Origin of the sequence: Gordonia tangerina, from assembly GCF_021556435.1 — a bacterium.
GTDB classification, from domain to species: Bacteria; Actinomycetota; Actinomycetes; order Mycobacteriales; family Mycobacteriaceae; genus Gordonia; species Gordonia tangerina.
In genome coordinates this window covers 173,015-230,685 of record NZ_JAKGCU010000005.1, presented here as the reverse complement: position 1 = coordinate 230,685, position 57,671 = coordinate 173,015, and the positions used below count along the sequence as shown (strand labels likewise).

Here is a 57,671-nt window from a genome sequence, read left to right as displayed (position 1 = left end):
CGGCCGAGGTTGTCGCCGCGCAGCGACTCCTGGGCGAGCACGGGTAGGCCGTCTTCCATCTTGACCGAGCCATCGGCGTTGCGCTCGTAGATGACCTGCGGACCGCCGCCCTCGGACTGGATGTAGGCGCCGAGCTGGTCGATCTGGGCCTTGGTGAACTTCGGCGGCTTGCGGGTGGCCTGGGCCTCGCCGCGCGCGGCCGGCATGCGGCCGGTGGAGACCTGGAAGTACACCGCTGCATCGCCCACGCCCAACAGAGCCGGGCCGCGATCGTCCACACCCTGCAGGTTGGCGCCGTGACAGGTGATGCACGAGGTCTCGTAGAGCTTCTTGCCGTCGGCGATCAGGGCGGCGTTCGATTCGTCGGCGACGGCTACCTGAGGTTTGGGCGTCAGGACCGATGCCAGAACACCGGCGGTCAGCAGACCGACGAGCAGCAGCAGAGTGCCGCTCGCACGACGACGCAGTTTGCGCCGGGACTTCGCCTTGCGCGCCGGGGTGGCGCCGACCGGGGAATCCGTACCGGCGTCCACGTCGTCGTTATCCGACGGTCGCGGTGGAGATGAACTCATCTGTGACTCTCTACTAAGCGGGCGGACTGTTGTGCAGGCGTGCCGGGAACGGCTACCTGATGAAGTAGATCGTGACGAAGAGGCCGATCCAGACGATGTCGACGAAGTGCCAGTAGTACGACACCACGATGGCGGCGGTGGCCTGGGCCGGCGTGAACTTGGACAACTTCGTGCGGATCAGCAGGAAGACGAAGGCAACCAGACCACCGATGACGTGCAGACCATGGAAACCGGTGGCCATGTAGAAGACCGAACCATAGGCGCTCGAGCTCAGCGTCGTCCCCTCGTGCACCAGGTGGTAGTACTCATAGCCCTGTCCGGCCACGAAGAACGCACCCATCAGGAACGTCAGCACATACCAGCGGCGCAGACCGAAGACGTCGCCGCGCTCGGCGGCGAACACACCCATCTGGCACGTCACCGACGACAGGATCAGCACTGTCGTCACCGGGATCGCGAGGGTGAGGTTGAGCTCGGTCGGCTCCGGTGGCCAACCCACCGAGGAGTTGGCGCGCGCGACGAAATACATCGCGAACAGTCCAGCGAAGAACATGAGCTCACTGGACAGCCACACGATCGTGCCGACGCTGACCATGTTGGGCCGGTTCAGCGAGTGCACGCGCGAGGTGATGGCTGTTCCTGAGGTACCTACAGCGCTAGTCACAAAATGAAGTATGACGGTTCGTAGTAAGGGCTGACCACTTGGGTCCGATATTCACCGGAACTTTTTGTTTCGTCGCTGGTAGTCGCCGGTCGCCGACTGTTCCGGCGTGTCTGGACGAGCATGGTTTCCTGGAGGTGTGACGGGTGAATCGAGCTGGTGGACCGGAGGCCTCGCCGGTGCGGCGTGACCTCAACGGCCGCCCGGTGGAGGTGGGCCGACTCACGCGGTTACGTGACCGGGTACTGGGCCGACGTGAGGTGGCCGCGCAGGTGCAGGTCGACGACCCGAGCCTGGTGGTGGTCGTCGAATCCGCAGACGATGCCGTGGCGAGTTCGACTGCCCTGGCCGACTCGGCGTGGCGGGCCGACGACGAGGTGGTGCTGCGTCATGTGCTGCGACTGCCCTCCTCGCAGGTCGACGACGCGGTCGCGCTCGCCGGGCTGGACGGGTACCAATCGGCCAAGGTGGGGCCCGTCGACGAACTCGCATCCGACACCGGCACTGCCGACGAGGTGATCGTCGTGCTCGCTCGGGTGCAGCTGCTCGATGCCATGCATCTGTCGCAGGAGCGCTCACGGATGGCCAGCCTCGGTTCGCGACACGGTGGCGAAGTGCTGCGCTGGCAGGTCCTGCAGCCACCGGTGGCGGGTCGCTGATCGGCGGGCCACTACTGTTTTCTCTGTGAGCAGCACGGACTCTTCCGCGTACACCTGGCCGCACATCCTCGGACGCGTCACCGACCGGATCGATCTCACCGTCGACGAGGCGTCGTGGGCGATGAACGAGATCATGAGCGATGCCGCGACCGGCGCGCAGATCGCTGCATTCGGTGTCGGGGTGAAGATGAAGGGCGCGGCTCCCGCCGAACTACGCGGCCTGGCGTCGGCGATGCTGGAGCACGCGGCCCTCGTCGAGGTGAGTCGGCCGGCGGTGGACATCGTGGGCACCGGCGGAGACCGCTCGCACACGGTGAACATCTCCACGATGACCTCGATGGTGGTGGCTGCTGCGGGTGTGCCCGTCGTCAAACACGGCAATCGTGCGGCGTCGTCGAAGAGCGGCGGTGCCGATGTGCTCGAAGCCCTCGGCGTCGACATCACGCTCGGGCCCGACGCGGTGGCGCGATGCGTGGACGAGGTGAACATCGGCTTCTGCTTCGCACCGGTGTTCCACCCGGCTTTCCGGTTCACCGGACCGCCCCGCAAGCAGATCGGTATCCCGACCGTGTTCAACGTGCTGGGGCCGTTGACGAACCCGGCGCGGCCCTCGAGTGGCCTGATCGGATGTGCGTTCGACGATCTCGCGCCGGTACTGGCGCAAGCGTTCGCCGACCGTGGCAGTTCGGCACTGGTGGTGCGTGGCAACGACGGACTCGACGAACTGACCACCACCACCACATCCACGGTGTGGCAGGTCGTCGATGGTCAGGTCACCCGGCTCGCTCTCGATCCCGACGACCTCGGGGTCGAACGCGTCGAACTGGCCGCCTTGCAGGGTGGCGATGCGCAGCGCAACGCCGCTATCGCGCGCGATCTGTTCGCGGGCACCCGCGGTCCGGTGCGCGATGCCGTGCTCCTCAATGCGGCGGCGGCGCTGGTCGCATTCGAACAACGCGCCGTGCTGACCGACAGCGGGCTGACGGATGTGATGGCCGAGGCGATGACCCGCGCGGCTGCGGTGCTCGACGGCGGTGACGTCGCCCGTCTACTCGAACGCTGGGCGTCGCTCAGCGCCGAACTCGCCGACGAGCGCTGAGATCCGCATCAGGCCGAGACCCGGGTTGGTCGGGGACGGGCCCTGTTCACTCCTCACCGATGGAGAATCCGCCTTCGACATCTGACCGCGAGTAACTGCGGAATGCGATGTGAGTGGCGCTGTGGGTCACCCCGGGCAGTCGATTGATCTTGCCGGTCACCACGTCCGCGATCTGGTCGTGGTCACGCACCTTGATCTTCGCGATCAGGTCCACGTCACCGGCGCACGAATAGACCTCCGACACCCCGGGGATGTCGGCCACTGCCTGCGCGGTCTCCGGGATCTGGTGGACGTCGGCGTGGATCAGGACGATGGCGGTGATCATGGTTGACACAGTAGTGCGGTGCGTCGTGTCACCCGGCGCGACGGGGCGACTCGCGTGCGTCGTGGGCGACACGCGACCAGGCCGACCATCGTTGTGCGCATGCGCCCGGCAGAACGAACGGCTCGCTGGCCCCGACGATGCGCGCGCCGGGTTCGGTGACCCAGCGGTAGAGCAGCGCGGACTCCTCGGCGGGGGCCCCGAACAGGGGGCCGACACCCGGTAGGACGGTTTCGGCGGCGGCCACGAGGGTGTCGACCACCGGCATCGGCGGCACCCCGCGACGCGCGACGCCTGCACCTGCGAGACGGCCGTGTCTGATCACCGCCAGCTCCCATCCGTGCTGCTCGTCACGCCGGGCCACCACCAGTTCGGCGATCCGATTCAGTGCGGACAACCGCTGACATCGCGCGAGCACGTCGATGGTCGCCGACAAGCGGTCCCGGTGGCGGGCGGCGCTCTCGAACATCTGCATCTCGGACAGGTGTGTCAGGCGATCGGTGAGTGTCGCGAGCGCCACGTCGGAATCGCCGGTCATGACATCGCGGACAGCCGAGACCCGAGGCAGATAGTCGGGGAGTGTCAGCGGCCGATCCGAAGCGGCGTGGCAGCCTCCGATGCGAGGCCCACCGGCCGCCTCGGAACGGCACCAGTGGTGGGAGGCGGACCCGCTGCGTGTCGTGCAGCTCCGCAGACCGGTGGCCGCCGCGAGCATGTCGGCAATGGTGGCGGCGGTGGTGCGATTACCGATGGGGCCGATGCTGTCGTCGGTGGGGGTGCGTGAGACCTTCAGACGAGGGAACCGTTCACCGGTCAGCACCACCCACCACCCACGATGCGGTTGCGTCGAGCGGCGGTTGTAGGCGGGTGCGTGGGCGGCCAGCAGACGCAGTTCACGCACCCCGGCTTCGAGCCCATGGGCGCATTCGATGTGATCGACTCGTGTTGCCAGCCCCACCATCTCACTCATCCGCGGACGCGGGTCGCTGCCGGTGAAGTAGGACGACACCCGCCGACGCAGGTCCACCGCGGTACCCACATAGAGGACCTCGTCAGACGGCCCGCGAAACAGATACACCCCCGGACGCGCCGGCAGACTCTGCGCCATCGACCGCTTGGCGCGTAGGCGTGGATTGGTCCGGGGCAGATAGGCGGTCAGCTCACGGTAGGTGCCGACACCCTGGTTGCCGACCCGTTCGAGCAGATGGTGCAGCACCTCGACGGTCGCCCGGGCGTCGTCGAGCGCGCGGTGGGTGGGCCGAACCGAGACGTTGAATAGGTCGGCGAGGACCGACAGCCGCACCGACGGGGCCTCGTCGCGGGTGAGAACGCGACGCGCCAATGTGACCGTGCACAAGCTGGTGTGGAACGGCCATTCGATGCCGAGGGCGCGGGCGTTGTGCCGCAGGAAGCCCATGTCGAACCGTGCGTTGTGGGCCACCAGGATCGCTCCTCGGGCGAACTCCACGAACGAGGAGAGCACCTCGCCGATCATGGGCGCATCCGCAACCATCGCCTCGGTGATCCCGGTGAGCGTGACGATCTTGGGCGGGATCGGACATCCGGGGTCGACGAGGGTGGCGAATTCGCCGATCACCTCGCCGCCGCGGATCTTGACGGCCCCGATCTCGGTGATCTCATCGTTCGCCGCGCTGCCGCCGGTGGTCTCGAGGTCGACGACGACCATCGTGGTGTCGAACAGTGAACGGTCGAAATCGTCGTCGTCGAGACCGGCGTCACCGTCGAGGTCGGAAAAGGTGAGTTGTCCGTCGCCCACCGCCTTGATAGCCACGCACCGAACATTAGTTCGATGCAACGACAGATGCTGATGTGACAGGCGGGAACGGTGGGTTTGGTGTCCTTCGCGCCGATTCTGTCGGTGGTCGTTCCTACGCTTCATCGCAAGCGACGAATCGGGCCGGAGGGTGACTCCGACACGCGTCGACATCCCGACCGCAGCCAAGTGAGATGGAGATCACAGATGTACGTCGATTGCCAGACCTGCCCGGGCCGTCCGGCCGCCTGTGACGGATGCATGATGCAGGTCCTCTTCGATGCCCCCAACTGCGAAAACCCGGTGGGTCAAGGTGGAGGAAAGGTCACGGAATCGGGCCGTTCGCCGGACGCGGTGATCGACGCCGCGATCGATGTCTTCGTCGATGCTGCGATGGTCACCAGAGCGTCTGCAGTATCTGCAAGAACGAGTAAAACCACTGTTCACGAGGCTGTTTCGGGGCAGCGCCTGCGGATTTTGCGCGCTGGTTGAGATTTCGGTGCGCGACCGGCCTAAGTCGGTCGGTGGACAGACCCGCATTCGATTTCGTAACCTTTCCGAGACCTTTTCAGAGCGTCCCGCTCCAACAGGAGTGGTCTGGATCGGTCACCGCTCAATCGCCCATCTGGGCGAACCGGGGAACCATCAGTTTCGGAGCAATCCGAATTGGGGTGAATCGCGCATGCCCGACGACGCTGTTTGTCGTCGGATGTGCTGCGTAGGGCCATTCTTCCGGCCCGAATCCGACAGCTAACCCGGTCGGCGGTCGAAGGGAGAGCAAGGAGAAGTCGCTTCGTGGCGAAACATCGTTTGGAGCAGCCCAACCGGGGCAGCAAAGTGGCCAAGCGCGCGGTTGTGGCCGGGTCGATCACCGTCGGCTCACTCGCCGCTGCGGCAGGTCCCGCGCTCGCCGCACCGGTTCACGTGCCGAACATCGGCAATTTCGAACTTCCTGGGGTCGACAGCAAGCAGATCCCCCAGCAATTCCAGGAGCCCAAGGCCGCTGCGCCGCAGGCCGCCCCGGTGGCCAAGAACCCGGCTGCCAGCGTCGAGATCCCGAACATCGGCACCTTCACGGTCCCGGGTCTCAACAACGACCAGATCCCGCAGCAGTTCCAGCCCAAGGGTGGCGGCGGCGGCATCCTCGGCGTGCAGCCCACCGTGGCGCAGAAGGCCGTGAGCAACGCCGAGAGCAAGATCGGCTCGCCGTACTCCTACGGCGCGGCCGGGCCGAACGCGTTCGACTGCTCCGGCCTCGTCTACTGGTCGTACAAGAAGGCCGGCAAGACCATTCCCCGTGACAGCTACGGACAGCTCGGCGGCGGCACCCCGGTCGCCTCGATCGCGCAGGCAAAGCCGGGAGACGTGCTGATCTTCAACGGTGGCGGCCACGCCGGGATCTACGCCGGCAACGGCAAATTCGTGCATTCGTCGACCTACGGCACGCCCGTGAAGAAGGACAACGTCAGCAATTGGTCGCTGACCGGAATCCGTCGTTACTGAGCGATCGGGTCGCAGCACGGAGTGGACTTTGTGGGGCGGATCACGTGATCACGTGATCCGCCCGACACATCACGCGGGTCCGTGGTCGACCAGTGGCGTCGACCGCCCGGTGATGTGGGGGAAATGGTGGTGAAGAGGTGACAGCCGTGGTTTCCGGCCGGTCGGGGACACACAGACGACCCGTGCCGGTACTGCTCGTCGCGGTCCTGGTCGCGCTGGGAATGGTGTCCGGGCAGTTCGGTGCCGCGATGACCGCCGGTTCGGCGGCGGCGGCTCCGGTTCGCACTCCTGACCAACTCCTCGCCGAGTACAAGAAGCTGAGCGACGACGCCGAGAAATCGGCCGAGGCGATGCACAACGCCCAGATCGAATACGACAAGCAGCGGCGCATCGTGGCTCAGGCGAAGAAGGCGTCGACCGAGGCCGATCGCACCCTGGCATCGACGCAGCAACGGCTGGAGAACTACCAGACCCGGGTCGACTCGGTCGTACGTGCCAGCTACAAGGGTGCGCGGGTCAACCGGCTCTACGCTGTCCTCGTCAGCGACTCGCCGCAAGCGCTGCTCGACCAGATGTCCGGTCTGGAGCTCATCTCCCGGCAATCCGCGGCAGATCTCCAGGGCCTCAAAGACGCCCGCGCCACCACCACCGAGGCCAAGCGGGCGGCAGACAAGACGGCGGCCGATGCGACCACGGCGGTGGCCGCCGCGGAGAAAACGCGTGGGGAACTGCAGGCCAAGCAGGCGAATCTGCAACTGCAGGCGGTGCAGATCCGGGCGGTCTACGAATCGATGACCGGTAAGCAGCTCGCTGCCCTGCGCGGCCCAGATTTCGACTTCGACCCCCGGCTCGTGCCCAAGGGAACCTCGTCGGCTCTCGTCGCGGTGCAGGCCGCGCTGACTCGTATCGGTGATCCGTACGTGTGGGGCGCGACCGGGCCCAGTTCGTTCGACTGTTCGGGTCTGATGGTGTGGGCCTACCAGCAGGCCGGCAAGACATTGCCGCGGTCCAGTGAAGCGCAGAGCGGGTCCGGTCAACCGGTCGATCGACAGAACCTGAAGCCCGGTGACCTGATCATCTACTACTCCGACGCCCACCACGTCGGCATGTACGTGGGCGACGGTTACGTGATCCATGCCTCGACGTTCGGCGTGCCGGTGAAGGTCGTGCCGATCGACGATGCCGGACCGTACAACACCGCCCGTCGGTACTGAGTGGCGATCGGCGACGAACACGTGCCGGTGACCGGCAACCAGACGGATCGGTGGCGCCGAGCCCCGGGCGCACTCCTCGCTGTGCTCACCGTTGCGGTCCTTGCCGGTTGTGCGGCCCCGGCCGAGCAGGGCACGCCATCGAGCAGCGCGTCCACCACCGCGACGACGTCGCTGAACGTCTTTGAACAACAACGTGCGGACGGCGTACAGCGAACGCTCGACGATCTCAGTGGCGCGCTGAGTGCAGGCGATGCAGATCGGGTGGACGGGCTCATCGATCCGGCCGCCACACCCGAGTTCCGTGCCCGACTGCGCGCCGCTGCGGTCAACCTCTCCGGCAGCGTCGTGAGCGCGGAGTCCCCGCGACCAACGGCCCCACGGCCGTCGACCGCGCCGCTCTCGTCGCCGCCGACGACCGGCCGCGTACCGAACTCGTCGGCGCCCCCCAGGTCACAGCCGAGTGGTTCGTCCCCCACGGTCGTGACCGTGGCGCCGCGCGGAACTGCACTACGGCTCAAAGATTTCCGATACGAGGTCGCGCCCACCACGGAGGCGGAGGTGCTGGTGCCTGCGGACCTGCAGCAGCGACTCGACGCACAGGGGAGTTCGGACTCGTGGGTGGCGCCGATCGAACTCCGATACGCCCTCGGCGGCGCGAGCACCCCGGGGGTCGACGAACCGGATGTGGTGGTGGGCATGCAGCTGGTGATGGCGCGCTACGGCGACGACTGGACGGTGGTCGGTGATGGCGCAGCGATCGGTGGTGACGCCGCTCCCACCCAGTTGTGGGATCTGCCCGGCCTGGGAGCATCCGATGTCCAGACGTCCGGCGGCACCTCGGTGATCGCCTCGTATCCGGGGACCGCCGAGGTGGTCGCGCGTGTCCGCGAACTCGCGCCGGGTTCGGTGGAGGCGGTGACGGCGTTCTGGGGTGAGGACTGGCCCCGGCGGGCGGTCGTGGTGGCGACCGCGCGCCCAGGCGAGTTCCGGACGTTGACGCGCAGCGCCGGGACCGACGTCGCCGCAGCTGCCGCCGCAACCGTCTACAGTCGTGTCGACACTGACGACGGCGTGGCGGTGGGGCAGCGAGTGGTTCTCACGCCGGGTGCCGCGCGGCTGTCGAATGCGGCACTCGGCGTGGTGCTGCGCCACGAGCTCACCCATGTCGCAGCGCGCGTCGACACCGCGGCGGGCGCGCCGCTGTGGATCACCGAGGGAGTACCGGAATATGTCGGACGCAACGGCACCTATACCCGGTTCGCGGATGCGGCACCGGATCTCGCGGCTGCCGTGGACGTCGGCGACCTCCCCGCGGACCTACCCGCCGACCGCGACTTCGCGGTCGATTCCGACGGCGCACGACGTGCTTACCAGTCCGCGTGGTCGGTGGCGGCCTACGTCGCCGACCGCTACGGCGAGGACCGGCTGCGTGAGCTCTACATCGGAGTCGCGGCCACCGACGACACCGCGCAGCAGGATGAGGCCATCGTGGACGTGCTCGGTGTGTCGCGTACCGAATTCGTCGCGGGATGGCGGCGCTGGCTGAGCACCCAGGTGCGCTGATGCGACGTACTTTGTTGGTGACCAACGATTTTCCGCCCCGGCCGGGCGGAATCCAGTCGTATCTGCAGAATTTGGTGGATCTGTTGCCGCCCGAGGAAGTGGTGGTCTACGCACCGCGATGGCGGGGACACGAGGAGTTCGACGCCGCGCAGCCCTACACAATTGTCCGTCACCCGACGTCGCTGATGTTGCCGACACCGGCCGTCGCGCGGCGTGCCGCCCGGCTCATCGCGACCCATGACATCTCGACGGTGTGGTTCGGTGCCGCCGCGCCATTGGCGACGCTCGCCCCGGCGATGCGGCGGGCGGGGGCACAACGGGTCGTTGCGAGCACGCACGGGCACGAGGTCGGTTGGTCGATGCTGCCGGTCGCCCGGCAGGTGCTCGCCCACATCGGTCGACACACCGACGCGGTGACCTTCGTGAGTCGTTACACGCGTGGCCGTTTCGCATCCGCGTTCGGTGCGCACGCCGCACTGGAGTACCTACCGCCGGGCGTGGACACCGACCGCTTCGCGCCTGATCCCGGCGCACGTCGGCGCCTACGCGACCGGTTGGAACTGGGCGATCGTCCGACGGTGCTGTGTCTGTCCCGACTGGTGCCGCGCAAGGGTCAGGACGTCCTGATCCGGGCGCTGCCGTTGATCCGTCGCGAGGTCGGTGACGTGGTGCTGGTGATCGTCGGTGGTGGCCCCTATGCGGAGCACCTGCATCGGCTCGCCGACGACGACGGGGTCGCCGACCACGTGGTGTTCACCGGTTCGGTGCCGTCGGCGGAGCTACCCGAGTACCACAATGTCGCCGACGTCTTCGCCATGCCGGCCCGCACCCGTGGGGGTGGGCTGGACGTGGAGGGATTGGGCATCGTCTACCTCGAGGCATCGGCCACAGGGGTGCCGGTGGTGGCCGGACAATCCGGCGGAGCACCCGAGACCGTGGTGGAAGGCGTCACTGGCACCGTGGTCGACGGGACCGACATCGACGCCGTGGCGCTCGCCATCACCGCGGTCCTCAGCGATCGCTCCGCTGCCGCCGAGATGGGCGCCAACGGACGCGAACACGTGCTGCAGAGCTGGCAGTGGAGTGCCATCGCGGCACGTCTACGTCAGCTGCTGTAGCTCGAGCCGCCCGCCTGGCGCCGTGCGATGTCGGCTACCGCGCGTAGATCGCGTCGATGTCGTCGGAGAACTTGTCGACCACCACATTCCGCTTGACCTTCAGCGTCGGCGTCATCTCGCCGGTCTCCTCGGTGAAGTCGTCGGCGAGCACCCGGAACTTCTTGATCGCCTCGGCGTGCGAGACGGTCTCGTTGGCGGCGTCGACCGCGCCCTGCACCTCGGCCCGCAGGTCCGGATCGTCGACCAGGTCGGCAACCGTGGCGTCGGAAGGCTTCCCGTTGCGCTGCTTCCAGCCGCCGAACGCCTCCGGATCGATCGTGACCAGCGCTGCGATGAACGGTTTCGCGTCGCCGATGACGAGTGCCTGCGAGATGAGTGCATTGGCCCGGATCACGTCCTCGAGACCCGCCGGAGAGACGTTCTTGCCGCCGGCGGTGACGATCAGCTCTTTCTTCCGTCCGGTGATCGTCAGGTAGCCGTCCTCGTCGAGTGTGCCGAGGTCACCGGTGTGGAACCAGCCGTCTTCGACAGCAGTTGCCGTCGCCTCCGGATTCTGCCAGTACTCGGCGAAGACCACACCACCCGACAGCATTACCTCGCCATCGTCGGCGATCCGGACGCGGTTGCCCGGCAACGGTTTCCCGACGGTACCGACTTTCACGGCGCCGGGGGTGTTGACGCTGAACGCCGCCGTGGTCTCGGTGAGTCCGTAGCCTTCGTACACCGGAATTCCGATGCCGCGGAAGAAGTGGCCGAGGCGTGCGCCGAGGGGTGCGCCACCCGAGATCGCGGCCTCGCACTGCCCGCCCAGAGCGGCGCGCAACTTTCCGTAGACGAGACGATCGAACACTGCGTGCTTTAACTTGAGGAACAGTCCGACCGAACCGCGTTCGTCGGCGGAGGAGTACTCGATCGCCGCATCCGCGGCCAGGTCGAAGATCCTGCCCTTCCCGTCGTCGTGGGCGGACTGCTGTGCGGTGTTGTAGACCTTCTCGAACACTCGTGGCACCGAGAGGATCACCGACGGCCGGAACGTTGCGAACTCGGCGACCAGGGTGCGGGTATCGGCGTGGTGGCCGACCTCCACCCCGGCCTCGATGGCCACCAGGGTGATGGCGCGGGCGAGGACATGTGCCAGCGGCAGGAACATGAGCAGACGTTTGCCCGGGCCCAGCAGGGTGTGCATCGGGCTCTCCAGGACCCCGCGCACCTCGGAAAGCATGTTGGCGTGCGTCAGCTCGCATCCTTTGGGGCGACCGGTGGTTCCGGAGGTGTAGATCAGCGTGGCCGGATCGGCGCAACGCAGGGCGGTGCGCCGCTTGAGTACCTCGTCGTCGTGGACCTCGGCGCCCACCGCGGTGAGGTGAGCGATCGCGCCGTCACCGTCGGACGCGTCGATCTGGAAGACGTCCACCGAATCGAGGCCGTCGATGCCGTCGACGATCCGACGATGGCCGTCATCTTCGACGATGATCGCCCCGGCCCCGGAATCGCGCATGATCCATTCGATCTGCGGTCCGGACGACGAATCGTAGATGGGCACCGTGATGGCACCGGCCGACCAGATCGCGAAATCGATCAGGTTCCACTCGAGGCGAGTACGCGAGAGGAGTGCGACGCGGTCGCCGGGCGACACGCCCACGGCGATCAGGCCCTTGGCGATGGCGGTGATCTGCGCGGCCGCCTCGGCGGCGGTGACCGGCTGCCAATCCGTGTCGACCTTGCGTCGGAAGACCACCTTGTCGGGTTCGCGTTCGGCGATCCGGAAGATGATGTCCGTGCAGTCGGCATTCTCCGGGATGGAGAAGCGCGCCGGGACGCTGAACTCGGTCATCGGGCCACCTTTCAGCCTCGGTTCTCATCAGCGATGGTAGTCCCGTCGCCGCGCAAACCGTACGCGCGTCCCGTCAGGTCTGCTGTCCGGGGCCACCGAGAGTATGTGAAGCTAGTGAACGTGACGAGCATTCAGGTGGCCGACGAGACCTTTGTCGCGGCGGCTCCGTCGCTGGCCGCCGAGGCGGTCGGGGACCAGGGCAACTGGCGGCGCTGGTGGCCCGATCTCCGTCTCGGCGTCATCGAGGATCGCGGTGCGCAGGGCGTTCGCTGGACGGTGGACGGTCCACTGGTGGGCAGTATGGAGGTCTGGTGCGAACCGGTCCTCGACGGGTTCACCCTGCACTACTTCCTGCACGCCGAACCGGTGGACACCGGGGCCGGCGCCTGGGATGCGGATGGGCTCGCCAACGCCAACCGTCGCCGTCGCGCCGCCGGCCGGGCGATGTCTTTCGAGGTGAAGGCGCGCCTGGAGTCCGGGCGTGTGGTCGGCGGACCGGCGACCCGGGACCCCGACGCCGACACCACGTCGGCGAACGCGACGGCCACGAAAGTGGTGCGGTGATGGCCGACCACACCGAGCGTTCCATCGTGATCAACGCCGACGCTTCCGACATCATGGCGGTTATCGCCGATTTCGATCACTATCCCGACTGGGTGTCCGCGGCGCGGGAGGTGGAGGTGATCGAGACCGGGGTCGACGGTCGGCCACGAGTGGTGCGGTTCGTCCTCGATGCCGGCGTGCTCCAGGACACTTATGTTCTGAGCTACGACTGGGGTGCCGACGACCGGACGGTGGCATGGACATTGGTCAGCAGCGATCTGCAACGTGACCAACGCGGGCGATATGTGTTGTCCCAGCAGGTCCCGGGTTCCACCAAGGTCACCTATGAACTCATGGTGGATCTGCTGGTGCCGATGATCGGGCAACTCAAACGGCGTGCGGAGAAGGCCATCACCGAGGCCGCACTGAACGACTTGAAGAAGAGGGTCGAAGGCTGATCGATCTCACGCCCATTCATGTGGTGATCGGGCCGGGTGGCGCCGGGGTCTCGGTGGCCGCGGCATCGGGGGCACTGGGTCGGGCCCGCGGACAGCGGGCCGGACCCCGGACCCGCGGCGCCGGAAGCGGTCTCGTGCCCGAGCAGGACACGCTGCTGATCACCGTGGACCGCTGGTCGCCGACCGCGGAACTGTTCGGTGTCTACCGAACGTCGGCGGAGCCGGTGGCGGTGTCGTCCCGACTGCATCTGTTGTCGTTGGATCGGCTCGGACTGGTGGAGCGGTCGTGGTCCGACTTCACCGCCGTGCTGTCGGAGACGGTGGCCCGTTCCCGGGTATCGCTGCCGGGGCTCGGGGTGGCATCGGAGATCTCCGCAGGTGAACTCGCCGCGTTGCCGGGTATCGAGGATTTCCTGCTGCTGCGTCGGATCCGCGACGAGGCCGCCGGCGGCACCTGGCGACGGATCGTCGTCGACGTCTCGGGACTCGGCGACCCGTTCGAGTTCCTGCGGGCCGCCTCGGTGCTCAGTCAGGCGCTGAATCGGTTGTGGCCGCGCCACCGTCGGCTGGCCGCTGCGGCAGAGCGGCCGGTCCTGGCCCAGGTGACCGCGGCCGTCGACGCGATCGACCGGGACTGTGTCGACATCGCCGAACTGACGACCGATGCGCACAGTGTCGCAGTACATCTGGTGATCGGCACCGACGGTCGCGCCGAGCGACTGCTACCGGCCTTGCTGGCAAATGTCGATGTGATGGGCCTTGCCCTGCGTTCGGTGATCGTCAACCGCGGGGTCGGTGACGGTTGTGACCGTCGCGTGGCGCGCCTACGGTCGGTGGTGCACGACGACCGCGACGTCGAGGTGATCAACGTCGACCGGGTGGACGAGCCGATCGATCGGGCGGCCCGGCTTCGCAAGGTCGGCGTCACGTTCGCGCGCCCGGACGGACGCCGGTGTGGCACCGGAGCCGCGCGCGTGGCGGAGGTCGGCGCCGACGACGGTTCCGAGACCGTGCGCGGCCAGGATCGGGTGTTCGAACTCACGTGGCGGCAACGGCTTCCCGAACCCGACACCCTGCAGCTCGGACGATCCGGTGACGACCTGCTGGTCACCGTTGGTGGCTTCCGCCATCCGGTCCGGTTGCCCTCGGTGCTGCGGCGATGCGTCGTGGTGGACGCGGCCTGGGACGGCACCGAACTCGTCGTGCGGTTTGTACCGGACCCGAAGCTGTGGCCGAAAGGTCGCTGACGTCGTCGTTTGCCTGCCACACAGCGGCGCGGCCGACGTCGCGTACACTACTGCCGAGCCGGACAGGGGGAGCTGCCCAGATGACCTCGGACGACACGACCGGGAGTGGTGACGACAACGTCGCCGGCCACGCGCGCGGTCCCGTAGGTGATCCGCTGCGCGACTTCCTGTTGGGCCTGGCCGCCCAGATCGACCAGGTGGCCGCGATGTTCGGTGGTACGGGCCAGCGCCAGTCGAGCGCGTCGGGTCGGGGCCGAGCGGGTTCGCCGGAGTCCGCCGCCGATGTGGCGGATCTCGTCGACCTGTCCGGTGAGATCACGTCGCTGCTCGCCGAGCTCGGTGACCTGCTCGCCCGCCTCATCTCCGCGTTGATCGCGGTGTTGGAGGCGATCGCGAGTGCGCTGCGATCGACCCCACAGACTTCTCCGCGCGCCGACACCGGTTATCAGCAGATCGCGGTACGTATCGACACGCGTGGTCCGTCGGACGTCCACCATCGCGAGTTCGAAGGTGAGGACTGATGGGGGACTTGACGATCGGTATCGACATCGGCGGTACCAGCGTGCGTGCGTCGGTGGTCGACGACCGTGGTGCGATGCTCGACACGTTGCGTGCGGCAACTCCGCCGACCGCGCAGGCACTCGAACACTGTCTGGACCGGTTGGTCGGTGAGCTGACCTCCCGGTGGGCGGCCAAGGCTGTCGGCCTGGCGATCGCCGGGTTTCTGACACCGGACCGTCGGGTGATCCGGTTCGCGCCGCATCTGCCATGGCGGGAGGCCACCGTCGCCGAGGACATGACCGCCCGGATCGGCATCCCGGTGTTCGCCGAGCACGACGCCAATGCCGCTGCGGTCGCCGAACGACGTTTCGGGGCCGCGGCCGGCGGCCGGAACTCGCTGGTGCTCGCGATCGGCACCGGCATCGGCGCGGGCCTGCTGTTGGACGGACAGATCTATCGGGGCAGCTTCGGTGTGGCGCCCGAACTCGGCCATCTCACCGTGGTCCCGGACGGTCGGCCGTGTTCCTGCGGAAAGCTTGGCTGCTGGGAACGGTATTGCAGCGGAACAGCTCTGGTCGACACGGTGCTTGAGCTGCTGGCCGACGGGGACTGGGGGCGCAGTCAACTGGCCGCAGATGTCGCAGCAGACCCGGGTGCGCTCACCGGCCGCCGCGTCGCCGGTGCTGCCGCCGACGGTGACGCCGTCGCGCTGGCGGCGTTCGCGCAATTCGCGCAATCGCTCGGGCAGGGACTCGCCATGATCGCCGACATCTTCGATCCCGATCTGATCGTGCTCGCCGGTGGCGTGGGGGCCGCGTCGGGACTGTTCCTGGACGAGGCGCGAGAACATTACGCGCGTCTGGTGACCGGTGCCGGACACCGGCAGCTGGCACGGATCCGCGGCACGCAGCTTGGTGAGAGCGCCGGTGTGGTGGGTGCCGCCGAGGTTGCGCGCCAGGCCATCAGTACGCACCTCGCCGAGGCGCCCACCCGAAGCTGAGGGTGTGTATCGTTTCTGCGGGTATCGTTTCAGCGGGTTTCGGTAACCGCCAATTGTGCGCGGATATCGACCCTGTGGTCCAGGTCTCGGCGGGTAGTGTCTGAGGCGGCGGCGATCGACGAGGTTCGGAGTCATCGATGTGGTATTACGCATTCAAGTACGTGCTGCTCGGACCGATTCTGCGAGTCCTCGGCCGACCCAGGATCGAGGGGTTGGAGAACATTCCGGAGCGTGGGCCCGCGATCCTGGCGAGTAATCACCTCGCCGTGATGGACAGCTTCTATCTGCCGCTGATGGTCCGCCGCCGGATCTACTTTCTCGCCAAGGCCGAATACTTCACGGGCACAGGGGTCAAGGGTGCGTTCCAGCGCTGGTTCTTCTCCGCGGTCGGGCAGATCCCCATCGACCGATCGGGCGCCGAGGCCGCCGCGGGTGCGTTGACCGCCGCCCGTCGGCAGCTCGAGGCGGGCACCCTGATGGGGATGTATCCGGAGGGCACACGTTCTCCGGATGGGCGGCTCTACAAGGGCAAGACGGGCCTGGCCCGGGTGGCCCTGGACACCGGGGTGCCGGTGATCCCGGTGGCCATGATCAACACCGAGAAGCTCAACCCGCCGGGGACCATCATTCCGCGACCGTCGCGCATCGTCATCAAGGTCGGTGAGCCGCTCGACTTCGCGCGGTATGAGGGGATGCAGGGCAACCGGTTCATCGAGCGGGCGGTCACCGACGAGATCATGTACGAGTTGATGCAGTTGTCGGGGCAGCAGTACGTGGACATCTACGCGGCGTCGCTCAAGAACAAGCCCACCGCGCCGGCGGAGCCGGCTGCCGCCTGACTCATACCGCCTCACTCCCACCGCGCGAACCGGGCCCGCCGGATCCGCATGGCCAAAGGATCATGCGGCGCCGGTCCCGGCCATCTCCGTGCGTGGCATGGCGGTGCGACGTTCGGTCCACTGCGGCGGCAGCAGCCACACCACCACCAGGAACCCGAGACCCCACAGGGTGTACGCGTTGCCGATCAGATGATCGACGACCGACCACTGTCGCACCGCAGGCGACAAGAACTGGAACGGGCCGAGCGCAAAGATGACGACACCGCTCGCCGCGACCGACACGTGCGCCACCTGAACGCGGCGGTCGGTGCTACGGGCAGCCACCACCGTCGCGACCAGGATCGTCGGAATCGCCCACACCCAGTGGTGGGCCCAGGATGTCGGCGACACCAGCAGACCCCAGGTCGCTACGACGCAGGTGACCAGGACGGCCGCGACCCCGGCAGACCCCGGCGCCGACGATGCGTCGGGCGCGGGGGTGTCGGGCGCGCGCAACGCCCGAAAAGCCGACACCGGACGACAGGCGCGGGCCGCGACGACGGCCAGGCCCGTCACCACCACCGAGCTGGCCACCCACAGCAACTGTTCGGTCATCTCGGCGTGCGGCACCAGCCGAATCCACATCGCATTGATGTTCTGGTTGATGCGTCCGGCCGGGTCGCCGATGCGAGTGGTGTGGAACAGGGTGTGGGTCCAGTAGGTCAGCGAATCGGCGGGTAGCCAGATCCAGGCCAGCACTCCCGCGCCTACGAAGGTGACGCCCGCGACGATTGCCGGCCGCCAGCTACGCGCGATGAGGAAGACCGCGATGAAGACCAGCGGGGTGAGTTTCACTGCAGCCGCGACGCCGGTGAGCACCCCCTGCAGCGGGCCGGCCGCCCGCGCGCGGCCCCGGCCGACGACGAACACGTCGACGATGATCAACGTCATCAGCACGATGTTGATCTGACCGAAGCCCAGGGTCATCCACAAGGGATTGGACCAGACCGCGACTCCGCCCACCATCAGCGCGATCCACCACCGGTTGGCGGTGTTACCCACCGACAGCACCCCGAGCACGATGTGTCCGCAGATCACGACGAGTGCGGCCGTCAGGATCGACATCAACAATCCGGCGAGGCCGAGACCGAGCAGACCGAGCGGAACGAAACCGATTGCCGCGAACGGGGGATAGGTGAACGGCAGCCAGATCCCATCGCTGGTGAATGGCATCGAACCGTCCGCGTACAGACTCTGACCCTGCTGCCAGATCTGCGCACCCAGCCGGTAGACGTCGAGATCGATACGGGTGCGGGTACCGAAGCTGGAGGTGAACGGAACACCCACGATCTGCAGGGTCACCGACGCTGCGAAGGCCACGGCGATGACGCTGCGGATGGGCACCGACGGTACCCATCGGTGCAGCCGGGCATCGGCCTCGGACAGGACAGTCATGGTCTCGGCGTCTCTCCGCTCACAGGGTGTGTGAATACTGGTGGCTATGCGGTTCTTCTACGACTCGGAGTTTATCGAGGACGGCACCACCATCGAGCTCATCTCGATCGGTGTCGTCGCCGAGGACGGTCGGGAATTCTACGCGGTCTCCACGGAGTTCGACCCGGCGCGGGCCGGGGACTGGGTGCGGGCCAATGTGTTGCCGAAACTACCCTCGCCTGCATCGCCGGCCTGGCGCGGCAGGCGCCAGATCCGCGACGACCTGCTGGCGTTTCTCACCGAGGCCGACGACGAGGTGGAGCTGTGGGCATGGGTGGGCGCCTATGACCACGTGGTGCTGTGTCAGCTGTGGGGGCCGATGACCGCGCTACCTCGGGTGATGCCGCGTTTCACCCGTGAACTGCGACAGCATTGGGAGGCGGCGGGCCGACCGAGTCTGCCGGCGTCTCCCCGTGATGCCCACGACGCGTTGACCGACGCGCGGCACAACCTGCGTCGCTGGCAGGTCATCGAACAGTCGAAGCGCTGATGGTCGCCGAGGCATGCCTCGGCCCCTCGATCGGGCACCTCGACGACTCCACTACCCTGTATCCGTGGTGACCAACTGGACCGTAGACGTTCCGATCGAAGATCTCCCGGAGCTCCCGCCGCTGCCCGGCGACCTGCAGGCCCGGTTCGATGATGCCATCGCCCGTCCGGCGCTCCAGCAGCCCAGCTGGCCCGCCGATGAGGCGCGCAAGATGCGCACCGTGTTGGAGAGTGTGCCGCCCATCTGCATGCCGGTCGAGGTCCAGGCGCTGTCGGCCCAGCTCGCCGAGGTGGCCGAGGGACGCGCCTTCCTGCTGCAGGGCGGGGACTGTGCCGAGACCTTCGTCGACAACACCGAGCCGCACATCAAGGGCAACATCCGAACGCTGCTGCAGATGGCCGTGGTCCTGACCTACGGCGCGAGTATGCCGGTGGTGAAGGTGGCGCGGATCGCCGGTCAATACGCCAAGCCGCGATCGTCGGACACCGACGCGCTCGGTTTGCTGTCCTACCGCGGCGACATGGTGAACGGCTTCGTCGCCGACGAGGCCGCCCGCGTGCACGACCCGTCGCGGCTGGTGCGGGCCTACGCCAACGCGGCCGCTGCGATGAATCTGGTGCGCGCCCTCACCGGCTCGGAGGCCGACCTGCGTCGCGTGCACCTGTGGAACCGAGAATTCGTCCGCACGTCACCCGCCGGTGCCCGCTACGAGGCCCTGGCGTCGGAAATCGACCGCGGGTTGCGGTTCATGGATGCGTGTGGAGTGACCGACTCCAAGTTGGACTCCGCGTCTATCTTCGCCTCGCACGAGGCGCTGGTGATCGACTACGAGCGTGCGATGCTGCGCTTGGCGGACGACCCGGACAATCCGGATGAGAAGGTTCTCTACGATCTGTCGGCGCACTTCTTGTGGATCGGCGAGCGCACCCGACAACTCGACGGTGCACACGTCGCGCTGGCCGAACTCATCAGCAACCCGATCGGTGTGAAGATCGGGCCGACGACGACTCCGGAGCAGGCCGTCGAGTACGTCGAACGTCTCGACCCGCACAACCGGCCCGGCCGCCTCACCCTGGTGTCTCGGATGGGCAACAACAAGGTGCGCGACGTGCTGCCGGCCATCGTCTCCGCGGTGGAGGCCAGCGGGCACAAGGTGATCTGGCAATGCGACCCGATGCACGGCAATACGCACGAATCGTCCACCGGCTACAAGACCCGTCACTTCGACCGGGTGGTCGACGAGGTCCAGGGCTTCTTCGAGGTCCATCGGGCACTCGGTACGCATCCCGGCGGGGTCCACATCGAGTTGACCGGAGAGGATGTCACCGAATGCCTCGGTGGGGCCCAGGACATCTCCGATCTGGACCTGGCCGGCCGCTACGAGACCGCGTGTGACCCTCGGCTCAACACCCAGCAGTCGCTCGAGTTGGCCTTCTTGGTCGCAGAGATGTTGCGCGGCTGACGAATCGGGATCCCGGGAACGTCGTATGTGCCATGCGGGGTAGCCGGTGCACGGTCAGATCAGGAACTCCTGGCCCGCCCACCAGGCTGCGGCGCCGATCGCGATGGCCAGCACGAGGACCAGGCCGATCCAGATGGCCGCGCGCAGCGCTCCGTTGTCGTCCTGTTCGGCCGGCACCGCGCGGGCGGCGCGGGTCGGCTGTGCCGCCCGACCGCGCGATGGCGGGACCCCCGGGGTGGCCTGCGACTGGACCCGGGTGTGCTGGGGTGGACCGGGTGTCGCTGGGGGCGCGCCGGCGGGAGCGCCGGCACGCATGCGCGCCATGGTCTCCCGCTCGGCCGAACGACGCGGTGCGGGCACGGTGAACGGTGGAAGGTCGAGGTCCTCGGCCGCGGCGAGTAACGCCCGTTGCATGTCGAATCCGTCCGCGTAGCGCTCCGCCGGATTGCGTTCGGTGGCCCGCAACACGATCTCGTCGAACTCCTCGGGTACTCCGTCGACGACGTCACCCGGTGCCGGCACGTCGTAGCTCAACCGCTGATAGGCCAGTGCCAACGGCGTGTCGCCGCGGAAAGGGGTTCGGCCGGTGAGTAATTCGAACATCATGACGCCTGTCGAGTACACATCGCTACGGGCGTCGGCGTCGCCGGACTCGACTTGCTCGGGAGATAGGTAGGCGGCGGTGCCCAGGATCACGCTCGCCGATGTCACACCGGCCTCGGCAACTGCGCGGACCAGGCCGAAGTCGGCGACCTTGACCTCGCCGCGCTCGGAGATCAGAACGTTCTCGGGCTTCACGTCGCGGTGGACCAGGCCGCCGGCGTGTGCGGTGCCCAGGCCACCGAGGACCGGGTCGACCACCGCGGTGACGGCGTGCGGTGGCATCGGTCCGCGTTCGCGCAGCAATTCGCGCAGGCTGCCGCCCTCCACCAGCTCCATCACCAGGAAGACGATTCCGTTGTCGATGCCCTGGTCGTAGACGGCGACCAGGCCGGGATGCTTGAGCCCGGCGACGGCCCGGGCCTCGAACTCGAATCGACGCAGGAAAAGTGGATCCCCGCTGTAGCGTTCGTCCATCACCTTCACCGCCACCGAACGGCCCAGTCGCAGATCGACACCGACATACACCGCCGACATTCCGCCGCGCGCGATCGGTGCGTCGATGCGGTAGCGGCTCTCGAGGGTCGCGCCCACAAGAGGATCGGCCGAAGATGTCACGCAGCCGAATCTACCGGGCGTACCACCGGCCACTCGGGACCGAAGCGGTCGGCGAGCCGGTAGGCTTCCCGGTGTGGGTTCATTACCGTTGTCCGAGGACAACCTGCCGACCGATGTCGCCACATTGACCGTCGACGAGGTGGCTGCCCGACTGCGGGTCTCACCGAACCGGGTTCGCACCCTCATCCGCGATCACCACCTGCTTGCCGTGTCCCGTGGGGGACAGCCGGCGGTACCCGCGATCTTCTTCGACGATCTCGGGATCGCCAAACACTTCACGGGTCTCGTCGACGTGTTGTTCGACGGCGGATACTCACGTGACGACGTGATGCGATGGCTGTTCACGGTTCAAGACGATCTCGGTCTGCATCCGGCGGAGGCGTTGCACACCCATTCCGCTCGCGAGGTGGTGCGCCGGGCTCAGGCCCAGGCGTTCTGAATACCGGGCGTCACATCCGACCAGCGGTGTCCGATGACGGCGACCCGCTCTCGGCGCGTACCGCGGGTGTGCTCGTGGGCCGTGCGGTGAACCAGTCCACCACGCGGCGCAGTCGCAACGGGTCGGGTCGCAGCAGCGCAGTGGCCGCCAGCGCCGACAGCGCGATGGCCAGCAGTGTCTCGGGCAGCTTGTAGAACAGGATCGAATCGTCGGGCTGGAACACGATCAACATGAAGGTGGACACGAAGACCACCACGGCACAGATGCGCGGCCTGACTGTGAAGGCCGCCGCCAGGCCGAGCACCCAGGTGTAATACCAGGGCAGCGTTGACGGTTCGAGCAACAGCACCGCGAGCATCGCCCACACCATCGCCGCCATCGCCCGGCGTTCGTCGCGGCGTCCCCACCACCACAACGCGACCAGGATGATCGCCAGCACCACCGCACCGACCGCTCGGGTCACCGTCAGGACCGGTTGCAGGTTCAATGCGGTGAAGGGCGCGGCGACGATCGTCACCACATGCGCCGCAAGGGTTGGCACGGTGAACCAGTTGATGATCCGATCTGCCCACCCGAGGCCGGTGAGCCAGCCCAGGCCGAGGCCGACCACGGCGGTCCACACGGTGAACACCGCCACCGGTATCACGATCACCGCGGCGAACACGCCCGCCACGTCTGTGACGCGTGCCGGCCGTCGTGCGCGGATGTGCGCCAACCAGATCCACACCACGAACGGGATCGCGATCCCAGCGGTGACCTTGATCGAGATGGCGATCCCGAGTACCGCGAGTCCGGCGGCGTGACGTCCGCTGACCGCCAGCGCGACCCCTGCTACCAGGATTCCCATCATGAGCAGTTCGACATGGGTGCCGGCGACGAGATGGATGAGGATCATCGGGTTGGCCACCGCCAACCACAGACCGCTCTGCGGTGACGCCGAGAAGTGGTTGGCCAGACGGGGAATCGACCACAACGCGAGCAGCAGACCGGGTAGCAGTACCAACCGCATCGCGTAGACGCCGAGGATCGCGTGGTCGCCGGTGATCTCGGTGACCACCCGGGTGACCCCGACGAAGAACGGCCCGTACGGTGCGGTGGTGGAGGCCCACACCTGGGCCATGCTGTCCAGCAGGGGACCGGCGTGGTGCGCGGGTCCGTCGGCGTAGGGATCGAAGCCCTCGCGGAAGACGGCGCCCTGGCCGAGGTAGGCGTAGACATCGCGGCTGTAGACCGGGACCGCGACCGCCAGCGGTGCCGCCCACATCAACACGCCGGTCTGCATCGTCCGAACCGTCGGCAGCGCGGCACGCGCCGAACTCCCGCGAGCTGCGAGCAGTGTCCGGCCCAGCCGCACCCAAGCGATGATCATGGTCGCGACACCGAGCCAGAAGATGGTGCCGAACAACGTCTTCCCGTGACCGTAGGTGATCATCGACAGCCCGAGATCTTGCGCGACGGTGTTGTTGCGGGCGATGTCACCGACCCCGAAACTGCCGACACACACGGCGACCGAACCCGCCGTTCCCAGCAGGAGATCGACGAAGCCCGGACGTGCGAGCATCCGGCGCCAGGCCGCCCCGTCGTGACCTCGGACGGGGGTTGTGGAAGCGGATGGCGACGTTGGGGCGGTCATGTCGATCGGTGGGCGATGCGCCTGGCGAAGGCGACCAGTTCGGCACGCACGGTGTCGCCGAGATCGGCTGCGGCGAGCGTGTCCAGGGCGGAGGTGAGCAGCGCCGAGATCCGCTGTTCCATCTCGTCGAGCGCGCCCACGTCGGTCAGTATGGTTCGGGCGGTGTCGATCTCGACGTCGGTGAGAGCACGGCCCACGCTGTGTCGCAGGGTGTCGGCCAGCGCCGGGTCGCGCTCGGTGGCTCGTGCCAACCCGACCGCGAGCAACGCGGTCCGCTTGCCTGCCACCAGGTCGTCACCGGACGGTTTGCCGGTCTGGACGGGATCTCCGAAGACGCCCAGCAGGTCGTCGCGCAACTGGAAGGCCACACCGAGGTCGTGACCGACCGAGCGCAGGTCGTCGATGAGCCCCTGTGGGGCGGCGGCCAGCGTTGCGCCGAGTTCGAGCGGTCGGGCCACGGTGTAGGCGGCGGTCTTGAATTCCATCACGCGATAGGCGGCGTCGACCGATTCGTCACCGGCAGCCTCGTTGACGATGTCGAGATACTGCCCGCCGAGCACCTCGGTGCGCATCGACGACCACACGCGGCCGACGGCGGCCGGCAGCGGACGGATCGGGCCGTCGTCGGGGGCAGGGCCGCCGGGTAGATGGCCGTGAACCATGTCGTCGGCCCACGACAACGCGAGATCACCCAGCAGGATGGCGGTGGCCACACCGTGATGTGGCGCGTCGCCGGCCCAGCGGTCGGTGCGATGGCGCTCCTCGAAGTCGCGGTGGACGGTGGGGCGGCCGCGGCGCGTGTCGGAGCGGTCGATGACGTCGTCGTGGATGAGCGCGCAGGCCTGGACCAACTCCAGCGCCGCGGCCACTCGTAGTGCATCGGTATCATCCTGGCCGGCGGCTGCGCGTGGCGCCGGCGACGATCTGCCCGCGAGCCAACCGGCGTAGACGAAGACCGGGCGCACACGCTTTCCGCCGCCGAGGACGAAGTCGGCCAGTGCCGCCCCGGCCGTCCCGACCCGTGGATCGATCGCGGCCACCGCCGGGACCGCGCGGTCGAAGAACGCGGTCAGCGCGGAGTCGACGGCGGCCGGGACGTCGTCGAGTCCGGCGGGGATCGGGAGCGCGGATGTCACCCTGTCAGGCTAGTGGTAGGCCTCGGTGACCACGAGGACATGGGTGGACCGTCCCAGCGCCCGCGGGTACCGACGCCGCGCGGCCGGTCCGTACACTGTTCAGGTGACTTCAACCGCCCACCCCGCCCCGTCGATCGTCGACCGGCTGTCGGCTCCGCACCGCGGAACGGTTCCGTTCTCGGTGGAGTTCTTCCCGCCGCGTGATGCCGAGGCGGAGGCGCGGTTGTGGCGGGCGGTCCGCGCGTTCGAGCGCCTCGGACCCGCGTTCGTCTCGATGACCTACGGCGCCGGCGGATCCACCCGTGACCGCACGGCGCGGATCGCGGGCGAACTCGCGACCGAGACCACCCTGCTGCCGGTGGCTCATCTGACCGCGGTCAACCACAGTGTCGACGAGTTGCGCGCTCTGGTCGGCTCGTATGCGGACAACGGCATCACGAACATCTTGGCGCTGCGCGGCGATCCGCCCGGGGATCCGCTCGGCGAATGGGTCCGCCATCCAGCCGGCGTGGAGTATGCCGAAGAGTTGGTGCGGTTGATCGCCGATCTCGGGGATTTCCATGTGGGGGTCGCCTCCTTCCCGGAAGGGCACCACCGCGCACCCGATCTCGACCACGACACCAGGACCCTGGTGAACAAGCTCCGTGCCGGCGCCGAATACTCGATCACCCAGATGTTCTTCGATGTGGAGGACTTCCTGCGGTTGCGTGACCGGGTCAATCGCGCCGACCCGGAACAGGGTGCCAAGCCGCTGATCCCGGGCATCATGCCGATCACCTCGTTGGCCAGTGTGCGACGGATGGCCGAACTCTCCGGCTCGGTGATCCCGGCCGACGTCCAGGAGAGGTTCGCTGCCGCAGCCGGCGACGGCGCAGAGGAGAACCGGGAGGCGGTCCGCGCGGTAGGTATCGATTTCGCGACCGAGATGGCGCAGCGGCTGGTGGCCGAGGGCGTCCCGTGCCTGCATTTCTGCAGCCTCAACTTCGCCAAGGCGACCAGCGAGGTCCTCGAACGGCTGGGCGTGGACACCAGCTCGGCCCTGCCCGCCGCGTCGCACTGAGTGCTGCGCGGACGACCCGTGCGCTCAGCTGCGGGGCCCCGAACCCGTTGAGGCGTCGGTGGCCGTCGGCGGGGCTTCCGTCGGCCGGGCCTCCGTCGATGACGAGGCGCTGCTCGGCCTGCGCTCGCGGTCGCGACGGGGAGTGCGGCGCGGACGTCCGGGCCGCGGGCTGCGGTCACGGTTGGCGAAGGCCAGCCGCACCACCAGGCCGACGACGACCAGACAGAGCAGCGCGATGAACCACGACCAGCTGCTCACGGCGGCAGTTGCCGGATCCGGGTAGGTGGCGTCGGCGCTGAAATCGGCGGGCTTGCCGGCTTCGGGTGTCCAATGGACGGTGCGCTCACCGATCTGTTCGCCGTTGGTCGCGGTCACCGGGCCGCCGAAGACGACGGTCAGGTCCACCAGATCGCGACCCGCGGTCAGGTCACTGAGATCGGCGTTGCCGCGGAATCGGACTACATCGTCGCTGCGCTTGGCGGTGAGGTCCATGCTCATGGCCGAGTCGCCGTACGCGGCCGCGACGATGTCACCGAGCTGACCGAACTGGCCGCTGGTGAGGTCGGTGAACACCGCACGCGTGCCGACGTAGGGGATCTCGTCCTCGGCGCCCTCATCCGCCGAGCCCTCGTCCGCCGAGCCCTCGTCCGCCGAGCCCTCGCCGTCCGGTGCCGCCGATTCCGACTCGGGCACCGTGGAGTAGTCGGTCAGGGTGACCCGCGATGCCATGGACTCGGGAACGTCGAGCTGAGGGGCTCCGCGGGGATTGTCCGGCGAGGTCGCCACCACCACGGTTCCGGAGAATCGGTCACCTACGGTTGTCGAACGTTCGAGACACCCGGCGAGCAACGGCGTCGCGGCCACCAAGGACAGCAGCAGCAGGATCGCGGACCAGCGGGATGTCGGGCGCACGGTGATCATCGTGCCAGACGACGCCGCGCCGACGTGGCCGACGCTCCCGGCATCGCCCTGCCGGGTCGCGATCAGCGTCGACGCAGGGCGAGGTGTGCCGAGATGCGTCCGCTCGCCCCGGTCACCCCGCCCCCGGGATGGGTCGAGGCGCCGGCGAGCAGGATGCCGTCGGCGCCGGGCACCCGGTGCGTCGACAGATCGGGATGCGGTCGCCAGAAGAACATCTGGTCGATACTCATCTCCACGTGCATGATGTTGCCCCCGACCAGGCCGAGTTCGGTTTCGAGATCCTCCGGTGTCTGGATGTGGGTGTGGCGGATGTGATCGCTGAAACCCGGGGCATATCGATCGAGTTCGGCGGTCACCGCGGCTGCGGCGGCCGGGGCGGCAGATCGCCAGTCGGTGCCGTCGGCGAGGCGACGGGGATGCCATTGGGCCCACACGTTGAGCAGGTGTTCGCCGGGTGGCGCCAGCGTCGGGTCGATGGCCGAATAGCCCATCGCGACCACGGCGGGCCGATCGGGGAGTTCGCCGACGCTCGCGGCCGTATGGGCGCGCCGCAATTGTGCGCGATCGGTCACGAGCAGGCCCAGGGCGGAATGCACCCCGTGCGTCGGTAGGTCCGAGGGCAGGTCGGGGTAGACGGGCAGGGCGTCGGTGCCGAATCGGACGGCCATCCCGATGCCGTCGCCGACCGCGATCTGCGAACGCCAGCGGTTGATGATCGTCGGGTCGTATCCACCCGCGGCCAACAGATCCAATGTGGTGAGCACGTGGCAGGCGGAGATGACGGTCGTGGCGCAGTGACCCCGATCGGCGGTGCCGACCCGCCAGTGGTCGCCGCAGCGGGATATCGCGACCGCAGGCGAGTCGGTGGCCACCTCGCCGCCGTCGTCGGCGATCCGACGCAACAGGGCCTCGGTGAGCGCGCCGCTGCCACCCACCGCCCGGCCGGGGGGAACATCGTGTTGGAGAGCGGCGAAACCGATCATCGGGGCCGTCCCGGGCGCGTTCATCGGTGGTCCGGACTGGGCGCCGAACCAGGCGAGGGCGGCCTTGAGCGGTTCGGCGACGAACCACCGGTCCAACAGCGCATCACCGGAAGCCATCAGTTCCTGGGTGAGCGACAGCATGGCGCCGGTCCTGCTCGCGATCGGGCCCGAACGCGCGGTCTCGGCGGTACCGGTGAGGCCGGTGAACGCCGTCGCGAATCGGCCGGGAGCGGCGGGCGCGTAGAACGACCGCATGACCGCGCGGGCGCGGGGGCGCCACACGGACACGAACTGTCGGTAGGCCTCGGCGTCCGCGACGCCCACAGCGGCCGCGATGGACGCACAGGTGGCCTCGAGGTCCCGGTGGAAGATGATCGGCGCCGTGGTGGCGGTGCCGGGGGCGAAGGCCCACGGGTCGCAGTCCACGTAGCGCAGTCCGTGGGTGGCCAGGTCCAGCTCGTCGAGGATCGGGGAGTGACGGATCATCAGGTGCGCCGACGACCCCCGGTCGACGCGGTAGCCCGGAAAGCGTTCGACGGTCGACACCGCTCCACCGGCGACCGTGTCGCGTTCGAGAACCAGGACCGAACGGCCCGCCTGGGCCAGATATGCGGCCGCGATCAGCCCGTTGTGGCCCGCTCCGATGACCACGGCGTCGCGTACCGGATGGGTGCGTGGCGCCGCGCGCAGCCCCTGCACCCCGACAACGCGCCCTGTCATCGTGGCCATGCCGATCGGCGGTGGTCGGTCGGGTTGTCGGGGTGCAGGGGCAGCGCGCGACCTAGGAATGCGAACGGCCGCGGGTCGCCGGTGAAGGTGAAGTGCCGCAACACATCGGTGAAGCCGAGGCGACGGTAGAGCGCCCACGCCCGGTTGTCCTCGGCGGGGATCTCCGGTGTCGACAGCAGGACCTTGCTCTCGGAACGGCCGGCCAACAGGCGATCCAGCAGCCATTGACCCAGCCCCTGCCCCTGGACGCTGGGGTGGACGTGCAACTCGGTGAGCTCGAAGTAGTCCTCGGTGATCGCGTCGATGTCGGTGTCGCTGCGCCCGGACTGCCGCAGCCCGATCCGCAACTGCTGGTTCCACCATTGGTCGCGAGCGCCGCGATAGCCGTAGGCGATGCCGACCAGGATCTCGTTGTCGGCGACCGCCACCGGCCGTGCCAGCCGCCGCGTGGCCATCAGCGGGGAGTCGAGCTGGGCCGACGGCACGGTCGCCACCGCCCCCACCGCACGCCACCCAGGGCGACCGATGTGCTCGCGCCACAGCCCGGCACGGTGGACCTCGGTGCCGCGCGGATAGTTCATCGCGGTCACGTAGATGGTCAATGCGGGCTCGAGCCAGGCGTGGGCGTCCTGCCCGGTCAGCTCAACGAGGCGGATCGTCAACGAAGATCTGTCCTCTCGTCGAACTCTCGGTATCCGGGTCGTCGACCGCTTGAAGCTGTCACACCCGCTAGCTATATTGAATATGTCGAACGGGTGTTCGATGAACCAGCCTCCGCAAGCTGTTCTCCGGCCCCGACGACGCTGCGGCGCCGGTCCGATGTGCGAACGAGGGAAGCGTTTGCTGTCGGACCGGCGTTGTACAAAGCAGTTGAACACGGCACCGGCACGAGAAGCGTGCGGGTGACAGCGATAGCAGGCAGTGCCGTGATCGTCTCTACAAGCACGATCACCGGTGATCAGTAGGGGAGGTGAAGATGCCGAATTCGCCCACATCGCGCCATGCGACGCCGGACATCGACCCGATCGTGGTCCGACGCAGCCGCGACCTGTTCGATCGCGCGCTGATCCTTTTCGACAACGCCGACGGGGTCGAGGACTCCGCAGAACGTTTCCGTCAGTACTACTTGACCGCGTTGCGAGCCGCGGGGGCCGTGCTCGAGATCCACGAGCCGTCGATTCGGCCCACTCGGCGTCGGCATTCGCGCAGCGCCTGGAACCGCCTGCCCATCGTGGTGCCCGAGCTCGCGGACCACGCCGAGTACTTCGCCCACCATTCGGGCATCCGCCTCGACATCGAGTCCGGACTCGTCCGTACGGTGGGTGAGACGACCCTCCGGCTCACTCGTCGGCAGGTGCTCGCGCTCCTCGATGATGTCGAGGACTTGCTCATCGCGCACGAACAGGGCAAGTTGTCCGAGCGGGAGACCAGTCCGGATCGGACGGCCTGAGGCGTGGGATTCGACGCAACCACGGGTAATGGTGGTCGGCGGATGATTCTGCTCGTATCATGAGGATTGAAGCCGTACAAGCGGCTCTTGGTGCGTCGATGACGACCGCGGACCTCCAGGGTCTGTGATCGGGGTCGGTGGAGTTGGGATAAAGGAGGGTCGGTGCCTCTTTCGGAGCACGAGCAGCGCATGCTCGAACAGATCGAAAGCGCTCTGTATGCCGAAGACCCGAAGTTCGCGTCGAGCGTCAAGCGTCGTCGTCTCGGAAGGTCCAGTGGTCGGCGTCGTCTGCAGGCGGTGGCGATCTTCGTCATCGGCCTGGTACTCCTCGTCGGCGGTCTCGTCGTCGAGGTCCGTGTCGGTGGGTTCCCCATCATCAGCCTGATCGGCTTCCTCGTGATGTTCGGCGCGGGCCTGATGGCGTTGTGGGGTGGTGACGGCCGCGGCTCCACGGGCAATCAGTCGGCGGGTGGGTCCGCCGCCAAGCAGCCGAAGGCCGGCGGGGCCAAGCGGAAGTTCTCCGAGCGCATGGAGGACCGCTTCAACCGTCGTTTCGAACAGGAGTAGACCACTCCCGAGACCGACTGATCGGTCACACTTGCGCAGAGGCCGCACACCGTAACGGTGTGCGGCCTTCGTCGTGCTCGGCCTTTGTTGCCGGCGTCGGCGTCGGTGGTGACCGGAACCGACCCGCGTGACCGGAACCGACCGGCGACCCGTGTCGTCCCGCGCGGCCCCATGGAGTCCTCCGTCGGATTCCGTCGTCGTCGCCACCATTCCCTACCCGATTCCCCACCTTCCCCCACCCGATTCCCCACCTTCCCCCACCGGCCGTCGAAAGTCGCTTCACCAGCATCTTGAGATGTCGTGAGTATCAGCAGTAACGGCGTTGTCGACCTATACACGCCGAGCGTTCGAACTTCCTGCCACCAAACATCACGGGTTTGAACTGGTCTTTTACGATCGTGTGGGGCAACCGTGGGGTGTTTGGGGTGGAAAGTGGTGGAAAGTGGGGTACTGTGGCATCACTGGGTGAGGCGGACCGGACGTCGAACCCGGTGGGGCAGGAGGTGGCGACATGTCCGTGCGATTTGTCGGCACCTACACGCCCAAGTTGGACGACAAGGGGCGACTGACGTTGCCCGCCAAGTTCCGCGACGCGTTGGCAGGAGGCGTGATGGTCACACGAGGCCAGGACCGCAGCCTGTCGGTGTATCGAGCCGAAGAGTTCGATGCGATCGCCGAGCAGACCATGGCGGCTTCGCGGAACAACCCCGAAGCGCGGGCCTTTCAGCGGTACTTCTTCGCGAGTACCGATGAGCAGCGCCCCGATGGGCAGGGCCGGATCACCCTGTCGGCCGAACACCGGACATACGCGGGCCTGTCGAAGGAATGCGTGGTGATCGGTGGTTTCGACCACCTCGAGATCTGGGATGCACAGGCTTGGCGTGATTACCAGAGTGCACACGAGGAGGACTTCTCCGCCGCGGGATCTGCTGCGCTGGATGCCTTGCTCTGAGCGGCGTCCACCAGCAGACAGACATTTGAACAGCGGATCGGGTGGGTCGAGGCCTCGGCCCGGCGCGACCCTGGCGTACTTCCCCAACGCCAGGTGCGTGATCGGGTCGAGACCCCGCCCCATCGGACACGCCGGCACAGCTGGTGCCGACGCCAGCGTCACAGGGGTCGACTCTCGCGTCGAGAGCTTCCCGAACCGCACAGTCTGAGGAGAGGGTCGGTGAACGAACGTCACGAGGAACCGGGAGAGCCCGGCGGGCGATCCCGCGGTTCCTCGCCGCGGCACCGATCGGGTGATCACGGACACCTCCCGGTGATGGCCGACCGGATGATCGAACTCCTCATGCCGGCGCTGACCGGGTCGCGGCGTGACATCGATCCGGTGGTGGTCGATGCGACGCTCGGTGCGGGAGGCCACACCGAACTCCTGTTGGATGCGCACCCCCGGGTCCGCGTGATCGGCATCGACCGTGATCGTGCCGCCTTGGCCATCGCCGAGGACCGGCTTGCGCGCCACTCGGACCGATTGGTCCTCCGCCAGGCGCGCTTCGACCAGATCGGTGACGTGGTCGCCGACCTCGACATCGATCGGATCGACGCCGCGTTGTTCGATCTGGGTGTCTCGTCGATGCAGCTCGATCAGTCCGATCGCGGGTTCGCCTACGCGGTCGACGCGCCCCTGGATATGCGAATGACCGCAACCGAGACGCTCACCGCTGCGGAGATTCTCAACACGTACTCACACGGAGACCTGGCGCGCATCCTGTCGCAGTACGGGGAGGAACGGTTTGCCGGGCGTATCGCGTCGGCCGTCGTGCGTGAACGTGAGCGCCGACCGTTCGACACCAGTGCGCGGCTGGTCCAGTTGCTCTACGACACCATTCCGGCAGCCACCAGGCGGACCGGCGGGCATCCGGCCAAGCGGACCTTCCAGGCGCTGCGTATCGAGGTCAATCACGAGCTCGACGCGCTTGAGCGCGCCTTGCCTGCTGCGCTGTCGCTGCTCCGCGTCGGCGGCCGGGTCGCGGTGATGAGCTACCAGTCACTCGAGGACAAGATCGTCAAACGAGAGTTCGTGTCCCGCACCACATCCTCATCGCCTAAAGGCCTCCCGGTGGAACTGCCGGGTTCGGCGCCGGACTTCCGGCTGGTCACCCGCGGTGCGGAACGTGCCGACGAAGCGGAGCAGGACCGCAACCCGCGATCGGCTCCGGTCCGGGTGCGGGTGATCGAACGGGTCGAGGAAAAGGATCTCCGATGACTGTGCTGCACGACACCGACGTCGCCACGCCCACCGCCGACGCCGCCGGAGAAGCAGGCGATGCCCCGCGTGCGGGTCGGGCCCGACGACGGACCGGCGAACGCACCTCGCGTGCCACCAGATCGGCTGCGGCGCAACGAGCCATCGACCGGCGCGCGAAGCGACGTGAAAGGGAGGCCCGCACCGCCCGGGTGGCCGAGCGCTCCGCTGCCAGACTCTCCGGCCGCGCCCCCTGCCCGGGTCTGCGTCACCGGATCGCATCGGTCCCATTCGTCGTCCCGATCATCGCCTTGCTCGTCGTCGGGCTCGGGCTCAGTCTCTGGTTGTCGACGAAGGCGGCCGCCGACTCCTACCGCCTCGGTGAGGAGCGACAGCAGAACCAGGCTCTGCTGGACAAGCGGGATTCCCTCAAGCGGACTTATGAATCCAGTGATTCGGCGCCGGAACTGTCCGACAAGGCTTCTCGTCTCGGCTTGATTCCCGCGAACAACCCGGCCCGGATGATCGTGAACGGCCCGGGTAAACCGCGTGTGGTCGGCGATCCGGAACCCGCGCAGGGCAAGGCGTTGCGATCGATCAATCCGCCGACCGAGCCGGACCCGGTTGCCAGTATCGACCCCGAGAAGGTCGACGACTCCCAGGGTTTGCCCGGCACCGCTGTCGGCTCCGCCGAACAGGCCGAGTCGAATGGCAGCCAATCCGCCGGAGATCAGCCGAATTCCGAACAGTCACAATCGAGTTCACCGGATGACACCGAATCCGGGGGCACGTCGACATCGCGCGCCGATAGCGAGGCCGACACGTCGCCGAGCGCCGGCGTGGTAGCACCGGCCCCGAATGTGTTGCCCACCGCCGGCAACGCGCCGAGCGCAAATTCGGCGGAATCGCGGTAAGCGAGCGGACAATTGGCAACCATGACACGTGCCGTCTTCCAGCGCCTCGACGCGGGTGGGTCCGGGAGTGGACGAGGTGGATCACGCGGTCGGGGTTCGGGCTCGGCAGGCCGGAGACCCAACCGTCCCGATTCCTTCCTCGGCCGCAGCCGGATCGCCGGGATCATCGTGATCGTGGCGGTGCTCGCGGTCGCTGTCCGGATGATCGTCGTGCACACGATCGAGGCGTCGTCGATCTCGGCGGAAGCCGCGCTGCAGCGCGAGTACACCCAGGTGCTCACCGCGAAACGCGGGGCGATCCTCGACCGCAACGGCCGGCCTCTGGCCTACACCGACGAGGCGCGGGCGTTGACGTTCTTGCCACAGGCGGTACGCAAGTCGATCGCGGAGGCACACGAGAAGGACGACGCGCTACCCGACGTGGACGAACGACTCGCCGAGATTGCCCGCGGGGTGTCTTCAGCGCTCGGGGGATCGATCGCCGAGCAGGATCTGCTCGACAAACTCAAGAGCGATGACACGTTCGTCTACCTCGCCCGCTCGGTCAGCCCCGAGGTGGCCGGCGCCATCACCTCGGAGTTCCCCGAAGTCGGCGCCGATCCCCAGGCGATCCGGCTGTACCCCGGCGGGTCGTTGGGAGCCAACATCATCGGCGACGTCAACTACGACGGCAACGGACTGATCGGACTCGAGGCGTCACTGGACTCCACCCTGGCCGGCACCGACGGCTCCAAGACCTACGATCGCGGTTCGGACGGCGCGGTCATCCCGGGCAGCACCCGCAACGTCCATCCCGCCATCAATGGCGCTGCGGTGCGCCTGACCATCGATTCGGACGTGCAATGGTTCGTGCAGAGTCAGGTCAACGCCGCCAAGGCGGCCTCTGGCGCCCAGAACGCCTCGGCGGTGGTGCTCGACGCACACACCGGCGAGGTGATCGCGATGGCCAATGACAGTACCTTCAACGCGGCGCAACCGCTCGAGGACCAGCAGGACGCCGATCTGGGCAACCGCGCGGTCACCTCGCCGTTCGAACCGGGCTCGGTGAACAAGATCATCACCGCCGCCGCGGCAATCGAGTACGGCGTCACCACGCCCACCGAGGTGCATCGGGTTCCGGGCAACATCCACATGGCCGGGGTGACCGTCAACGACGCCTGGGCGCACGGGGTGGAGCCCTACACCACGACCGGGATCTTCGGTAAATCGTCGAATGTCGGCACGCTCATGCTGGCCCGCAAGGTCGGCGAGAAGCGCTTCGCCGACATGGTCAACCGATTCGGTCTGGGGCAACGCACCGGCGTCGGCCTGCCGGCCGAGAGCGCTGGTGAGGTTCCGGCGCTGAGCCAATGGTCCGGCGGCTCTTTCGCCAACCTCCCGATCGGGCAGGGTCTGTCGATGACTCTGCTGCAGATGACCGGGATGTATCAGGCGATCGCGAACGACGGTTTACGCATACCGCCGCGAATCCTGTTGTCCGAGCAGCGTGACGGGCAACCGGTCGACGACATGACCCGGCCGGCGGGAGTGCGGGTGGTGAGTCCGCAGACGGCCGGCACTGTGCGGGACATGTTCCGAGCGGTGCTTCAGAAGGATCCGATGGGTGTCCAGCAGGGGACCGGCTACACGGGTGCGGTTGCGGGGTATCAGATGTCCGGCAAGACCGGCACCGCGCAGCAGGTCGACCCCGACTGCGGCTGCTATTCGAACTCGCGCTACAACATCACCTTCGCCGGGATCGCGCCGGCCGACGATCCGCGCTACGTGATCGGGATCATGCTCGACAATCCCAAACGCAGCTCGGACGGTTCCGGCGGCCAGTCGGCCGCGCCGATGTTCGGGACCCTCGCCTCCTGGTTGATGCAGCGTGACCGGGTGCCGCTGTCGGCCAAGCCGCAGGCGCGGCTGACCCTGCAGGCGGACTGACGGCTCACGGGTGTCCAGGCCGGCGCACGCATGTCCAGATCGGCCTCTCCGGTACACGGGGTCGGTGTGGCTGACGGTATCGTGAGTGAGTTCCGGCGTGCCCGACCCGGGTAGTGACGAGAAGATCAGCGAGGAGGCGGGAGCAAGGAGATGGCGTCGACTCGCCGTAAGCGTTCGAAGGTCGCTGCGGAGATGCTTCGGCCGACCACCGTGTCCCCGACCCCGGTGTCGGTGTTGTCGGCGTCCACCGGGGCCCGCGTGGACCTCGTCGGCACGGTACCCACAGACGTGGCGGTCACCGGGGTCACCTTGCGTGGCCAGGACGTCCACCCCGGTGATCTGTTCGCGGCGTTGCCGGGCGACCGGACGCACGGCGCCCGGTTCGCCGATCAGGCCGTTGCCGCCGGCGCGACGGCGATAGTGACAGACCCTGCGGGCCGCGCGGAGTTGGCGGGGGTGCTGGGTCCCGACGCCGCGTGCGCGGTGCTCGTCCACCCGAATCCGCGCGCCGTTCTCGGTCAGCTCAGCGCGCGCATCTACGGCCATCCGTCACGCCGCCTCAAGCTGATCGGTATCACGGGCACCTCGGGCAAGACCACGACCGCCTACATGGTGGAGGCCGCGCTGCTGGCGGCGGGTCACTCGGTCGGGCTCATCGGCACCGTGCAGACCCGGATCGACGGTGTGGCGCAACCGAGCACCCTCACCACGCCGGAGGCACCGACTCTGCAGGCCTTGCTGGCGACGATGCTCGAGCGCGGGGTGGACGCCGTGGTGATGGAGGTGTCCAGCCATGCGCTCGCGCTCGGTCGGGTGGATGGCGCGCATTTCGCGGTCGGCGCTTTCACCAACCTGTCGCAGGATCATCTCGACTTCCACGGGACGATGCGCGCGTACTTCGACGCGAAGGCCCAACTGTTTGCCCCCGGTTCGCCGACCGCGGCGGTGCGGTCGGTCATCTGCGTGGACGACGACTGGGGCCGGCGCATGGTCGAGGTCGCGCGCGGCGACCCGCGGACCGTGGACCGTCCGGGAGCGCCGGTCACCGTCTCCACCGGTCCCGTGCCGGCTCAGTGGCATGCCGGGCCCTCGACGATCGATGCCGACGGTCGCCAGCATGCACAGATCGCCGTGGCGGGTGGCGCGCACCATGAGCTGACCGTGCCGTTGCCCGGCCGATACAACGTCGCCAACGCGACGATGGCCGTCGCGATCGCGGTCGGTGCGGGGGTGCCCACCACGACCGCGGCACAGGCAATCGCCGAGGTGTCGGTGCCCGGCCGCCTCGAACGGGTGGATCGGGGACAGGATTTCCTCGTCGTCGTCGACTACGCGCACAAACCCGCCGCCCTCGAGGCGGTGATCGCGACGCTGCGGCAGCAGACCCGTGGCAGGGTCGCGGTGGTGGTCGGCGCCGGAGGCGACCGCGACACCGGGAAACGGCCGATGATGGGCGAGATCGCGGCGCGCGCAGCCGACCTCGCGATCATCACCGACGACAACCCGCGCACCGAGGACCCGGCCGCCATCCGATCGGAGATGCTCGACGGAGCCCGGTCGGTCGACGAGACCGGTGGCGCCGAGGTCCGGGAGATCGGTGATCGCGCTGCGGCCATCCGCGCGGCGACGCAGTGGGCGCAGCCGGGGGACACGGTGTTGATCGCCGGTAAAGGACACGAGACCGGACAGGAGATCAACGGGGTGAAGCATCCGTTCGACGATCGCGTGGTGGCCGCCGAGGCACTCGACTCCATACGAGCGTCCACCGGCGCCGAGGACTCGTGATGGCGCCCACGGTGTTGGTGGCGCCGGCCCGAGGCGGAGTCGAGGACGTGCGCGTGATGTTGCGTGACCTGGTGCAGGCCGCGGCCACTGCCCGCACGTCCGCCGACGGGGTCCGTACGTGGGCCGTCCTCGGCGAACTCACGGTCAGCGGCGAGACGTCGGAGAACGAGCGTGTGATCGAGCACGACCGCATCGGTCGCCAGGCTGTCCGTCTGGCAGTCGACAAGACCTTGTGCGTGGGAGAATCGCGCGCGGTGCGGGCGCTGCATCAGGGCGCGGTGATGGAAGGCTCCTGGGGAGACGAGGTGCGTATGGTCGCGACTGCCGACGAGGCCGGTGCGGTGCTCGCCGAGGACTCCGGGTGGCGGCCCGGGCCCGATGACGTGATCCTCGTGGCAGGCGCCGACCCGGCCGTCACGGCGCTCGCCGGGATCTGGCAGGAGGGCCGGGTATGAGCCGGCAAGTCGTGTGGGGGACCGTGCGGCGGGGACAGATGACGACGGACGAGAGGCAGTGACGAGCGTGACAGGGGACCGACTCCTCGAGCAGACGACTGCGGTCAGACGGGAAGCAGGCAGGTTGACTGGGGGACTCATGGCGCCCGGGCAGACTGGGATGCGCCGGTGACCCAGATCCTGATCGCGGGCGGGATCGCGTTGGCGGTGTCGATCCTGCTGACGCCGGTCTTGATCCGGCTATTCACCCGACAGGGCTTCGGCCAGGAGATCCGCGTCGAGGGCCCACAGAGCCATCAGACCAAGCGTGGCACCCCGTCGATGGGTGGCGTGGCGATCCTGGTCGGCCTGTGGGCGGGTTACTTCGGTTCTCACCTCGTGGGCCTCTTCACCGGCGGCACGGGCGTCACTGCTTCCGGCCTGCTGGTCCTCGGGCTCGCGACCGCCCTGGGCGGAGTCGGCTTCCTCGACGACATCATCAAGATCCGCAAGCACCGCAATCTGGGGCTCAACAAGACCGCCAAATCCATCGGGCAGTTCGCCGCAGCGATTCTGTTCGGAGTGCTCGTGCTGCAGTTCCGCAATGACGCGGGCTACACCCCGGCCAGCACGAACCTGTCCTACGTCCGCGACATCGATGCGATCTCGATGTGGTCGGCGGTCTTCGTGGTGTTCTGCTGGCTGGTCGTCGCCGCCTGGTCGAACGCGGTCAACTTCACCGACGGTCTCGACGGCCTGGCGGCCGGTTCGATGGCGATGGTGCTGGGTTCCTATGTGCTCGTGACGTTCTGGCAGTACCGCAACGCATGCACGGGGGGACCGAAGACGACACAGGAGATCACGCCGGGCTGCTATGTGGTCCGCGATCCGCTCGACCTCGCGCTGATCGCGGTGGCCGGTGGCGGGGCCTGCCTCGGCTTCCTGTGGTGGAATGCGGCGCCGGCCAAGATCTTCATGGGCGACACAGGATCGCTGGCTCTGGGCGGCATGCTGGCCGGGTTGTCGATCACGACGCGCACCGAACTGCTCGCCGTGGTGATCGGCGCGCTGTTCGTGGCCGAGATCGTGTCGGTGGTCATCCAGATCGCGTTCTTCCGGACCACCGGTCGCCGTGTGTTCCGGATGGCCCCGTTCCATCACCATTTCGAACTCGGCGGTTGGGCGGAGACGACGGTGATCATCCGGTTCTGGCTGCTCACCGCCATCGCGTGTGCGCTCGGCCTGTCCCTGTTCTACAGCGAGTTCCTGGCCGTCAGTGGCTGAGCGCGCCGACATCGACGTCGCCGCCATCGCCGGTACCGGCGTGTTGGTGGCGGGTGCCGGGACCGCCGGCCGGTCCGCGGCACATCACCTCATCGCCATGGGCGCGGAGGTGACCGTGGTCGACGCCCGGTTCGCCGACCAGATCGACGACGAGCTCACCGCCGCCGGCGTAAACCAGATCGCGATCGACGCATTGGCCGATGCCGACGGTGGGCTTGATGCGTTCGAACTGGTGATCGTGTCACCGGGTTTCGCGCCGACGCACCCGCTGATCGCCCGGCTACACGGCTCCGGGTTGCCGGTGTGGGGTGAAGTGGAACTGGCGTGGCGGATCGACCGGGCAGGTCTGCTCGGTCCGCCACGCACCTGGCTGGTGGTGACCGGCACGAACGGGAAGACCACGACCACCTCGATGCTCGCCGACATCGTCACCGGTGCCGGTCGCGCCGCCGCGGCCTGCGGAAACATCGGCCTACCCGTCCTCGACGCCATGAACCGGCGTCCGCGGGTCGACATCCTCTGCGTCGAACTGTCGTCCTTCCAGTTGCACTGGGCACCCTCGGTGGCGCCGGAGGCGGGCGTGGTGCTCAACGTGGCGGAGGACCATCTCGACTGGCACGGGTCCTTCGACGCCTACGCGCACGCGAAGGCCAACGCATTGCACGGAGCCGTGGGGGTGGTGGGTCTCGATGATCCGATCGCGTCGGGGCTGCCGGTCGTCGGCCGCCGAGTTGGCTTCACCCTCGGCCCACCCGGGCGCCATGGTGAACTCGGTGTGCGCGACGGCATCCTCGTCGACCGCGCATTCGGGCCCGATGACTCGTCGCGAGACCTCATCGAGGCGTCGGCGATCCACCCGCCGGGGCCGTCCGGGGTGGCCGACGCGTTGGCCGCCGCATCGTTGGCGCTGGCCGCGGGTCTGACGCCAGACCAGGTGGCCTCGGGCCTGCGGCAATTCCGTCCGGCCGCCCACCGCGGGGAGATCGTGGCGACGGCGGCGGGTCTGGACTACGTCGACGACTCCAAGGCGACCAATCCGCACGCCGCCCACGCCGCGATCCTCGGCCATCGCCGGGTGGTGCTGGTGGCCGGTGGGCTGCTCAAGGGTGCGGCCGTCGACGACATGATCCGCGACACCCGGGACCGACTGGCCGGTGTCGTGGCCATCGGCCGGGACCGAGACTTGATCGTCGAGGCGATCGCGCGACACGCCCCAGAAGTCCCAGCAGTCACAGTGTTCACAGGGGACGATGGGCGGGTGACCGTTCAGCACGCTTCTGCGACCCCGGTGAGCGACCGCACCGCGGATTTCCCGGCGATCATCACGGCGGATTCCCGACCCTTCGGAGGGTCGGTCGAGCCCGCGGGCGCGGTGATGACCCGCGCGGTCGAGGTGGCCACCCACCTCGCGACACGTGCCGTCGATCGCCCGGACGCGGTCCTGCTGGCGCCGGCAGCCGCATCGCTGGACATGTTCGCCGGATACGGTGCCCGCGGCGACGCCTTCGCCGACGCGGCCCGGGCGTTGCCGGACGCCCGACGGGCGGGCGGGTCGTCGCAGTGAGCTCGCCGACCGAGCAGGCGTCGTCGGCCGGTCGATCCCAGTCGACGACACGATCCGATTCCCGGTCGACGTTCGAGGGCTCCTGGCCGGCCGCCGTGGTCGAGGCCATCCGCAATCTGCTCTCGCGACCGTTGGCGTCGTACCACCTGATCCTGACCATCGCGTTCCTGTTGACCGCGTTCGGTCTGGTGATGGTGCTCTCGGCCTCCTCGGTGGAGGGCTATTCGAAGCAGGGATCGGCCTACGGGCTGTTCGCGACACAGGTCATCTTCGCGCTGCTGGGTCTGTTCGGCTTCTACGTGATGGTGCGGCTACCGGTGCGGCTGCTGCGTCGAGTGGCCGCACCGCTGATCGTGATCACCACGGTCCTGCTTGCGCTCGTGCTCGTCCCGGGTATCGGTACGCTGAGCCAGGGCGCCCGGCGCTGGTTCGTCGTGGGCGGTTTGTCGGTGCAGCCCTCGGAGCTGGTGAAGGTGGCGCTCTGTGTCTGGGGTGCCCACCTGCTCGCGTCGCGGCGCCGGGAGAACGCATCGCTGAAGGAACTGCTCATCCCGCTGCTGCCGGTGTCATTGCTGATCTGTGTGTTGATCATCCTGGAACCGAATCTGTCCACCACCATCACCATCGCGATCATCGTCGGTGCGTTGCTGTGGTTCGCCGGCCTGCCGGTGAAGGTGTTTCTCTCCTTTGCCGCCGTCGGCGCCGCGCTGGCGGTGGTGCTGGCGTTGGTCGAGGGCTACCGGTCGCAGCGAGTGATGAGCTTTCTCGGCAGCATCGACGACCCGCAGGGCGCAGGCTATCAAGCCCGGCAGGCGACGTTCGCCCTGGCCAACGGTGGTGTCTTCGGCGTCGGACTCGGCCAGAGCCGTGCCAAATGGAACTATCTGCCCAATGCCCACAACGACTTCATCTTCGCGATCATCGGTGAGGAACTCGGACTGGTCGGCGGATTGCTGGTGGTGCTCCTGTTCGCGATCCTGGCCTTCATCGGCTTCCGGATCGCGGCGCGATCGGTGGACCCGTTCCTACGTCTGATGACGGCCACCGTCACCGTGCTGATCACCGCGCAGGCGTTCATCAACATCGGCTACGTCATCGGGTTGTTGCCGGTGACCGGTATTCAGCTGCCTCTGCTCTCGGCCGGCGGTACATCGACGTTGACCGTGCTCGCGATGCTGGGCCTGCTGGCCAACGCCGCGCGACACGAACCCGAGGCGGTGGCGGCGCTCGCCGGCGGCGAACGTGGCAGGTTCGGGAGATGGCTGCGGGTGCCCGCTCCGGTGCCGTACCGGCCCAGTCGTGCCGACGCACTGCGCGACCGGCTCGACCGGCAGCGGCCCGAGCGGGCCCGTCGAACGCCGTCGGTGACTGCGGGTGCGACGGTCTGGTCGCGGTTGCGGCCCGGCGGTGCGCCCGAGCCCGGCGCCCCGGCCGATCGGCGTCAGGCGGGACGCAGCCGGGCACCGCGCACCTCCGCCGTCCGGGTCGACTACCGTACGGGGTATTCCGGCAGCCGCGGCAGCGGTGATCGCGCATCGGCCGGCTCACGCACACGCGGTGGGCCGAACCGTCGGGGAGCCGACAGTGCCGGCGCGGATAACGCGTGGGGCAGCCGGTCGGGATCGGCCGGCCCGTGGGCGTCGGCGCGACGCGGCCCCGGCGCCCGGCGCTGACACCGATCGAGATCCCGCTGTCGGTCGACGTGTCGCGGCACCGACCGTGGGGCCGGACCGCGGGGACATGCGCAACCGCGGGGGCACCGGCGAACGACGACGTGAACGTGAATGGAGTGGGGCAGCGGTGAGTGCTGAGCGAGGTCGGTCGCGGTCGGATCGACCACTGTCGGTGGTGGTGGCCGGAGGCGGGACCGCCGGACACATCGAACCGGCTCTCGCCGTGGCGGACGCGGTGACCCGGCTGGACCCCACGGCTCAGGTGACGGCGCTGGGCACCACCCGTGGTCTGGAGACGACGCTGGTCCCCGAACGGGGCTACCAACTCGAACTCATTCCGCCGGTGCCATTGCCGCGCAAGCCCGGGATGGAACTGGCCAAGACGCCTGCGCGGCTGGTCGGTGCGGTCTCGGCGACCCGATCGGTGCTGGCCGCGGTCGGCGCCGACGTGGTGATCGGGTTCGGCGGCTACGTGTCGCTGCCCGCGTACCTCGCGGCCCGCATGCGGGTGCGGGGCCGCAGCCGGCTGCCCATCATCATCCACGAGGCCAATGCGAGTGCCGGGATCGCGAACAAGGTCGGCGCCCGGTTCGCCGATCGGGTGATGGCCGCGGTGGCCGGCTCCGGTCTCGAGGCCGAGGTCGTGGGCATCCCGGTACGCGGGGTCATCACCGAACTCGACCGTCCCGGGCTGCGCGCCAAGGCTCGTCACTATTTCGGTCTCGACGCCGATGCGCCGACGCTGCTCGTCTTCGGCGGCTCACAAGGCGCCCAGCGACTCAACGACGCGGTCGCCGGCGCGGCCGGGGCGTTGGGTGACGCCGGTATCGGTGTCCTGCACGCCTACGGGCCGAAGAACTCGATCTCTCCGGTCTCGCCGCCGGGGGCGCCGCCCTATCGCGGGGTGGGCTACCTCAAACGGATGGACCTCGCCTACGCCGCCGCCGATCTGGTGATGTGCCGGTCCGGCGCGATGACCGTCGCGGAGATATCGGCGACCGGCCTGCCCGCGATCTACGTCCCCTTGCCCCACGGGAACGGGGAACAGCGACTCAACGCCCTGCCCGTCGTCGACGGCGGCGGTGGGGTATTGGTCGACGATGTCGACCTGACGTCGGACTGGGTTGCCCGCGAGGTGCCGGCCATGCTCGCCGACACCGATCGGCTGTCGGCGATGTCGACCGCGGCCGGCCGTACCGGCCACCGCGATGCAGCCGACGCCGTCGCGACCGCCGCGCTCGAGCTCGCCGCCCGCCGTCGCTCGGGTTCGTACCGGGCGCGTCTGCGAACCGCGTTTCGTTCGCCCGCATCACCGGACGAACGGTGACAATGAGCAGAGGACTGGACGTGACCGGCGGCGCTCGCCGGCGCTCGGCTGCGGAGGTGAGACGATGAGCAGCGGACCGATCGCCCCCGTCGGCGACCTGCCGGAGATGCTGCGGCGAGTGCACATGGTCGGGATCGGCGGCGCCGGGATGAGTGGGCTCGCCCGAATCCTGCTGGCCCGCGGCGGTCGGGTGTCGGGATCGGACGCGAAGAACAGCCGCGGCATCCTCGCCCTGCGCACCCGGGGCGCCCGGATCCAGGTCGGCCACGATCCGTCGGCGCTTGATCAGCTGCCCGGCGGGCCCACCGCCGTGGTCACCACCCACGCCGCGATCCCGAAGACGAATCCGGAGCTGGTCGCGGCGCGCTCACGCGGCATCCCCATCCTGCTGCGTCCGCACGTCCTCGCGCAGCTGATGGCCGGTTACCGCACGGTGTTGATCGCGGGCACCCACGGCAAGACCTCGACCACCTCGATCGCTGTGGTGGCCCTGCAGCATTGCGGTCAGGACCCGTCGTTCGCGGTGGGCGGCGAGCTGAACGAGTCAGGCACCAACGCCCACCACGGCAGCGGCCCGATCTTCGTCGCGGAGGCCGACGAGAGTGACGGATCCCTGCTCGAGTACGAACCCGATGTTGCGGTGGTCACCAACATCGAGGCGGATCATCTCGACTTCTTCGGGACCCGGGAAGCCTATGTGCAGGTTTTCGATGCCTTCGCCGAGCGGATTCGGCCGGGTGGGTCGCTGGTGGTGTGCCTTGACGACGAGGGCGCAGCGGCCTTCGCGGGACGATGTGCCGATGGGCTTGCCGAACGCGGCGTCGCCGTCCTCGGCTATGGCGAGGGTCGTCACGCCGCACTCGCGCCGTCGGTGTCGAATGTCGCCGAGCTGGTGTCCTGGTCGCCGCGCGGTGCCGGCGGACTGGCCCGGGTGCGGTTCGGTGCGCCGGTGGCAGAGCCCACCGCCGAACGCGATATGCAGTTGACGGTGCCCGGTAAGCACATGGCGCTCAACTGCATCGGTGCCGCCGTCGCCTGTCGGGTGACCGGCAGTGCGCTGTCGTCGGTCATCGACGGGGTGGCGGCGTTCAGTGGGGTGCATCGGCGCTTCGAGTTGCGTGGCCGCGCCGGCGGCGTCGAGGTGTACGACGACTACGCGCATCACCCGACGGAGGTACGGGCCGTGCTCACCGCGGCACGACAGGCCGTCGAGAGCAGAGCCGCCGAGGCGGTCGAAGCGCCGGGTGGCGACGACGGTGGCCGGGTGATCGCGGTCTTTCAGCCCCATCTCTACTCGCGCACAAGTGAGTTTGCCGACGAGTTCGCGGCGGCCCTCGACCTCGCCGACGAGGTGGTGATCGCCGATGTGTACGGGGCCCGGGAAGAACCGATCCCCGGTGTGAGCGGCGCGACGATCGCCGATCGGGTGCACCGACCGGCGTTCTTCGTGCCGGATCTCTCGACGTTGGCGCAGCTCGTCGTCGATCGGGTCAAACCTGGCGACGTCGTGCTGACACTCGGCGCCGGCGACATCACCATGCAGGGGCCCGAGATCCTTGCCGAACTGCGCCGCGCTCCCGGCGCCGAGGCACAGATGCCGCCGACCGTGAGCGGACCGGCACCTGCTGACGCCGCGGGATCCCCACCGTGACCACCCCCGGGGCACGCACCGGGCGTACTCTTCCTCGCCCACGATTGCTGCTGGGCACCTTGGCGGTCATCGTGGTGGTGGTGGGGCTCGGGCTCATCGCCTACTACACCCCGCTGATGGCCGTCCGCTCGACGGATGTCCGAGACAACCAGGCGGTGCCGGCAGATCAGATCGTGGGTGCCGCCGACGTGGCCGACGGGACTCCGCTGCTGCAGGTCGACACCGCGGCTGTCGCGCAGCGCATCGCGGCGATCCCGTCCATCGAGTCGGTGCGGGTGCAGCGCAGCTACCCGTCGTCGTTGACCATCACCGTGGTGGAGCGTCAGCCGGTGGTCAAGGTGACCGATGGGCAGAAGGTCCACGTGCTCGACCGGTCCGGGGTCGGTTACCTGACCTACGACAGCACGACCGGTGTGCCACCTGAGGTGAACGCTTTGCCCGAGTTCTCCACACCCAACCCGGGTCCCAGCGACCCCACCACGGTGGCCACACTGCGTGCGGTCCATGAACTCCCGGAATCCATCTCCGGTCAACTCGTCGCGGTCACGGCGTCGTCGCCGGTCGACATCCAGTTCACGTTGAAGGGTGACAAGACCGTCGTGTGGGGGGACAGCGAACGCGGCGCGGAGAAGGCCCGCACCCTCACCGCCATCCTCACGCGCCCCGCTTCCACGTACAACGTCTCGAGTCCGGAGTTTCCCGCGTTCAAGTGATTCCGTGGCGCGGCGCATCCGAATCACTGGGTTGAGCAAAAAATGCCGGTCAAGTTCGCGACACGCCGCGCGCTTGCTGGCGGCCCGGCCATCGGATGCCTAGCGTCATCCCCAACATCCAACTACTTGACATAACTCTAAATCTATGGTTCAGGTTTAGGGTTTCGGATCGAACGAGGAAGGCGGGCACATGACGCCACCGCACAACTACCTGGCCGTGATCAAGGTCGTCGGCATCGGCGGCGGCGGCGTCAATGCCGTCAACCGAATGATCGAGCAGGGGCTGAAAGGTGTTGAGTTCATTGCGATCAACACCGACGCGCAGGCCCTGCTGATGAGTGACGCCGACGTCAAGCTCGACGTCGGACGTGACTCGACCCGCGGTCTCGGCGCGGGTGCCGATCCCGAGGTCGGACGCCGTGCCGCCGAGGACGCCCGCGACGAGATCGAGGAACTCCTCAAGGGCGCGGACATGGTCTTCGTGACCGCGGGGGAGGGCGGTGGCACCGGCACCGGTGGTGCGCCGGTGGTCGCGTCCATCGCTCGCAAACTCGGCGCCCTCACCGTGGGCGTGGTCACCCGGCCGTTCTCCTTCGAGGGCAAGCGTCGTGGCGGCCAGGCCGAAGCGGGCATCACTGCCCTGCGGGAGTCCTGTGACACCCTGATCGTGATCCCCAACGATCGGCTGCTGCAGCTCGGTGACGCGCAGGTCAGCCTGATGGACGCGTTCCGCAGCGCAGACGAGGTACTGCTCAACGGTGTTCAGGGCATCACAGATCTGATCACCACCCCCGGTCTGATCAACGTCGACTTCGCCGACGTCAAGGGCGTGATGAGTGACGCCGGCAGCGCGTTGATGGGTATCGGGTCGTCCCGTGGTGAGGACCGGGCGAAGAAGGCCGCCGAGGCGGCCATCAACTCGCCGCTGCTCGAGGCGTCGATGGAAGGTGCTCGCGGAGTGCTCATCTCGATCGCCGGTGGCAGTGACCTCGGACTGTTCGAGATCCACAACGCCGCCACGCAGGTGCAGGAGGCGGCCCACGAGGACGCCAACATCATCTTCGGCACGGTCATCGACGACAACCTCGGCGACGAGGTCCGCGTCACGGTGATCGCGGCCGGATTCGACGGCGGCGCACCGCGCAAGCGCACCGACGTCCCGGCAGCGGCAGGCAAGTCGACGGTCGGGTCCGGTCAGGCCGGGTCCGTGGCGTCCCCGTCGAAGGACAACGACCCGCTGTTCGGCAAGATGCCGACCGGGTCGGGGGATCCGTTCACCGAGGAGCAGCCCGAGCGGCCGCGCCGCAACAACGTCACCCTCGACGATGACGACGTCGACGTGCCGTCGTTCATGAAGCGCTGAGCCGCGCTGTGCGGGTACGCCGAGTGGTCACCAGTCGCTCCGGCGGCGTCTCGGTGGCGCCCTACGATTCGTTCAACCTGGGCGACCACGTGGGGGATGATCCGAAGTCAGTCGCGAACAATCGCGCTCGGCTGGCCGAGCAGATCGGTCTGGCACCGGGGCGGATCGTCTGGATGGAGCAGATCCACAGCCGCAACGTCACGGTCGTCACCGGGCCGGTCGACGAACCGGTCCCGGCCACCGATGCGCTCGTCACCACGGAGCCGGGGCTGGCGCTGGCGGTGCTGTCGGCCGACTGCGTCCCGGTGCTGCTCTCCGATGACGAGGCAGGCGTGATCGCGGGAATCCATGCCGGACGGGTCGGCGCCCGAGTAGGGATCGTGCCCGCGACGCTGCGCGAGATGATTCGGCTCGGTGCTCGCCCGGAACGGATGGGGGCACTGCTCGGACCGGCCGCCAGCGGGCGGCACTACGAGGTGCCGGCCCCTATGCAGCGAGATGTCGAAGAGCATCTCCCGGGCAGTGCATGTGTCACCGAGAAGGGGACCAGTGGACTGGACTTGCGCGCCGGATTGCGACGGCAGTTGCTCGCGGCCGGAGTTGCCGCAGTGGCTGCCGATCCGCGTTGCACGATCGAGGACCCCGAGCTCTTCAGTCACCGGCGGGGCGCCCCGACGGGCCGGTTGGCGTCGGTGATCTGGATCGATCCGGTCGCGCCCGGGAACGGCGATGACCCCACCTGAGTCAGACGCGCGGCGAGCGGAGCTGGCGCGCGGGTACACGGCCGTTCGCGAGCGACTCGATGCCGCGGTCGCGGCCGCCGGACGCAGTCCCGGTGACGTGCAATTGCTGGTGGTCACGAAGTTCTTCCCGGCTGCAGATGTCCGCCACCTGATCGGCCTCGGGGTGCGGACCTTCGGCGAGTCGCGCGAGCCCGAGGCGGGCCGCAAGATCGCCGAACTCCGGCAGGCCGACGCGACCGACGCCGCGGTGGCGGCCGCCGAGTTCGACATGATCGGCAGTGTTCAGTCGAAGAAAGCGAAATCCGTTGCGCGGTGGGCGCGAACGGTGCACTCGGTCGATCGCGCAAAGGTCGTCGACGCCCTGTCGTCTGGGGTCCAGGAGGCCTGCGACACCGGTTCGCGCAGCGCGGACCTCGGCATCCTGCTCCAGGTCAGTCTCGATGGTGATCCGCACCGCGGCGGGGTCACGGTGGAGGAGCTGCCGGAGCTGGCCGAACACGTCCGGGGCGCTCATGGACTGACCCTGCAGGGGCTGATGGTGATCGCGCCGGTGGACGGTGCAGCGCAGCGATGGATGGCCCGCGCGCAGGAGATCCACGCCGCGTTCGTGTCCGACCATCCCGACGCCCGGGAGCTCTCTGCCGGCATGTCGGGTGACCTCGAGGAAGCGGTGGCGCACGGATCGACATGCGTGCGTGTCGGTACCGCGATCATGGGGCCGCGGCCGTTAGTCTCTCAGTAATCACATTGGTCACACGAGAACCAACGAAACCAAGATCAACAACTGCACCACTGCACTGCTCCCCGGCAGCGTTGGACGACAGAGAGGCCAGCTATGACCACGATGCAGAAGTTCAAGGCATATTTCGGCATGGTGCCTCCGGGTGACTACGAAGACGACTACCTGGAGGAGCCGGGTGGTCCTGTTCGCGGTGGACGTTCCTATCGGGACGAGTACTACGGTGACGCGAGCTATCGCGAACCCGGCTTCCGCGACGGTCCCCGCGACGCCGACTTTGCCTACGTCGACGACCGACGCTTTCCCGGGGAGTTCGAACCACAGGGCTTCGCGCCTGCCGGCTACGACCCCAACGGCTATGACGCGGGTTTCGAGCCGGTCCCGGAGTACGCCTATGCCGGGGGGCGGCACGGAGGCGAGCCGGTCGATCGGATGCGGGCTCCGCATCGACTCGAACCGTTGCAGCGATCGGGGATGCGCACCGCCGGGGTCGCGCGTTCGGCCGCGGGTTCAGATCAGCGCGCCGAGCTCGAGCGGGTCTTCGCCGACGGGCCCCTGCACAAGATCACCACGCTGCGGCCCTCGGACTACGGTGAGGCCCGCACGATCGGTGAGCGGTTCCGCGATGGCAACCCGGTGATCATGGATCTCGTCGACATGAGCAACGACGACGCCAAGCGGCTCGTCGACTTCGCCGCCGGATTGGCGTTCGCGCTTCGGGGTTCCTTCGACAAGGTGGCCACCAAAGTGTTCCTGCTCTCGCCCGCCGACGTCGACGTCTCGCCGGAGGATCGACGCAAGATTGCCGAGACCGGCTTCTACAACCACTCCTGATCCGCGCTCGCACTCGCGCACCACAAGCGCTCCGACGCCGGTCAGCGGGGGGCTGCGGCGCGGGTGCGACATATCAGGCAACCTTGAGTCGTGACGATTCTGTTCCAGGTTCTGTACTACGTCCTGTTCATCTACTGGCTGCTGCTGCTCGCGCGACTCGTCGTGGAGCTGGTCCGGTCGTTTGCGCGTGAATGGCGACCCACCGGTGTGGCGGTGGTGGTCATCGAGATCGTGTTCACCGCGACCGACCCGCCGATCCGTGCGCTGCGTCGCGTGTTGCCGCCCATCCCGCTGGGGCCCGTGCGCCTGGATCTGTCCCTGATGATCGTGATGATCGTGGTGCTCATCGCGATGCAGGTGGTCAGTTCGCTCAGTCGCAGTTCGGCCTCGGCTCTGGTCGGGCTCGGGTGAGTTCTGCACTCCGCTTGGCGCTCGCTGACTCATCGTTTCCGACACGCCAACCGTGACCACTTCGTGACCATCGGCCCGCAGTGGTTTACCGTTGAGTGTCATCGTCGAGTGACCGTTCGATTGCGAGACAGTATCGATCGTCTGCTACGAACGGTTCTCGTGTGACAGGATTTGACGCCAGTTACCCAGTGGACTGGTATGAATAAACAGTGACAGCCTGTAGCAAAGACTGTGCAGACCCATGACTCTCGATGTGGAGAGCGGCGAGTGTCGAACACTGGCTGAGACGGTCGTCGAGCGGGTGATGCTGCCAACTGAATACGGGCTTGATCCGGCCTACCAAATACAGACAGTTCGACTGACAAATGAGGGGAACCGACATGCGGCTGACACCAGCTGATGTGCACAACGTCGCGTTCAGCAAACCGCCTATCGGTAAACGCGGCTACAACGAGGATGAAGTTGATCAGTTCCTCGACTTTGTCGAGGCCGAACTGGCGCGACTCATCGAGGAGAACGGCGACCTGAAGCAGCGCGTCGAGGAGCTCGAAGGCGACCTCGCCGACGCACGGTCGGGCGCACCCGCCGCCAAGTCGGCCGCCGCGCCGTCGGCCGAGGAGCGGACCCAGGTGTTCGCCTCGGCCCCGGTCGCCGAGGCGCCGGCCCCTGCGGCCGCACCGCAGCCCGAGTTCAGCGACGACGATGCGAACGTGCGCGCGGCGCGGGTGTTGGCCTTGGCCCAGGACACCGCGGACCGGTTGACCTCGACGTCTCGTCAAGAGGCGGATTCGCTGGTCGCTGACGCGCGTTCGCGTGCCGACGCCATGGTGTCGGAGGCGCAGTCCAAGGCAGACGCCCTGTTGTCGGATGCCCGACAGCGGTCGGAGGCCATCCTCGCCGACTCGCAGACCCGCTCGGAGGCCCAGGTCCGCCAGGCCCAGGAGCGGGCCGACGCGCTGCAGAGCGACGCCGAGCGCAAGCACAGCGAGATCATGGGCACGATCAATCAGCAGCGCACCGTGCTCGAGGGTCGGATCGAGCAGCTGAAGACCTTCGAACGCGAGTACCGCACTCGTCTCAAGACCTACCTGGAGTCCCAGCTGGAGGAACTGCAGCAGCGCGGTAGCGCCGCTCCGGTCGAGGGTGGCCGGTCCGATTCGTTCTCATCAGATCCCGGCAACGGTGGTTTCACCAGCTACTCCCCGAGCTGATCCGGGACCAGCGGGAGGTTTCTGGTGTTGACACTGGCCCTCGCGGCGACGCTCGTGGGGTTCGTGTTGCTGGTGTTGGGCCTGATCACCGGCACCGTATGGCTGGCGATCTCATGCATCGTGGTTTGTCTGGCGGGCCTCGGCTTCCTGATCGCAGATGTGGTCGGGGCCGGGCGCCGCGGCGACGACGAGCCCACACTGGCCGACTTCGTCGACTCTGATCAGGCCGAAGGGCAGACGCCGGACGGCGAGTCGGGTGACCGGGGCACCCCGGCCGATCGTCGCATCGACGACGAGCCGGTCGCCCGGCCGCATTCGTCGGTGCCCCAGTCGCCGACACCCGAGTCACCGGTGCCCCAGTCACCGACACCCCCGTCACCGACACCCCAGGCACCGATACCGCCGTCGCAGTACGGGTCAGCCGCAGCGCCGACCCCGCAGAGTCCGGTCCCGCCGCCGGGTCCGCCGGGAGTCGGCCGCCACGGGCGGGCGCCGCAGTCGCCGACACAAGCCGGGGTCGGTCGAGACGGTGGTTATGACGACTATCTGAGGTCGGTGGGCGGTTATCCCGCGCCGCAGCCTGCACCCGGGACCCACGGTGCACCCACCGGTGGTGCCGGCCGTCACGACGACGACGTCACGGAGTCCTTCCCGTCCTCGCGATCGCCTTCCTCGCCATCGTCTTCTTCGCCATCCCCGTCCGCGTCGTCCACGTCGCCGACTCACGGCCAGGAATCCGATGCGTCGGACGAGCCACGGGAGCAGCGCCGGGCACGGTTCGATCCGTTGGATCCCAACTGGCGCCCGCCGCTCGACTGACCGCGGTCGGGTCCACGCCGCCGTCACCTCGGCGTTCGGCCCCGCCGGACGCACCAGCGATTCGTCGTGCGCGGCCGGTGACGGCTACACTCGTTGCTGCGTGGATCCGGCCATCACCGGGGAGCACTCGGAAGAACGGGACCGACACCGCAGCGTGGCAGGTTCTCAGTAGAACCGGGCGGGAGCGGCCCGTGACAGCCGTGGGCTCGCGCCGCATCGCGGGCCGGTGAGTGGCGGTGAACGGCTCAGAGGGCGTTCACCGCAAGCGGGGTGGTACCGCGCGGATCGGATGATCGTCGAATCAGCCGGTGAGCGTCCCCGTGCCAGAGCAGTTGCGCACATGCCAGGCACGAGGAGAAGCATCATGGCCGACACCGTCCGACCCGAGGCCCCGCAGGTGGATACGTTCGCCGACGCCCGCGTCTATCCCGTCGTCGACATGACCGCCGGCGGCGGTCGCAGCGCTCCGTCCTTCCCGGACGTCGAGCAGCATGTTCTGGCCTACTGGGCCGGCGACGACACCTTCGCCGCTTCCATCGAGAACCGGGCCGACGCCGAGGAGTTCGTCTTCTACGACGGCCCGCCGTTCGCCAACGGCCTGCCGCACTACGGGCATCTGCTCACCGGTTACGTCAAGGATCTGGTACCGCGGTACCAGACGATGCGCGGCAAGCGCGTGGAGCGTCGCTTCGGTTGGGACACCCACGGTCTGCCCGCCGAACTCGAGGCGGAGCGTCAGCTCGGCATCACCGACAAGTCGCAGATCGAGTCGATGGGCATGGAGAAGTTCAACGACTATTGCCGTGACTCGGTGCTGCGCTACACCGGTGAGTGGCGCGACTACGTCACCCGCCAGGCCCGGTGGGTGGACTTCGACAACGACTACAAGACGCTCGATCTTGACTTCATGGAGTCGGTCATGTGGGCGTTCAAACGTCTCCACGACAAGGGTCTGGTCTACCAGGGTTATCGGGTGCTGCCCTACAGCTGGTACGAGCAGACGCCACTGAGCAACCAGGAGTCCAAGCTCGACGACGCCTACCGGATGCGTCAGGACCCGGCCGTCACCGTGCGGATGCCGCTCGTCGGCACCGATGCCCACCCCGAACTCGACGGCGTCAACGCACTGATCTGGACCACCACGCCGTGGACGCTGCCGTCCAACCTGGCGATCGCGGTCAACCCGGATGTCGAGTACGTACACGTCCGTGCGGCCGACGGCCAGGAGTACCTGCTCGCGAAGGCGCTGCTGGCCGGCTATGCCAAGGAGATCGTCGAGCCCGAGATCCTCGGCAGCTACGGCGGCGCGGATCTGGAGGGAATGTCCTACCTGCCGCCATTCGACTTCTTCGTCGGTCATCCCAACGCGCACCGGGTGCTGCTCGGTGACTACGTGACCACCGACAGCGGCACCGGCGTCGTCCACCTCGCGCCGGCGTTCGGCGAGGAGGACATGGACCTCGCGATGGCCAACGGCATCGAGGTCGTGCAGCCGCTGGATCCGGGCGGCCGGTTCACCGCGCAGGTGCCGCCCTATGAGGGCCAGATGGTGTTCGACGCCAATCCGGCGATCATCAAGGACCTGAAGGCGATCGGGAAGATCCTGCGTCACGAGACCATCGAGCACTCCTATCCGCACTCGTGGCGGTCGGGAAAGCCGTTGATCTACATGGCGGTTCCGTCGTGGTTCGTCGCGGTCACCCCGATCAAGGACCGGATGCTCGAGCTGAACAAGCAGATCACCTGGTCGCCGGAGCACATCCGCGACGGCCAGTTCGGCAAGTGGCTCGAGGGTGCCCGTGACTGGAACATCAGCCGGAACCGCTTCTGGGGCGCGCCGATCCCGGTGTGGATCTCCGACGACCCGGAGCACCCGCGTACTGACGTCTACGGTTCCCTCGACGAGCTCGAACGTGACTTCGGCGTCCGGCCGGACAATCTGCACCGGCCCTACATCGACGAGCTGACGCGTCCCAATCCCGATGACCCGACCGGCAATTCCACCATGCGCCGGGTGCCGGAGGTGTTCGACTGCTGGTTCGAGTCGGGATCGATGCCGTTCGCGCAGGTGCACTATCCGTTCGAGAACGCCGACTGGTTCGACGGCAACAGCGACTCGGGCGATGTGCCGCACAACCCGGGCGACTTCATCGTCGAGTACAACGGGCAGAGTCGCGGCTGGTTCTACAACCTGCACGTGCTGGCCACCGCACTGTTCGACCGGCCGGCGTTCAAGAGCGTCATCGCCCACGGGATCGTGCTCGGCGACGACGGCCAGAAGATGTCGAAGTCCAAGCGGAACTACCCCGACGTCAACGAGGTGTTCGATCGCGACGGCTCCGATGCCATGCGCTGGTTCCTGATGGCATCGCCGGTGCTGCGTGGTGGCAACCTCGTGGTCACCGAACGCGGTATCCGGGAAGGAGTTCGCCAGGCGCTACTGCCGTTGTGGAACGCCTACAGCTTCCTGCAGCTCTACGCCGAGCGACCCGCGACGTGGCGGACGGACTCCACCCACGTCCTCGACCGCTACATCCTGGCCAAGCTCGCGGTCACCCGGGACACGATGACCGAGGCACTCGACACCTTCGACATCGCCGGTGCCTGCGAGGCGTTCCGGGAGTTCGTCGAGTCGTTGACCAACTGGTACGTACGCCGCTCCCGGGCTCGGTTCTGGGCCGGGCAGGACGACGATCCGGACGCGTTCGACACCCTCTACACGGTGCTGGAGGTGGCCGCTCGCCTGGCCGCTCCGCTGCTACCGCTGGCCACCGAGGCGATCTGGCGCGGTCTGACCGGTGGCCGGTCGGTGCACCTGACGGACTGGCCCGCGGCCGACGACCTGCCCGCGGACACCGCATTGGTAGCGGCCATGGATGAGGTGCAGGAGGTCTGCTCGGTCGCATCCAGCGTGCGCAAGGCCAACAAACTGCGAGTGCGGTTGCCGCTACCGGGTCTGACCGTCGCGTCGCCGACGGCCGAACAGCTCACGCCGTATCGGGACCTGATCGCCGACGAGATGAACGTGAAGTCGGTGTCACTGGCCACGGACGCGGATGACTACGGGCGCTACGAGATCGCGGTCAACGCGCGTGCGGCCGGACCGCGCCTGGGCAAGGATGTCCAGGCCGCCATCAAGGCCGTCAAGAGCGGGGATTGGACAGTCGGTGCAGGAGCCGACGGAAGCGAGGTCGTCATCGCCGGCGGTATAGAACTACACGACGGTGAATACACCCGCCGCCTGGTCGCCGTGGAGCCGGACTCGACCGCGGAACTGCCCGGCGGCCGCGGCCTGGTCGTCCTCGACACGGCCGTCACCCCGGAACTCGAGGCCGAGGGTTGGGCCAAGGACCGCATCCGCGAACTGCAGGACGCCAGGCGCACTCTCGGTCTCGACGTCTCCGATCGGATCGGCGTCCGGCTCGTGGTGCCGGCGAACCGCGCCGACTGGGCACGGACGCACGCCGATCTGATCGCCGGTGAGATTCTCGCGGTCTCCTTCGACGTCGTGGACGCGGAAGCCGGTGCGGCGGGTGGCGTCGAACTCGGCGACGGGGTCACCGCAGACGTGGCGAAGATGGCGCGCGCCTGAGTGTGATCTGAGTCACTCTCTGTCACGTCCCGCGGGCGTACGGTGTCTCAGAGGTTGTCCACCTTTTTCGAGAGGAGCAACCCATGAAGACCACTCGACGCCCGCGGGTCGTCGTCCTCGGCGGAGGCTACGCCGGGACCATGGCCGCCAACCGGATCGCCGGCGCAGGTACCGAACCGGCACCCGACGTGGTGCTGGTCAACCCGCGCCCACGTTTCGTCCACCGCATCCGGCTCCATCAATGGGCCACCGGAACCGGGGAGGCCGAGCACGATTTCGACCAGGTACTCGGTCCCGACGTGCGTCTGGTCGTCGACTCCGCCGCCCGCATCGACGTGGCCGGCGGCCGGGTCGAGCTTGCCGGCGGTGACACGCTCGACTACGACCATCTGGTCTACGCCGTCGGCTCGACCGCGTTGTCCGCGAACACGATTCCGGGTGCGGCCGAACACGGCTATCCGATCGGCGAATGGGAGGCCGCCGAGCGACTGCGTGCCCGGCTGGCCGAGGTCGACGAGGACGCGTCGATCACCGTCATCGGCGGCGGGCTCACCGGGATCGAGATGGCCGCCGAGCTCGCCGACGCCGGACGGTCGGTTCGTCTGGTGTGCCGCGGCGTGCTCGCCCCGTCGTTCGGTAACCGTTCGCGACGCATCGCCCGGCGGCGGTTGACCAAGCTCGGCGTGGAGATCCTGGAAAACCACCGGGTGCACAGCATCGGTGCCGACACGGTGACGGTGTCCGCCGGCGAGTCGACCGCGATCCTGCCGAGTACGACGACGGTCGTGGCCACCGGGTTCGGGATTCCCGACCTCGCCGCGAAGAGCGGTCTGACCACCGACGCGATCGGGAGACTCGTCACCGACGAGACCCTCACCAGCATCGACGATCCACGTATCGTCGGCGCGGGCGATTCCGTCGCGCCGTCGGGGCAACCGTTCCGGATGAGCTGCCAGGCGGCCAATCAGCTCGGTCCGCACGCCGGCGACACCGTCCGCGCCAGACTGGCCGGCACGCAACCGAAGCCGGTGGCACTCGCGTTCCTCGGGCAGTGCACCTCACTGGGCCGGCACGCCGCCGTCGTCCAGCCGACGCGACGTGACGACAGCCCGCTCGAGACCGCGATCACCGGCCGTACCGCCGCTGCGATCAAGGAACTCGTGTGCCGTGGCGTCATCCTGAGCCTGCGCCTGGAAGGGCGTCATCCGGGTGTCACGCCGTCGTTCGGCCGGCCACGCGAACTCGTCGAGCCACCGCGCCTGGAGGCGACCGGATGACGGCCGGTACCGACGCGCACGTCGAACGGTTCACCGAACTGCGGCCACTGCTGTTCACCGTCGCTTACGAGATCCTCGGTTCGGCCACCGACGCCGACGACGTGCTGCAGGAGAGTTATCTGCGGTGGGCCGACGTCGATCTCGACGCCGTCGCCGACAGCAAGGCGTATCTCGCCAAGGTGGTCACCCGCCAGGCACTCAACATATTGCGCACGTCCGTGCGCAGGCGCGAGGAGTACGTCGGGCCGTGGCTGCCCGAACCGATCCTGCTCGACGAGCGCGACGCCTCCGAGGATGTCGTTCTCGCGGAATCGGTCTCGACGGCGATGCTGGTCGTGCTGGAGAGCCTGGGGCCCGACGAGCGCGCCGTCTTCGTGCTCCGGGAGGTCTTCGGGTTCGCCCACGACGAGATCGCCGACATGGTCGGCAAGTCCGTGTCGGCGGTGCGCCAGACGGCGCACCGCGCCCGGGCGCATGTGCACGCCCGCCGGCATCGCTTCGAGCCGGTCGACTCGGCGCGTACCGCCGAGGTGACCGAGGCCTTTCTGGCGGCCGCGTCGTCCGGCGATGTCGAGCAGCTGATGACCCTGCTGTCGCCGGATGTGGTCTTCACCGCCGATTCGGGCGGAAAGGCCACGGCGGTGCGGCGGCCGGTCAAGGGCGCGCTCGCGGTGGCGCGGTTGCTGTCGGGCTTCAACCGGGTCGGGTCGATACATCCCGACTTCCGGCTCGAAGCCGGGATCTTCAACAGC

Annotated in this window: 53 protein-coding genes and 1 riboswitch (2 of these 54 running past the window's edge); of the genes, 41 read left to right on the top strand and 12 right to left on the bottom strand. The window is 68.0% G+C overall.

What is annotated here, in order from left to right; genetic code table 11:
* Positions 1-572, bottom strand: the 5' portion of a protein-coding gene (gene qcrC / locus L1892_RS09005) for a cytochrome bc1 complex diheme cytochrome c subunit (protein WP_235723249.1). It extends 349 nt beyond the left edge of the window; 572 of the gene's 921 nt are visible here — the first part of the coding sequence; it begins with the start codon at positions 570-572; its stop codon lies off the left edge, out of view.
* A 52-nt stretch (positions 573-624) separates the two neighbouring features.
* Positions 625-1,236: an aa3-type cytochrome oxidase subunit III gene (gene ctaE / locus L1892_RS09000; protein WP_235723248.1), complete on the bottom strand. Its 612-nt coding sequence runs from the start codon at positions 1,234-1,236 to the stop codon at positions 625-627.
* A gap of 143 nt (positions 1,237-1,379) precedes the next feature.
* Here ctaE and L1892_RS08995 point away from each other — a divergent pair, with 143 nt between their 5' ends.
* Positions 1,380-1,892 (top strand): hypothetical protein, encoded by a 513-nt coding sequence (locus tag L1892_RS08995; protein ID WP_235723247.1) that lies wholly within the window; start codon positions 1,380-1,382, stop codon positions 1,890-1,892.
* Between the two features lie 25 nt (positions 1,893-1,917).
* Positions 1,918-2,991: an anthranilate phosphoribosyltransferase gene (trpD, locus tag L1892_RS08990; RefSeq protein WP_235723246.1), complete on the top strand. Its 1,074-nt coding sequence runs from the start codon at positions 1,918-1,920 to the stop codon at positions 2,989-2,991.
* A 46-nt stretch (positions 2,992-3,037) separates the two neighbouring features.
* On the opposite strand, the gene L1892_RS08985 is transcribed toward trpD, so the two are convergent.
* Together L1892_RS08985 and L1892_RS08980 are read right to left on the bottom strand one after the other, a co-directional pair.
* Positions 3,038-3,316, bottom strand: coding sequence for an Lrp/AsnC family transcriptional regulator (locus tag L1892_RS08985; protein ID WP_160901131.1), 279 nt, complete (start codon positions 3,314-3,316; stop codon positions 3,038-3,040).
* A gap of 28 nt (positions 3,317-3,344) precedes the next feature.
* A complete protein-coding gene (locus L1892_RS08980) occupies positions 3,345-5,105 on the bottom strand; it encodes a DEDD exonuclease domain-containing protein (protein ID WP_235723245.1) in 1,761 nt (586 codons plus the stop codon).
* 243 nt (positions 5,106-5,348) lie between these two features.
* Here L1892_RS08980 and L1892_RS08975 point away from each other — a divergent pair, with 243 nt between their 5' ends.
* The 5 genes from L1892_RS08975 (at position 5,349) to L1892_RS08955 (ending at position 10,485) form a co-directional block, all read left to right on the top strand.
* Complete coding sequence (locus L1892_RS08975) at positions 5,349-5,579, top strand: hypothetical protein (RefSeq protein ID WP_235723244.1); 231 nt, start codon at positions 5,349-5,351, stop codon at positions 5,577-5,579.
* A 108-nt stretch (positions 5,580-5,687) separates the two neighbouring features.
* Positions 5,688-5,868, top strand: a riboswitch (cyclic di-AMP (ydaO/yuaA leader).
* A gap of 14 nt (positions 5,869-5,882) precedes the next feature.
* A complete protein-coding gene (locus tag L1892_RS08970) occupies positions 5,883-6,590 on the top strand; it encodes a C40 family peptidase (protein WP_235723243.1) in 708 nt (235 codons plus the stop codon).
* Positions 6,591-6,811: 221 nt separating this feature from the next.
* The gene (locus L1892_RS08965; protein ID WP_235723264.1) at positions 6,812-7,804 is read left to right on the top strand and encodes a C40 family peptidase; all 993 of its coding nucleotides are present in this window, start codon (positions 6,812-6,814) and stop codon (positions 7,802-7,804) included.
* Positions 7,805-9,367 (top strand): gluzincin family metallopeptidase, encoded by a 1,563-nt coding sequence (locus L1892_RS08960; protein WP_235723242.1) that lies wholly within the window; start codon positions 7,805-7,807, stop codon positions 9,365-9,367. It abuts the gene before it with no gap.
* Positions 9,367-10,485, top strand: coding sequence for a glycosyltransferase family 4 protein (locus tag L1892_RS08955; RefSeq protein WP_235723241.1), 1,119 nt, complete (start codon positions 9,367-9,369; stop codon positions 10,483-10,485). The genes L1892_RS08960 and L1892_RS08955 overlap by 1 nt, the downstream gene beginning before the upstream one ends.
* 34 nt (positions 10,486-10,519) lie before the next feature.
* On the opposite strand, the gene L1892_RS08950 is transcribed toward L1892_RS08955, so the two are convergent.
* Positions 10,520-12,319, bottom strand: coding sequence for an AMP-dependent synthetase/ligase (locus L1892_RS08950; protein WP_235723240.1), 1,800 nt, complete (start codon positions 12,317-12,319; stop codon positions 10,520-10,522).
* Between the two features lie 105 nt (positions 12,320-12,424).
* Between L1892_RS08950 and L1892_RS08945 the strand changes: the two genes are divergently transcribed.
* The 6 genes from L1892_RS08945 (at position 12,425) to L1892_RS08920 (ending at position 16,907) form a co-directional block, all read left to right on the top strand.
* Positions 12,425-12,883: a hypothetical protein gene (locus L1892_RS08945; RefSeq protein ID WP_235723239.1), complete on the top strand. Its 459-nt coding sequence runs from the start codon at positions 12,425-12,427 to the stop codon at positions 12,881-12,883.
* On the top strand, positions 12,883-13,320 hold the full coding sequence (locus tag L1892_RS08940; RefSeq protein WP_235723238.1) for an SRPBCC family protein: 438 nt from the start codon (positions 12,883-12,885) through the stop codon (positions 13,318-13,320). Before L1892_RS08945 ends, L1892_RS08940 begins: the two co-directional genes overlap by 1 nt.
* A gap of 20 nt (positions 13,321-13,340) precedes the next feature.
* Positions 13,341-14,567 (top strand): ArsA family ATPase, encoded by a 1,227-nt coding sequence (locus L1892_RS08935; protein WP_235723237.1) that lies wholly within the window; start codon positions 13,341-13,343, stop codon positions 14,565-14,567.
* An 80-nt stretch (positions 14,568-14,647) separates the two neighbouring features.
* Positions 14,648-15,088 carry a hypothetical protein gene (locus L1892_RS08930; protein WP_235723236.1) on the top strand — a complete coding sequence of 147 codons (441 nt, stop codon included), beginning with the start codon at positions 14,648-14,650 and terminating at the stop codon, positions 15,086-15,088.
* Positions 15,088-16,068: an ROK family protein gene (locus L1892_RS08925; RefSeq protein ID WP_235723235.1), complete on the top strand. Its 981-nt coding sequence runs from the start codon at positions 15,088-15,090 to the stop codon at positions 16,066-16,068. The genes L1892_RS08930 and L1892_RS08925 overlap by 1 nt, the downstream gene beginning before the upstream one ends.
* A 137-nt stretch (positions 16,069-16,205) precedes the next feature.
* Positions 16,206-16,907, top strand: coding sequence for a lysophospholipid acyltransferase family protein (locus L1892_RS08920; RefSeq protein ID WP_235723234.1), 702 nt, complete (start codon positions 16,206-16,208; stop codon positions 16,905-16,907).
* Positions 16,908-16,967: 60 nt separating this feature from the next.
* On the opposite strand, the gene L1892_RS08915 is transcribed toward L1892_RS08920, so the two are convergent.
* Positions 16,968-18,341 (bottom strand): glycosyltransferase 87 family protein, encoded by a 1,374-nt coding sequence (locus tag L1892_RS08915; protein ID WP_235723233.1) that lies wholly within the window; start codon positions 18,339-18,341, stop codon positions 16,968-16,970.
* 46 nt (positions 18,342-18,387) lie between these two features.
* Here L1892_RS08915 and L1892_RS08910 point away from each other — a divergent pair, with 46 nt between their 5' ends.
* The gene (locus L1892_RS08910) at positions 18,388-18,870 is read left to right on the top strand and encodes a polyadenylate-specific 3'-exoribonuclease AS (protein ID WP_235723232.1); all 483 of its coding nucleotides are present in this window, start codon (positions 18,388-18,390) and stop codon (positions 18,868-18,870) included.
* Between the two features lie 67 nt (positions 18,871-18,937).
* Positions 18,938-20,332 (top strand): class II 3-deoxy-7-phosphoheptulonate synthase, encoded by a 1,395-nt coding sequence (locus tag L1892_RS08905; RefSeq protein WP_235723263.1) that lies wholly within the window; start codon positions 18,938-18,940, stop codon positions 20,330-20,332.
* 54 nt (positions 20,333-20,386) lie between these two features.
* Here the strand turns inward: L1892_RS08905 and L1892_RS08900 are convergent, their stop codons facing one another.
* Complete coding sequence (locus tag L1892_RS08900; protein WP_235723231.1) at positions 20,387-21,550, bottom strand: protein kinase domain-containing protein; 1,164 nt, start codon at positions 21,548-21,550, stop codon at positions 20,387-20,389.
* 73 nt (positions 21,551-21,623) lie between these two features.
* On the opposite strand from L1892_RS08900, the gene L1892_RS08895 reads away from it, so the two are divergent.
* Entirely contained in the window at positions 21,624-21,989 is a 366-nt protein-coding gene (locus L1892_RS08895; RefSeq protein ID WP_235723230.1) for an Rv2175c family DNA-binding protein, read from the top strand.
* A 10-nt stretch (positions 21,990-21,999) separates the two neighbouring features.
* On the opposite strand, the gene L1892_RS08890 is transcribed toward L1892_RS08895, so the two are convergent.
* Positions 22,000-23,550 carry an alpha-(1->6)-mannopyranosyltransferase A gene (locus L1892_RS08890; protein ID WP_235723229.1) on the bottom strand — a complete coding sequence of 517 codons (1,551 nt, stop codon included), beginning with the start codon at positions 23,548-23,550 and terminating at the stop codon, positions 22,000-22,002.
* Between the two features lie 68 nt (positions 23,551-23,618).
* Positions 23,619-24,758: a polyprenyl synthetase family protein gene (locus L1892_RS08885; RefSeq protein WP_235723228.1), complete on the bottom strand. Its 1,140-nt coding sequence runs from the start codon at positions 24,756-24,758 to the stop codon at positions 23,619-23,621.
* A 103-nt stretch (positions 24,759-24,861) separates the two neighbouring features.
* On the opposite strand from L1892_RS08885, the gene metF reads away from it, so the two are divergent.
* Positions 24,862-25,818 (top strand): methylenetetrahydrofolate reductase [NAD(P)H], encoded by a 957-nt coding sequence (gene metF / locus L1892_RS08880; protein ID WP_235723227.1) that lies wholly within the window; start codon positions 24,862-24,864, stop codon positions 25,816-25,818.
* 24 nt (positions 25,819-25,842) lie between these two features.
* Here the strand turns inward: metF and L1892_RS08875 are convergent, their stop codons facing one another.
* From L1892_RS08875 to L1892_RS08865, 3 genes are all read right to left on the bottom strand, one after another.
* Positions 25,843-26,739, bottom strand: coding sequence for an LppM family (lipo)protein (locus L1892_RS08875; protein WP_235723226.1), 897 nt, complete (start codon positions 26,737-26,739; stop codon positions 25,843-25,845).
* 62 nt (positions 26,740-26,801) lie between these two features.
* On the bottom strand, positions 26,802-28,442 hold the full coding sequence (locus L1892_RS08870) for a phytoene desaturase family protein (protein ID WP_235723225.1): 1,641 nt from the start codon (positions 28,440-28,442) through the stop codon (positions 26,802-26,804).
* Positions 28,439-29,113: a GNAT family N-acetyltransferase gene (locus L1892_RS08865; RefSeq protein ID WP_235723224.1), complete on the bottom strand. Its 675-nt coding sequence runs from the start codon at positions 29,111-29,113 to the stop codon at positions 28,439-28,441. The genes L1892_RS08870 and L1892_RS08865 overlap by 4 nt, the downstream gene beginning before the upstream one ends.
* A gap of 314 nt (positions 29,114-29,427) precedes the next feature.
* Between L1892_RS08865 and L1892_RS08860 the strand changes: the two genes are divergently transcribed.
* The 24 genes from L1892_RS08860 to sigJ all read left to right on the top strand — a co-directional run.
* Positions 29,428-29,901 (top strand): SAV_6107 family HEPN domain-containing protein, encoded by a 474-nt coding sequence (locus tag L1892_RS08860; protein WP_235723223.1) that lies wholly within the window; start codon positions 29,428-29,430, stop codon positions 29,899-29,901.
* 162 nt (positions 29,902-30,063) lie between these two features.
* A complete protein-coding gene (locus L1892_RS08855; protein ID WP_235723222.1) occupies positions 30,064-30,468 on the top strand; it encodes an SCO2097 family morphological protein in 405 nt (134 codons plus the stop codon).
* Between the two features lie 511 nt (positions 30,469-30,979).
* Entirely contained in the window at positions 30,980-31,420 is a 441-nt protein-coding gene (mraZ, locus tag L1892_RS08850) for a division/cell wall cluster transcriptional repressor MraZ (protein WP_235723221.1), read from the top strand.
* Between the two features lie 312 nt (positions 31,421-31,732).
* Positions 31,733-32,680, top strand: coding sequence for a 16S rRNA (cytosine(1402)-N(4))-methyltransferase RsmH (gene rsmH / locus L1892_RS08845; protein WP_308191683.1), 948 nt, complete (start codon positions 31,733-31,735; stop codon positions 32,678-32,680).
* Positions 32,677-33,573 (top strand): cell division protein FtsL, encoded by an 897-nt coding sequence (ftsL, locus tag L1892_RS08840; protein ID WP_235723220.1) that lies wholly within the window; start codon positions 32,677-32,679, stop codon positions 33,571-33,573. Before rsmH ends, ftsL begins: the two co-directional genes overlap by 4 nt.
* A gap of 21 nt (positions 33,574-33,594) precedes the next feature.
* Positions 33,595-35,499, top strand: a complete 1,905-nt coding sequence (locus L1892_RS08835) for a peptidoglycan D,D-transpeptidase FtsI family protein (RefSeq protein WP_235723219.1) — start codon at positions 33,595-33,597, stop codon at positions 35,497-35,499.
* A 150-nt stretch (positions 35,500-35,649) separates the two neighbouring features.
* The gene (locus tag L1892_RS08830) at positions 35,650-37,284 is read left to right on the top strand and encodes a UDP-N-acetylmuramoyl-L-alanyl-D-glutamate--2,6-diaminopimelate ligase (protein ID WP_235723218.1); all 1,635 of its coding nucleotides are present in this window, start codon (positions 35,650-35,652) and stop codon (positions 37,282-37,284) included.
* Positions 37,284-37,739 carry a UDP-N-acetylmuramoyl-tripeptide--D-alanyl-D-alanine ligase gene (locus tag L1892_RS08825; RefSeq protein WP_235723217.1) on the top strand — a complete coding sequence of 152 codons (456 nt, stop codon included), beginning with the start codon at positions 37,284-37,286 and terminating at the stop codon, positions 37,737-37,739. The genes L1892_RS08830 and L1892_RS08825 overlap by 1 nt, the downstream gene beginning before the upstream one ends.
* A 168-nt stretch (positions 37,740-37,907) precedes the next feature.
* On the top strand, positions 37,908-39,002 hold the full coding sequence (gene mraY / locus L1892_RS08820) for a phospho-N-acetylmuramoyl-pentapeptide-transferase (protein WP_235723216.1): 1,095 nt from the start codon (positions 37,908-37,910) through the stop codon (positions 39,000-39,002).
* A complete protein-coding gene (gene murD, locus L1892_RS08815) occupies positions 38,995-40,566 on the top strand; it encodes a UDP-N-acetylmuramoyl-L-alanine--D-glutamate ligase (RefSeq protein ID WP_235723215.1) in 1,572 nt (523 codons plus the stop codon). The genes mraY and murD overlap by 8 nt, the downstream gene beginning before the upstream one ends.
* The gene (gene ftsW / locus L1892_RS08810) at positions 40,563-42,239 is read left to right on the top strand and encodes a putative lipid II flippase FtsW (RefSeq protein WP_235723214.1); all 1,677 of its coding nucleotides are present in this window, start codon (positions 40,563-40,565) and stop codon (positions 42,237-42,239) included. Before murD ends, ftsW begins: the two co-directional genes overlap by 4 nt.
* Positions 42,240-42,306: 67 nt before the next feature.
* Positions 42,307-43,566 carry an undecaprenyldiphospho-muramoylpentapeptide beta-N-acetylglucosaminyltransferase gene (murG, locus tag L1892_RS08805; protein WP_372474987.1) on the top strand — a complete coding sequence of 420 codons (1,260 nt, stop codon included), beginning with the start codon at positions 42,307-42,309 and terminating at the stop codon, positions 43,564-43,566.
* Between the two features lie 64 nt (positions 43,567-43,630).
* On the top strand, positions 43,631-45,217 hold the full coding sequence (gene murC / locus L1892_RS08800; protein WP_235723212.1) for a UDP-N-acetylmuramate--L-alanine ligase: 1,587 nt from the start codon (positions 43,631-43,633) through the stop codon (positions 45,215-45,217).
* The gene (locus L1892_RS08795; RefSeq protein WP_235723211.1) at positions 45,214-45,930 is read left to right on the top strand and encodes a cell division protein FtsQ/DivIB; all 717 of its coding nucleotides are present in this window, start codon (positions 45,214-45,216) and stop codon (positions 45,928-45,930) included. Before murC ends, L1892_RS08795 begins: the two co-directional genes overlap by 4 nt.
* Positions 45,931-46,120: 190 nt before the next feature.
* Positions 46,121-47,293, top strand: a complete 1,173-nt coding sequence (gene ftsZ / locus L1892_RS08790; RefSeq protein ID WP_235723210.1) for a cell division protein FtsZ — start codon at positions 46,121-46,123, stop codon at positions 47,291-47,293.
* 8 nt (positions 47,294-47,301) lie between these two features.
* The gene (pgeF, locus tag L1892_RS08785) at positions 47,302-48,036 is read left to right on the top strand and encodes a peptidoglycan editing factor PgeF (RefSeq protein WP_235723209.1); all 735 of its coding nucleotides are present in this window, start codon (positions 47,302-47,304) and stop codon (positions 48,034-48,036) included.
* A complete protein-coding gene (locus L1892_RS08780) occupies positions 48,023-48,778 on the top strand; it encodes a YggS family pyridoxal phosphate-dependent enzyme (RefSeq protein WP_235723208.1) in 756 nt (251 codons plus the stop codon). Before pgeF ends, L1892_RS08780 begins: the two co-directional genes overlap by 14 nt.
* Positions 48,779-48,871: 93 nt before the next feature.
* Entirely contained in the window at positions 48,872-49,609 is a 738-nt protein-coding gene (locus tag L1892_RS08775; RefSeq protein ID WP_235723207.1) for a cell division protein SepF, read from the top strand.
* 90 nt (positions 49,610-49,699) lie between these two features.
* A complete protein-coding gene (locus L1892_RS08770) occupies positions 49,700-50,020 on the top strand; it encodes a YggT family protein (RefSeq protein ID WP_235723206.1) in 321 nt (106 codons plus the stop codon).
* Positions 50,021-50,400: 380 nt separating this feature from the next.
* The gene (wag31, locus tag L1892_RS08765) at positions 50,401-51,231 is read left to right on the top strand and encodes a DivIVA-like cell division protein Wag31 (RefSeq protein WP_235723205.1); all 831 of its coding nucleotides are present in this window, start codon (positions 50,401-50,403) and stop codon (positions 51,229-51,231) included.
* A 24-nt stretch (positions 51,232-51,255) separates the two neighbouring features.
* Positions 51,256-52,050: a hypothetical protein gene (locus L1892_RS08760; protein ID WP_235723204.1), complete on the top strand. Its 795-nt coding sequence runs from the start codon at positions 51,256-51,258 to the stop codon at positions 52,048-52,050.
* Positions 52,051-52,414: 364 nt separating this feature from the next.
* Complete coding sequence (gene ileS / locus L1892_RS08755) at positions 52,415-55,642, top strand: isoleucine--tRNA ligase (RefSeq protein WP_235723203.1); 3,228 nt, start codon at positions 52,415-52,417, stop codon at positions 55,640-55,642.
* An 83-nt stretch (positions 55,643-55,725) separates the two neighbouring features.
* Positions 55,726-56,919 (top strand): NAD(P)/FAD-dependent oxidoreductase, encoded by a 1,194-nt coding sequence (locus L1892_RS08750; RefSeq protein WP_235723202.1) that lies wholly within the window; start codon positions 55,726-55,728, stop codon positions 56,917-56,919.
* Positions 56,916-57,671, top strand: the 5' portion of a protein-coding gene (sigJ, locus tag L1892_RS08745) for an RNA polymerase sigma factor SigJ (protein ID WP_235723201.1). The gene runs 147 nt beyond the window's last position; the window shows 756 of its 903 coding nt (coding positions 1-756); the start codon lies at positions 56,916-56,918; its stop codon lies off the right edge, out of view. Before L1892_RS08750 ends, sigJ begins: the two co-directional genes overlap by 4 nt.

Excerpts from the sequence above, each read along its gene's own strand:
- wag31 (WP_235723205.1), top strand. The coding sequence starts at position 50,401 with ATGCGGCTGACACCAGCTGATGTGCACAACGTCGCGTTCAGCAAACCG.
- L1892_RS08925 (WP_235723235.1), top strand. The coding sequence starts at position 15,088 with ATGGGGGACTTGACGATCGGTATCGACATCGGCGGTACCAGCGTGCGT.
- L1892_RS08910 (WP_235723232.1), top strand. The coding sequence starts at position 18,388 with ATGCGGTTCTTCTACGACTCGGAGTTTATCGAGGACGGCACCACCATC.
- L1892_RS08830 (WP_235723218.1), top strand. The coding sequence starts at position 35,650 with ATGGCGTCGACTCGCCGTAAGCGTTCGAAGGTCGCTGCGGAGATGCTT.
- L1892_RS08915 (WP_235723233.1), bottom strand. The coding sequence starts at position 18,341 with ATGACTGTCCTGTCCGAGGCCGATGCCCGGCTGCACCGATGGGTACCG.
- ftsL (WP_235723220.1), top strand. The coding sequence starts at position 32,677 with ATGACTGTGCTGCACGACACCGACGTCGCCACGCCCACCGCCGACGCC.
- ileS (WP_235723203.1), top strand. The coding sequence starts at position 52,415 with ATGGCCGACACCGTCCGACCCGAGGCCCCGCAGGTGGATACGTTCGCC.
- L1892_RS08950 (WP_235723240.1), bottom strand. The coding sequence starts at position 12,319 with ATGACCGAGTTCAGCGTCCCGGCGCGCTTCTCCATCCCGGAGAATGCC.
- L1892_RS08890 (WP_235723229.1), bottom strand. The coding sequence starts at position 23,550 with ATGCTCGCACGTCCGGGCTTCGTCGATCTCCTGCTGGGAACGGCGGGT.
- L1892_RS08750 (WP_235723202.1), top strand. The coding sequence starts at position 55,726 with ATGAAGACCACTCGACGCCCGCGGGTCGTCGTCCTCGGCGGAGGCTAC.
- L1892_RS08870 (WP_235723225.1), bottom strand. The coding sequence starts at position 28,442 with ATGACAGGGCGCGTTGTCGGGGTGCAGGGGCTGCGCGCGGCGCCACGC.
- L1892_RS08985 (WP_160901131.1), bottom strand. The coding sequence starts at position 3,316 with ATGATCACCGCCATCGTCCTGATCCACGCCGACGTCCACCAGATCCCG.
- L1892_RS08875 (WP_235723226.1), bottom strand. The coding sequence starts at position 26,739 with ATGATCACCGTGCGCCCGACATCCCGCTGGTCCGCGATCCTGCTGCTG.
- L1892_RS08835 (WP_235723219.1), top strand. The coding sequence starts at position 33,595 with ATGACACGTGCCGTCTTCCAGCGCCTCGACGCGGGTGGGTCCGGGAGT.
- L1892_RS08930 (WP_235723236.1), top strand. The coding sequence starts at position 14,648 with ATGACCTCGGACGACACGACCGGGAGTGGTGACGACAACGTCGCCGGC.
- ftsZ (WP_235723210.1), top strand. The coding sequence starts at position 46,121 with ATGACGCCACCGCACAACTACCTGGCCGTGATCAAGGTCGTCGGCATC.
- L1892_RS08920 (WP_235723234.1), top strand. The coding sequence starts at position 16,206 with ATGTGGTATTACGCATTCAAGTACGTGCTGCTCGGACCGATTCTGCGA.
- L1892_RS08975 (WP_235723244.1), top strand. The coding sequence starts at position 5,349 with ATGATGCAGGTCCTCTTCGATGCCCCCAACTGCGAAAACCCGGTGGGT.
- L1892_RS08940 (WP_235723238.1), top strand. The coding sequence starts at position 12,883 with ATGGCCGACCACACCGAGCGTTCCATCGTGATCAACGCCGACGCTTCC.
- L1892_RS08775 (WP_235723207.1), top strand. The coding sequence starts at position 48,872 with ATGACCACGATGCAGAAGTTCAAGGCATATTTCGGCATGGTGCCTCCG.
- L1892_RS08965 (WP_235723264.1), top strand. The coding sequence starts at position 6,812 with ATGGTGTCCGGGCAGTTCGGTGCCGCGATGACCGCCGGTTCGGCGGCG.
- mraZ (WP_235723221.1), top strand. The coding sequence starts at position 30,980 with ATGTCCGTGCGATTTGTCGGCACCTACACGCCCAAGTTGGACGACAAG.
- L1892_RS08860 (WP_235723223.1), top strand. The coding sequence starts at position 29,428 with ATGCCGAATTCGCCCACATCGCGCCATGCGACGCCGGACATCGACCCG.
- murC (WP_235723212.1), top strand. The coding sequence starts at position 43,631 with ATGAGCAGCGGACCGATCGCCCCCGTCGGCGACCTGCCGGAGATGCTG.
- L1892_RS08955 (WP_235723241.1), top strand. The coding sequence starts at position 9,367 with ATGCGACGTACTTTGTTGGTGACCAACGATTTTCCGCCCCGGCCGGGC.
- L1892_RS08780 (WP_235723208.1), top strand. The coding sequence starts at position 48,023 with ATGACCCCACCTGAGTCAGACGCGCGGCGAGCGGAGCTGGCGCGCGGG.
- L1892_RS08825 (WP_235723217.1), top strand. The coding sequence starts at position 37,284 with ATGGCGCCCACGGTGTTGGTGGCGCCGGCCCGAGGCGGAGTCGAGGAC.
- murG (WP_372474987.1), top strand. The coding sequence starts at position 42,307 with ATGCGCAACCGCGGGGGCACCGGCGAACGACGACGTGAACGTGAATGG.